The 43,458-nt window shown below is 70.4% G+C and carries 36 protein-coding genes and 1 rRNA gene; 19 read left to right on the top strand and 18 right to left on the bottom strand.

The window, feature by feature from the left end:
• Both AAIL17_RS15530 and tyrS read right to left on the bottom strand, forming a co-directional pair.
• A 16S ribosomal RNA gene (locus AAIL17_RS15530) occupies positions 1-111 on the bottom strand; the annotation flags it as partial.
• Between the two features lie 398 nt (positions 112-509).
• A complete protein-coding gene (tyrS, locus tag AAIL17_RS15525) occupies positions 510-1,721 on the bottom strand; it encodes a tyrosine--tRNA ligase (protein ID WP_424683762.1) in 1,212 nt (403 codons plus the stop codon).
• Positions 1,722-1,898: 177 nt separating this feature from the next.
• Between tyrS and AAIL17_RS15520 the strand changes: the two genes are divergently transcribed.
• Both AAIL17_RS15520 and AAIL17_RS15515 read left to right on the top strand, forming a co-directional pair.
• A complete protein-coding gene (locus tag AAIL17_RS15520; protein ID WP_424683761.1) occupies positions 1,899-3,341 on the top strand; it encodes an OapA family protein in 1,443 nt (480 codons plus the stop codon).
• Between the two features lie 9 nt (positions 3,342-3,350).
• The gene (locus AAIL17_RS15515; RefSeq protein ID WP_424683760.1) at positions 3,351-4,481 is read left to right on the top strand and encodes an anhydro-N-acetylmuramic acid kinase; all 1,131 of its coding nucleotides are present in this window, start codon (positions 3,351-3,353) and stop codon (positions 4,479-4,481) included.
• Positions 4,482-4,494: 13 nt separating this feature from the next.
• On the opposite strand, the gene AAIL17_RS15510 is transcribed toward AAIL17_RS15515, so the two are convergent.
• The 3 genes from AAIL17_RS15510 to AAIL17_RS15500 form a co-directional block, all read right to left on the bottom strand.
• A complete protein-coding gene (locus tag AAIL17_RS15510) occupies positions 4,495-4,788 on the bottom strand; it encodes a hypothetical protein (protein ID WP_424683759.1) in 294 nt (97 codons plus the stop codon).
• Between the two features lie 103 nt (positions 4,789-4,891).
• On the bottom strand, positions 4,892-6,202 hold the full coding sequence (locus AAIL17_RS15505) for an AmpG family muropeptide MFS transporter (RefSeq protein WP_424683758.1): 1,311 nt from the start codon (positions 6,200-6,202) through the stop codon (positions 4,892-4,894).
• Positions 6,192-6,962 carry an exodeoxyribonuclease III gene (locus tag AAIL17_RS15500; protein WP_424683757.1) on the bottom strand — a complete coding sequence of 257 codons (771 nt, stop codon included), beginning with the start codon at positions 6,960-6,962 and terminating at the stop codon, positions 6,192-6,194. Before AAIL17_RS15500 ends, AAIL17_RS15505 begins: the two co-directional genes overlap by 11 nt.
• Positions 6,963-7,034: 72 nt before the next feature.
• Here AAIL17_RS15500 and pyrE point away from each other — a divergent pair, with 72 nt between their 5' ends.
• The gene (pyrE, locus tag AAIL17_RS15495; protein ID WP_424683756.1) at positions 7,035-7,682 is read left to right on the top strand and encodes an orotate phosphoribosyltransferase; all 648 of its coding nucleotides are present in this window, start codon (positions 7,035-7,037) and stop codon (positions 7,680-7,682) included.
• 110 nt (positions 7,683-7,792) lie between these two features.
• Positions 7,793-8,431 (top strand): DUF4124 domain-containing protein, encoded by a 639-nt coding sequence (locus tag AAIL17_RS15490; RefSeq protein ID WP_424683755.1) that lies wholly within the window; start codon positions 7,793-7,795, stop codon positions 8,429-8,431.
• An 87-nt stretch (positions 8,432-8,518) separates the two neighbouring features.
• On the opposite strand, the gene AAIL17_RS15485 is transcribed toward AAIL17_RS15490, so the two are convergent.
• The 3 genes from AAIL17_RS15485 to coaBC are packed head-to-tail and all read right to left on the bottom strand — an operon-like array spanning position 8,519 to position 12,536.
• Positions 8,519-10,837, bottom strand: coding sequence for a phosphomannomutase/phosphoglucomutase (locus tag AAIL17_RS15485; RefSeq protein WP_424683754.1), 2,319 nt, complete (start codon positions 10,835-10,837; stop codon positions 8,519-8,521).
• 41 nt (positions 10,838-10,878) lie between these two features.
• Positions 10,879-11,334, bottom strand: a complete 456-nt coding sequence (dut, locus tag AAIL17_RS15480; protein ID WP_424683753.1) for a dUTP diphosphatase — start codon at positions 11,332-11,334, stop codon at positions 10,879-10,881.
• Entirely contained in the window at positions 11,331-12,536 is a 1,206-nt protein-coding gene (gene coaBC / locus AAIL17_RS15475) for a bifunctional phosphopantothenoylcysteine decarboxylase/phosphopantothenate--cysteine ligase CoaBC (protein ID WP_424683752.1), read from the bottom strand. Before coaBC ends, dut begins: the two co-directional genes overlap by 4 nt.
• A 98-nt stretch (positions 12,537-12,634) precedes the next feature.
• On the opposite strand from coaBC, the gene radC reads away from it, so the two are divergent.
• The 4 genes from radC (at position 12,635) to AAIL17_RS15455 (ending at position 16,964) form a co-directional block, all read left to right on the top strand.
• A complete protein-coding gene (gene radC, locus AAIL17_RS15470; protein ID WP_424683751.1) occupies positions 12,635-13,306 on the top strand; it encodes a RadC family protein in 672 nt (223 codons plus the stop codon).
• A 519-nt stretch (positions 13,307-13,825) separates the two neighbouring features.
• Positions 13,826-15,514, top strand: a complete 1,689-nt coding sequence (gene argS, locus AAIL17_RS15465) for an arginine--tRNA ligase (protein WP_424683750.1) — start codon at positions 13,826-13,828, stop codon at positions 15,512-15,514.
• The gene (locus AAIL17_RS15460) at positions 15,514-16,209 is read left to right on the top strand and encodes an SPOR domain-containing protein (protein ID WP_424683749.1); all 696 of its coding nucleotides are present in this window, start codon (positions 15,514-15,516) and stop codon (positions 16,207-16,209) included. Before argS ends, AAIL17_RS15460 begins: the two co-directional genes overlap by 1 nt.
• A gap of 2 nt (positions 16,210-16,211) precedes the next feature.
• Positions 16,212-16,964, top strand: coding sequence for an SDR family NAD(P)-dependent oxidoreductase (locus AAIL17_RS15455; RefSeq protein WP_424683748.1), 753 nt, complete (start codon positions 16,212-16,214; stop codon positions 16,962-16,964).
• Between the two features lie 46 nt (positions 16,965-17,010).
• On the opposite strand, the gene AAIL17_RS15450 is transcribed toward AAIL17_RS15455, so the two are convergent.
• Positions 17,011-17,796, bottom strand: coding sequence for a 3-hydroxybutyrate dehydrogenase (locus AAIL17_RS15450; protein ID WP_424683747.1), 786 nt, complete (start codon positions 17,794-17,796; stop codon positions 17,011-17,013).
• A 104-nt stretch (positions 17,797-17,900) separates the two neighbouring features.
• Positions 17,901-19,781, bottom strand: coding sequence for an arginine decarboxylase (gene speA / locus AAIL17_RS15445; protein WP_424683746.1), 1,881 nt, complete (start codon positions 19,779-19,781; stop codon positions 17,901-17,903).
• A 260-nt stretch (positions 19,782-20,041) separates the two neighbouring features.
• On the opposite strand from speA, the gene speE reads away from it, so the two are divergent.
• Complete coding sequence (gene speE, locus AAIL17_RS15440) at positions 20,042-20,893, top strand: polyamine aminopropyltransferase (protein ID WP_424683745.1); 852 nt, start codon at positions 20,042-20,044, stop codon at positions 20,891-20,893.
• Between the two features lie 38 nt (positions 20,894-20,931).
• On the opposite strand, the gene AAIL17_RS15435 is transcribed toward speE, so the two are convergent.
• The gene (locus tag AAIL17_RS15435; protein ID WP_424683744.1) at positions 20,932-21,132 is read right to left on the bottom strand and encodes an antitermination protein NusB; all 201 of its coding nucleotides are present in this window, start codon (positions 21,130-21,132) and stop codon (positions 20,932-20,934) included.
• Positions 21,133-21,299: 167 nt separating this feature from the next.
• Between AAIL17_RS15435 and AAIL17_RS15430 the strand changes: the two genes are divergently transcribed.
• The 5 genes from AAIL17_RS15430 (at position 21,300) to AAIL17_RS15410 (ending at position 26,097) form a co-directional block, all read left to right on the top strand.
• Entirely contained in the window at positions 21,300-22,337 is a 1,038-nt protein-coding gene (locus AAIL17_RS15430; RefSeq protein WP_424683743.1) for a hypothetical protein, read from the top strand.
• A 102-nt stretch (positions 22,338-22,439) separates the two neighbouring features.
• Positions 22,440-23,069 carry a P-loop NTPase gene (locus tag AAIL17_RS15425; protein WP_424683742.1) on the top strand — a complete coding sequence of 210 codons (630 nt, stop codon included), beginning with the start codon at positions 22,440-22,442 and terminating at the stop codon, positions 23,067-23,069.
• A 14-nt stretch (positions 23,070-23,083) separates the two neighbouring features.
• A complete protein-coding gene (locus AAIL17_RS15420) occupies positions 23,084-23,557 on the top strand; it encodes a SixA phosphatase family protein (protein WP_424683741.1) in 474 nt (157 codons plus the stop codon).
• Positions 23,557-24,111, top strand: coding sequence for a YceI family protein (locus tag AAIL17_RS15415; protein WP_424683740.1), 555 nt, complete (start codon positions 23,557-23,559; stop codon positions 24,109-24,111). The genes AAIL17_RS15420 and AAIL17_RS15415 overlap by 1 nt, the downstream gene beginning before the upstream one ends.
• Positions 24,112-24,207: 96 nt before the next feature.
• Positions 24,208-26,097, top strand: a complete 1,890-nt coding sequence (locus AAIL17_RS15410) for a phospholipase D-like domain-containing protein (RefSeq protein ID WP_424683739.1) — start codon at positions 24,208-24,210, stop codon at positions 26,095-26,097.
• A 15-nt stretch (positions 26,098-26,112) separates the two neighbouring features.
• On the opposite strand, the gene AAIL17_RS15405 is transcribed toward AAIL17_RS15410, so the two are convergent.
• Together AAIL17_RS15405 and AAIL17_RS15400 are read right to left on the bottom strand one after the other, a co-directional pair.
• Complete coding sequence (locus tag AAIL17_RS15405; RefSeq protein ID WP_424683738.1) at positions 26,113-26,622, bottom strand: energy transducer TonB family protein; 510 nt, start codon at positions 26,620-26,622, stop codon at positions 26,113-26,115.
• A 13-nt stretch (positions 26,623-26,635) separates the two neighbouring features.
• The gene (locus tag AAIL17_RS15400) at positions 26,636-27,919 is read right to left on the bottom strand and encodes an acetyl-CoA C-acetyltransferase (RefSeq protein ID WP_424683737.1); all 1,284 of its coding nucleotides are present in this window, start codon (positions 27,917-27,919) and stop codon (positions 26,636-26,638) included.
• Between the two features lie 132 nt (positions 27,920-28,051).
• Between AAIL17_RS15400 and AAIL17_RS15395 the strand changes: the two genes are divergently transcribed.
• Together AAIL17_RS15395 and AAIL17_RS15390 are read left to right on the top strand one after the other, a co-directional pair.
• Positions 28,052-29,173, top strand: a complete 1,122-nt coding sequence (locus AAIL17_RS15395; protein WP_424683736.1) for a hypothetical protein — start codon at positions 28,052-28,054, stop codon at positions 29,171-29,173.
• Between the two features lie 181 nt (positions 29,174-29,354).
• Entirely contained in the window at positions 29,355-31,850 is a 2,496-nt protein-coding gene (locus tag AAIL17_RS15390; RefSeq protein WP_424683735.1) for a sensor domain-containing protein, read from the top strand.
• Positions 31,851-31,860: 10 nt separating this feature from the next.
• On the opposite strand, the gene AAIL17_RS15385 is transcribed toward AAIL17_RS15390, so the two are convergent.
• The 3 genes from AAIL17_RS15385 to AAIL17_RS15375 all read right to left on the bottom strand — a co-directional run bounded on the left by AAIL17_RS15385 (position 31,861) and on the right by AAIL17_RS15375 (position 35,068).
• On the bottom strand, positions 31,861-32,325 hold the full coding sequence (locus AAIL17_RS15385; protein ID WP_424683734.1) for an N-acetyltransferase family protein: 465 nt from the start codon (positions 32,323-32,325) through the stop codon (positions 31,861-31,863).
• Between the two features lie 282 nt (positions 32,326-32,607).
• The gene (gene ntrC / locus AAIL17_RS15380; protein WP_424683763.1) at positions 32,608-34,011 is read right to left on the bottom strand and encodes a nitrogen regulation protein NR(I); all 1,404 of its coding nucleotides are present in this window, start codon (positions 34,009-34,011) and stop codon (positions 32,608-32,610) included.
• Between the two features lie 67 nt (positions 34,012-34,078).
• Complete coding sequence (locus AAIL17_RS15375; protein ID WP_424683733.1) at positions 34,079-35,068, bottom strand: two-component system sensor histidine kinase NtrB; 990 nt, start codon at positions 35,066-35,068, stop codon at positions 34,079-34,081.
• A 129-nt stretch (positions 35,069-35,197) separates the two neighbouring features.
• Here AAIL17_RS15375 and AAIL17_RS15370 point away from each other — a divergent pair, with 129 nt between their 5' ends.
• The gene (locus AAIL17_RS15370; RefSeq protein WP_424683732.1) at positions 35,198-36,709 is read left to right on the top strand and encodes a DUF2235 domain-containing protein; all 1,512 of its coding nucleotides are present in this window, start codon (positions 35,198-35,200) and stop codon (positions 36,707-36,709) included.
• Positions 36,710-36,715: 6 nt separating this feature from the next.
• Here the strand turns inward: AAIL17_RS15370 and AAIL17_RS15365 are convergent, their stop codons facing one another.
• Positions 36,716-38,914 carry a sugar-binding protein gene (locus AAIL17_RS15365; RefSeq protein WP_424683731.1) on the bottom strand — a complete coding sequence of 733 codons (2,199 nt, stop codon included), beginning with the start codon at positions 38,912-38,914 and terminating at the stop codon, positions 36,716-36,718.
• A gap of 137 nt (positions 38,915-39,051) precedes the next feature.
• Here AAIL17_RS15365 and AAIL17_RS15360 point away from each other — a divergent pair, with 137 nt between their 5' ends.
• Both AAIL17_RS15360 and AAIL17_RS15355 read left to right on the top strand, forming a co-directional pair.
• The gene (locus AAIL17_RS15360) at positions 39,052-40,089 is read left to right on the top strand and encodes a sensor histidine kinase (RefSeq protein ID WP_424683730.1); all 1,038 of its coding nucleotides are present in this window, start codon (positions 39,052-39,054) and stop codon (positions 40,087-40,089) included.
• Positions 40,086-40,859, top strand: a complete 774-nt coding sequence (locus tag AAIL17_RS15355; protein ID WP_424683729.1) for a LytR/AlgR family response regulator transcription factor — start codon at positions 40,086-40,088, stop codon at positions 40,857-40,859. Before AAIL17_RS15360 ends, AAIL17_RS15355 begins: the two co-directional genes overlap by 4 nt.
• A gap of 99 nt (positions 40,860-40,958) precedes the next feature.
• Here AAIL17_RS15355 and AAIL17_RS15350 read toward each other — a convergent pair whose 3' ends face one another.
• A complete protein-coding gene (locus AAIL17_RS15350; protein ID WP_424683728.1) occupies positions 40,959-43,352 on the bottom strand; it encodes a GH92 family glycosyl hydrolase in 2,394 nt (797 codons plus the stop codon).
• Positions 43,353-43,458 lie beyond the last annotated feature (106 nt).

Genomic DNA, 43,458 nt, shown 5'->3' with positions numbered 1-43,458 from the left:
CTCACCCGTCCGCCACTCGCCGGCATCCCGAAGGACCCGCTGCCGTTCGACTTGCATGTGTTAAGCATGCCGCCAGCGTTCAATCTGAGCCAGGATCAAACTCTTCACTTAAGTTTTCGATGATCCGAAGACCATCTATCTTTCTGAAGCGTTGTCCTAACCGTAAAACGTCAAGCTTTTGAATTGACTCTTAGGTTAGACGCTTGCATTTGTGGACAGTCATCCATCCACCGCAAGGCGCCCACACAAGTCACCTGCGCACACTGTCAAAGATCAATCACTTGCGATTCTTTCTTCGAATCGCCCCGAAACCTTTCGTCCCGGGTGAGCCGCCCATTCTACATCCCGTTACCGCTTCGTCAACACCCTTGGGCGAAAAACTTTCTTGCCGGGGGAGTGTCGACCGGAGGGAGGTGGGCGACGGGCCGCGAATAGTAGGCAGAGCGCGCGAACTTGGCAAGCGAGCGCGGCTGTTTTTTTTGCGCCAGCCCGCCGAAGTGGCCTGGGGCCTAGGCTGCGACCAGTTTCACTCGCGCGAAGTTGCGTTTGCCCACCTGCAACACGCCCTCGAATCCCGCACTGAACACGCGCTGTGCGTCCTCGACCACGACCGCATCGATACGCACCGCGCGCTCCTTCAGCTTGCGGTTCGCCTCGGAGTTGCTCGCGGTGAGCCCGGCGGTCGTCAGCAGGGCCGGAAGGCGCACGCCTTCGGCGGGCACGGCGATCTCGCTGAGCGGCAGCAGCGAGGTGTCGCCCTCGCCCCGCACCACTGCATGCCAGCCGGCAATGGCTTGCTCGGCCGCCGCCGCGTCGTGGAACCGCGCCGCCAGTTCGCGCGCGAGCCTCAGCTTCGCGTCGCGGGGATTGAGAGCACCGCTTTCCACGTCACGCCTCATGCGTGCCAGCTCATCCAGCGGGACCTCGAAGCTCAGCAGTTCGAACCAGCGCCACATCAACGCATCGTCGATCTTCATCGTCTTGGTCACGATGTCGATCGCCGACTCGTCGATGCCAATGTAGTTGCCCAGGGACTTGGACATCTTGTGGACGCCGTCCAGGCCCTCGAGCAGCGGCATCGTCAGCACGATCTGCGGCGGCTGGCCGTGGTGTTCCTGCAGCGCCCGCCCCATCAGCAGGTTGAACTTCTGGTCGGTGCCGCCGAGTTCGACGTCGGCCTTGAGCGCCACCGAGTCGTAGCCCTGCACCAGCGGATAGAGGAATTCGTGGATGGCGATCGGCTGTTGCGCCGCGTAGCGCTTGGCAAAGTCGTCGCGCTCGAGCATGCGTGCCACGGTGTGCTGCGCGGCGAGCCGGATCATGTCGGCCGCGGACATCTTGCCGAACCACTCGGAGTTGAAGCGCACTTCGGTGCGCTCGCGGTCGAGCACCTTGTACACCTGGCTGGCATAGGTCTCGGCGTTCTTCAGTACGTCCTCGCGGCTGAGCGGCTTGCGGGTGACGTTCTTGCCGGTGGGGTCGCCGATCATCCCGGTGAAGTCGCCGATCAGGAAGATCACCTGATGGCCCAGATCCTGGAACTGCCGCATCTTGTTGAGCAGCACGGTGTGGCCCAGGTGCAGGTCCGGCGCGGTGGGGTCGAAGCCCGCCTTGATGCGGAGCGGCCGGCCGCTCTTCAGGCGCGCGATGAGCTCTTCCTGCTTGATGACCTCGTCGGCGCCGCGGGCGATCGTCGCCAGCGCCTGCTCAAGCTCGTTCATGGGTGTCCTCTATGCCGATCGGTCGACGGCGACAAAGGGTCGCCGTTCACAAAATGGCGTTAATTGTGCGTTAATCAGAAAACCAGCGCAAATCCTTGAAAGGAAAGGCGTTGACGCCCTTTATACGTGGCCGCTAAGGTACGGCGCCTGAGTACTTTGTAACGCGGGGCGAAGAGCATGGGTGAGGGCGAGCAGATCGCGCGGGCGGCGCGCAAGCAGGCTATCCGCCGCAAGGCGCAGCGCCGCCACATGCACTTCTACGAACGTTGCGCGCATTGGTCGTTCAGCCGCCTGGGCGAGGTCGAACCGATCCGCTGGCACCGCGAACGCTGGATCCTGGCCGGCACCGCGCTCCTGCTGACCGCGCTCTCGGGCTTTTTCCTGCCCGCGTGGGCCAGCGCGATGCGGCCCGCGCCGGAACCCGCCGCGCACACCCTGCTGCCGCTCACGCTGCCCAAGGCGCCGACCGTTGCCGCCCCCGCACGGGCCATGGAAGACTGGCGCGTGGTGCAGGTGCAGCCCGGCCAGACGCTCTCGGACATCTTCCAGGCACAGGGCCTGAGCCTGGCCGACCTGCAGCGCGTGATGGATGCGGCCGGAACCGCCAAGGGCGCCTTCCACAACATCCGTCCGCATCAGGAGTTCGATTTCCTGCTCGGCAGTGACGGCAGCCTCAAGGGCATCCGCTTCGACAAGGACGAGTCCAATCGCGCAGTGGTCCGCTTCGACGGCGACCAATCCACGCTGGCCGTGCAGCCCCGCGCGATGGAAACCCGCGAGCACGTCGCGCACGGCACCATCACCAGTTCGCTGTATGCCGCCGCGGCCAAGGCCGGCATGAGCCAAGGCATGGTCGGCAAGCTGGCGGACCTGTTCAAGTACGACATCGACTTCGTGCAGGACCTGCGCGACGGCGACAGCTTCACCGTGATCTACGACGACGTCTACCGTGACGGCAGCTACTACGCCGAGGGTGACATCGTGGCCGCCGAGTTCGTCAACCAGGGCCATCGCTACACCGCCTACCGCTTCAAGAAGGCGGACGGCCGCTATGGCTGGTTCAGCGAGGACGGTCGGCCGATCCAGAAGTCGTTCCTGCGCATCCCGGTCGACTTCACCCGTATCTCCTCGCGCTTCAGCACGGCGCGCATGCACCCGATCCTCGGCCGCATGCGTGCGCACAAGGGCGTGGACTACGCCGCGCCCAGCGGCACGCCGATCCATGCGGCGGGCGACGGCGTGATCAAGTTCAAGGGCTGGATGCGCGGCTACGGCAACTTCGTGGTGATCCAGCACAACAAGAACATCAGCACCGCCTACGGTCACATGTCGCGCTTTGCCAAGGAGCGCGTCGGCCAGCACGTCGGCCAGGGCCAGGTGATCGGCTACGTGGGCATGACCGGCCTGGCGACCGGCCCGCACCTGCATTACGAATTCCGCGTCAACGGCATGCAGCGCGATCCGCAGACGGTGACCCTGCCCAAGCCGCAGCCGCTGCCGGCGGCGCAGCTGGCCCGTTTCGAAGCCCAGGTCGTGCGTCCGCAGCTGGCCCGCCTGAAGGCGATGGACGCCAACATCAAGCTCGCCCAGCTCGGCTCGGCCACGCGCAACGACGACTGACGCATTGCCTTGACCGCCAGCGATGACGCCTCGGCCCTTTACCTGGGGCTGATCTCCGGTACCAGCGTCGATGGCGTCGACGCCGCGCTGGTGTCCTTCGATGGCGGCATGCCGCAGTTGCGCGCGGCGCTGACCCACCCGTGGCCCGATGCCCTGCGTGAGCGCGTGCTTGCACTGGCCCAGGATCTGACAGCGTTCAATCTGGACACGTTCGGGCGCCTGGATGTCGCCCTCGGCCGCCATTTCGCCGAGGCGGCACAGGCGCTGCTCGAAACCAGTGGCACCGCTCCTTCGGCGGTGCGCGCGATCGGCTCGCATGGCCAGACGGTGCGGCACCGGCCGCAGGGCGATACGCCCTTCACCCTGCAGATCGGCGATCCCACGGTGATCGCGGAAACCTGTGGGATCGACGTCGTGGCCGATTTCCGCCGCGCCGACGTCGCTGCCGGCGGCCAGGGCGCGCCACTGCTGCCGGCCCTGCACGCCATGCTGCTTGGCCAGCCCGGGCAGACCCGCGTGGTGCTCAACCTTGGCGGCATCGCCAACATCACCGTGCTGGAACCGGGCGACCGGGTGCTCGGCTTCGACACCGGCCCGGCCAACGGCCTGCTGGATGCCTGGTGCCTGGAGCAGCGCGGCGAGCCCTTCGATCGCGACGGCGCATTTGCCGCCGCGGGCCAGGTCGATGCACCCCTGCTGGAAGCCCTGCTGGCCGACTCCTACTTCACGCTGGCGCCACCCAAGAGCACCGGCCGCGAGCACTTCCACCTCGCTTGGCTGTTGCGCCAGCCGCGCGTGCCGTTGCTGGCGCCGGCCGACGTGCAGGCAACGCTGCTGGAATTGACCGCGCACACCATTGCCGATGCCATCGAGGCGCACGCGCCCGCGGCGACGGACGTGCTGGTATGCGGCGGTGGCGTACACAACTCGCAGCTCATGCTGCGGCTGGCCGAATGGCTGGCACCGCGCCGCGTGATCAGCACCGCCGCGCACGGAATCGATCCGGATTACCTGGAGGCGACCGCCTTCGCCTGGCTGGCGCGCCAACGCGTTCTGGGATCGCCGGGCAACCTGCCGGCCGTCACTGGCGCGCGCGGACGGCGCGTGCTGGGCGCGCTACATCTGGCTCCAAGGGATTGAACGCGCCGGGCGGCTAGCTCAGCTTCGAGACGCGGGTGGGCGCCAATTGCGTCGGCCGGGTGAGCGAAAGGGCCTGCAGGGCTTCCTGGAAGGCCGCCTTTTCGGTGAGGTCCCACTGCCCGCCCAGCACGAGGCTGCCCGGATCGAGCATGGTTTCGCTGGAGATCTGGCCGGCCGAACTCAGGCCCAGGCCATGCCGCAGCGCATGCAGCACCACGTCGTTGATGGACCAGTGGCGGTCCTTCGCGAGCGTCTTGATACGCTCGGCCATCAAGCTGTCGATGTGGCGTATGACGAGGTCTGGCACGAGCGTCGCTCCGTGTCACGCATGCCCAGCTGGCAGGGCATGGTGGCACAGATCGGAGGGGTTTGCAGTAGGCCTCTTGGCCGATGCCCGCCAGCTTGGCCCGTCACCCGGAAAGGCTGGCTTCGGCCCGCTCGGCGGTGCGAAAACGCCGCCACAGCACGGCATACAACAGCATCGCGGGGATCAAGGCGATCACCGTGATCACGAAGTAGCCTCCATAACCCGCGGCGGTGGCGATGCCGCCGGCGAAAAAACCGAGCAGCTTGCCCGGCAGGTTGACCAGCGAACTGAGCAGCGCGTACTGGGTGGCGGTGTGCTGGCGGTTGACCAGCATGGACAGGAAGGCCACCGTCGGCGGCCCGAGCATGCCCAGGGTGAGGTTCTCGGCCGAGATCACCAGCGTCAGCGCCACCAGGTTGCCCGGGTGGCCGATCAGGACCAGGTAGAACAGATTGCTGCAGCCGCACAGCACGATCGTCACGCCCAGTGACCGCCACGCGCCCCAACGCGCCACCGCCGCGCCGCCGAGGAACACGCCGACGATGCCGATCCAGATGCCGTAGATCTTGGTGATCGCGCCGATTTCGGTCTTGGAGAACTGCATGTCCCGGTAGAACGGGCTCATGATGCCGCCGATGGTCGCCTGCTCGGGAATCTTGAACAGCAGGATGAACAGCAGGATCACGCCCGCCGCCTGCCAGCCGTAGCGGCGGAAAAAGTCGGCGAAGGGATCGACCACGCTCTCGCGCATCGCCACGGACCAGTTGGCCGGGCGCGAGCGCTGCACGTCCGGCTCGCGCGCCAGCAGCGTGGTGGCGACCGGAATCGCCATCGCCGCGGCCATGACCAGATAGACCACGCGCCAGGACACGTGGTCGGCAAGGATCAACGCCACCGCGCCGGCCAGCAGTAGGCCGATGCGGTAGCCCAGCGCGTAGGTCGCCACCAGCGCGCCCTGCACGTGCGAGGGCGCGATCTCGATGCGATAGGCGTCGACCGCGATGTCCTGGGTGGCGCCGAAGAAGGCCACCAGCAAGGTCGCGGCGACGAATGGCCATAACTGGTTGGGCGTCAGCAGCGCCATCGCCAGCAGGCCGGCGGTCACGCACAGCTGTGCGAACAACAGCCACCCACGACGCTGGCCCAGCCGCGCGAAACCGGGAATCCGCCAGTGGTCGAGCAGTGGCGCCCAGACGAACTTGAACGCGTAGGTCAGCCCTGCGCTGGCGATCATCGTGATGTCTTTCAGCTCGATGCCGTTTTCCTTCAGCCAGTACGCCAGCGTGCCGGCGACCAGCAGGAACGGCAGGCCGGAGGAGAATCCGAACAACGCCATCGTGCCCGCCGCCGGCTGCGCGAAGGCACGCCAGATCGAAGGCTTGCGCGCGGGTGCCGCCGCCGGCTCAGTCGGCATAGTCGACCGTGTACGGCGCATGGTCGGAGAAACGCTGCTCGCGGTAGATCGAACAGGCGCGCATGCGCTCGCGCAGGGACGGCGTGCAGACCTGGTAGTCGATGCGCCACCCCACATTGTTCTCGCGCGCACGGCCGCGGTTGGACCACCAGGTGTATTCGACCGCCTCGGGCTTGATCGCTCGGAAGCTGTCGACCCAGCCGCGAGTGTGGAACAGCAAATCCAGCCAGGCGCGCTCCTGCGGCAGGCAGCCGGAATTCTTCTGGTTGGAGGTCCAGTTCTTGATGTCGTTCTTGGTGTGGACGATATTCCAGTCGCCGCAGATCACGTAGTCGCGGCCACTGTTGAGCCACTGGTCGAAGATGGGCTCGAGGAAGTCCATCGCCTTGAACTTGAACTGCTGGCGCTCCTCGCCGGAGGAGCCCGACGGCACGTACAGCGACACTACCGACAGGTTGCCGAAGCGCGCCTCGATGTAGCGTCCCTCGCAGTCGAACGGTTCCCAGCCCAGGTTGGTAAGCACCGCGTCGGGCTCGCGCCGCGCATAAATCGCCACGCCGCTGTAGCCCTTCTTGCACGTGGCGTCGCGGTAGAAGCAATGATGGCCATCCGGGCGGAACATCGCATCGCCGAGCTGGTCCTCCTGCGCCTTGGTTTCCTGCAGGCAGACCACGTCGGCCTGCTGCGTGCGCAGCCACTCGAACACGCCCTTGCTGGCGGCCGAGCGGATGCCGTTGGCGTTGAGCGTGACGATTCGCATGGGGCGGAAACTCGTGTGCGGGAAAGCCATGGATAATAGCCGCGCCTTCCCGAATCTCCATTGCCGGCTTCCATGCACCCCTACCAACGCGACTTCATCGACCTGGCGCTCGCGCGCGACGTGCTGCGCTTCGGCGAGTTCACCCTCAAGTCCGGCCGCCAGAGCCCCTACTTCTTCAACCTCGGCCGGATCGATTCCGGCGCCGCGCTGGCGCGACTGGGCGAGGCCTATGCGGCCACCATGGTGCGCGCCGAACTCCCGGTGGACATGCTGTTCGGCCCCGCCTACAAGGGCATCGCGCTGGCGGCGGCCACCGCCATCGCGCTGGCCACGCGGCATGGCCGCGACCTGCCGTGGGCCTACAACCGCAAGGAAGCCAAGGACCATGGCGAAGGCGGCATGCTGGTCGGCGCGCCGCTGGCCGGGCGCGTGCTGATCGTCGACGACGTGATGACCGCCGGCACCGCGGTGCGCGAGTCGCTGGCGCTGATCCGCGCGCACGGGGCCACGCCGGCGGGCGTGCTGATCGCGCTGGACCGGCAGGAACGCGGCCAGGGCGAATTGTCCGCGGCGCAGGAAGTGGCGCGCGACCATGGCATTCCGGTGATCGCCATCACCGGCCTGGACGAGGTGCTGGCCTACGCCGGCGAACGTCCGGAACTGGCGGCCGAGCACGCGCGGTTGCTCGACTACCGCAGCCGCTACGGCGTGTCCGGATGATCGTCGATCGCGCGAGTGGCGACCCGCGTCACACGCGCGAGCGCGGCCTTCATCCAGGCTTTAGGCGGTATCCGCACGATGGCTATACTGCCCGCCAGGAGGGGGTATCCATGCGCAAGCTCGTTTACGCCGTCGCCATCAGCCTGGCGACGGTCCTGACCGCCCATGCCCAGAAGGCGACCGGCATCCGCTACCACTGGCGTGATGGCAAGGGCCTGTCGCACTACAGCGACAGCCTCACCGCCGAGGCGATGAAGTACGGCTACGACCTGGTCAACGACCAGGGCTACGTGGTGCGCCACGTCGATCGCCAGCTCAGCCCCGAGGAGCGCGTCGCCGCGGAGAAGCTCGCCGCCGAACAGGCCGCCCAGCGCCGTGCTGAGGAAGCCCGCCGGCGCGCCGACCTGCAGATGCTCAACGCCTACGGCGACGAGGCCGACCTGAAGCAGGCCCAGCAGGAAGAGCTCGATACGATCGACCAGCAGATCAACACTACGCAGTTGAACCTGCGCAGCCAGGAAAAGACCCTGGCCGACCTGCTCGGCCGTGCGGCCGACATGGAGCGGGCCAAGGAAAAGGTGCCTCCCTACCTGGCCGACAGGATCGCCGACCAGCGCAACGTGGTCGCCGGCCAGCGCGCCGCGCTGGAACGCCAGCAGGGTCACCGCGCCACGGCCGAGAAGGAGGCCGTGCAGCAACTGGAGCGCTACCGCGCGCTGAAGAAGGCGCAGGACGAGCAGCTGCACTAGGGCCGCCCGGCAAGAACCAGGTGGGCTGAAGCCCACCCTTCCCCCTGATCCCGTAGGGTGGGCTTCAGCCCATCCTCTTCGCACCCGTCAGAACGGCAGCTTCAACCCCGGATCGACCAGGAACAGCTGCTCGCGGAACGCCTGCTGGATCCGCTTGAGCGCCGCCGCGTTGTCCGCATCGAAGCGCAGCACCAGCACCGGTGTGGTGTTGGAGGCGCGCACCAGGCCCCAGCCGTCCGGCCAGTCCGCACGCACGCCATCGATGGTGGTCAGCGTGGCGTCGCCGAAGCCGGCCTTTTCCCTGAACTTCTCGATGAAGCGATAGTGCTCGCCCTCGACGAGCTCGATCTTCAGCTCCGGCGTGGACACGCCCTTCGGGCAGGTGGCGAAGATCTGCTCGGGCGTGCGTCCCTCGAGATCGCCGGCGAGGATTTCCAGCAGCCGCGCGCCGGCGTAGATGCCGTCGTCGAAGCCGAACCAGCGTTCCTTGAAGAAGAAGTGGCCGCTCATCTCGCCGGCCAGTTCCGCCTGCGTCTCGCGCATCTTGGCCTTGATCAGCGAGTGGCCGGTGCGCCACATCAGCGGGCTGCCGCCGGCCTCCAGCACCTGGCCCTTGAGATGGCCGGTGCACTTGACGTCGTAGATGATCGTGGCGCCCGGCTGGCGCGAAAGCACGTCGCGCGCGAACAGCATCAGCAGGCGGTCGGGATAGATGATCTCGCCTTCCCGGGTGACCACGCCCAGGCGGTCGCCATCGCCGTCGAAGGCCACGCCGAGGTCTGCGCCGGTCTGGCGCACCGCGTGGATCAGGTCTTCGAGGTTGTGCGGATCGGAGGGATCGGGGTGGTGGTTGGGGAAGGTGCCGTCGACCTCGCAATACAGCGGCACCACGTCGCAACCGATGCCCTCGAGCACCTGCGGCGCCACCGCGCCGGGGATGCCGTTGCCGCAGTCGACCACTACCTTCAGCCGCCGCTCGGCCTGCACGTCGGAGGTGATCCGCTCGATGTAGTCCGGCACCACGTCGACATGGCGAAGACCGCCCTGGCCGCCGGCCTCGAGCGCGCCACTGGCGATGCGCCGGTACAGGTCCTGGATCGCGCCTTCGGACAGCGTTTCGCCGCCGACCACGATCTTGAAACCGTTGTAGTCGGGCGGGTTGTGGCTGCCGGTGACCGCCACGCCGCTGCCGGTGTTGAAGCGGTAGGCGGCGAAGTACACCACCGGGGTGGGCACGGCGCCGACGTCGATCACGTCGATGCCGGCCTCGCGCAGGCCGTCGGAAAGCGCACCGGCCAGTTCCGGCCCGGACAGGCGCCCGTCGCGGCCGACCACGATCTCGTTCAGGCCCTTCTCGCGCATCAGCGTGCCGATCGACTGGCCAAGCAGGCGTGCCACCTGCGCCGTTAGCGTCTTGCCGACCACGCCACGCACGTCGTAGGCGCGGAAGATGCTTGGATCGACGGCATCGGCCGGACTCGCCGCAGGCGGCATCGTGGTTGCAGGACGCACCACCGGCGGCGCCGGTTGCGGCTTGGCGGGAATCACATCGGACACCATGGTCTCCTCGGGTTGAATCTCTTGACGCACGGACAACCGCCCACGCAGCCACAACAGGTACACGCCGCCGCCGATGCCCAGCAACGCCAGCAAACCCGCCAGCGGCCAGACGCGCGGCAGCAGGATGAAGGCCGCCGGCAACGCCGCACGCACGCTGAAGCTGCTGCCGGGCACCGGCTTGGCGTCTTCCTCGGCCTCGGCCGACGGCGCGCCGCGCGACAGCAGGCTGAGCTCGCCGCGATCATCACCCTGGCGCAGATCGATCCGGCCACCACCCGGCGCAATGGACTCGAAACGCCGTTGCAGCGGCGTGAACGGCAATTCCACCCAGACCCAACCCAGCGGCCGCTGCACCGGCCCCAGCGGCTGCACCACGCTGAGCCGGCGACGGCCATCCGCGACCACCGTCTGTACCGGCGAGGCGCCGTCGCCGGTCTGCGCGGCCATCAGCTGGGCGGCCTTGGCGTAGCCGAAGGTGCGGTAGTTGGCGTGCAGCACTTCGTCCAGGCTGGCGCTGTAGATCTCCACATCGAGCGCCTGTGGCAGGCGTGCACGCAGCGCCGTGGCCAGCTGGGCACGATCGCCCTGCAGCGCGGCCGGGTCGAGCGAGGCCACGGCCTGGGCGACCTGCTTGCGCTCGCCGGCGATCTCCGTGGCCAAGGCATGCACAGCCGTGTCCTGCGCCGCATGCACTTGGGCGACCCCGCCGCTTTCGCTGGCGATCAGCCAGGCCTGCCACGCACAGAACAGGCCCAGCAGCAGCAACAAGGTGCCGCCAGTCAGCGGCAGCAGGCGCTGCCATGCCATGGCGCCGCTGCCCAGCCCCCTCGCGATCATTCTTGCCATCTCGTCCCCGTCGCTTGCGACCACTTCACTGGAAGCCCGGCCTACTTGATGCCGGTGGAACCGAACCCGCCCGCGCCCCGCGCGGAGGGCGCGAATTCATTCACCACCCGCAGCCGCGCCTGTGCCACCGGCACCAGCAGCAGTTGGGCGATGCGGTCGCCCACGCCGATGGTGTAGGGCGCGTTCCCGCGGTTCCAGCAGGAAATCATCAGCGGCCCCTGGTAGTCCGCGTCGATCACGCCGACCAGGTTGCCCATCACCAGCCCGTGCTTATGGCCCAGCCCCGAGCGCGGTACGATCAGCGCGCACCAGCCGGGGTCGCCGATGTGAATGGCGATGCCGCTGGGTACCAGCGCGCTTTCTCCCGGCGCCAGGGTGAGCGGCGCCTCGATCGCCGCTCGCAGATCCATGCCGGCGCTGCCGGCGGTGGCCGCCTCGGGCAGCGGGATCGCCTCGCCCAGGCGGGGATCGAGAATCTTCAGCTCGACCTCGATCATGCGCGCGCGGCCCGATAGCGCCGGGCGACGCACGCGACCAGCTGCGCCGCCAGCTCGCGCTTGGAGGCGCGCGGCAGCTCCTCGCCGCCGCCGGGCCAATACAGGCTGAGCGCGTTGTCGTCGGCCTCGAAGCCCAGCCCCGCGCCGACCCGGTTGGCCGCGATCATGTCCAGGCCCTTGCGGGCGAGCTTGTCCTGCGCGTACGCGGCCACGTCATGTGTCTCGGCGGCGAAACCCACCAGGAAAGGATGCGGCGTGGCGCCGGCCAACTCCTTCAGGATGTCCGGGTTCTCGGCCAGGTCCAGCACCAGCGGCGCGCCGTCGTGCTTCTTGAGCTTGCGCTCGGCGACCTGCGCCGGCCGATAGTCGCCTACCGCGGCGGCACCGATGTAGATGTCGGCCGAAGCCGCGGCATCCAGCACCGCTTCGCGCATCTGCGCGGCGCTGCGCACGTCCAGCCGCCTGGCCACGCCGGCCGGGGTCGACAGGCTGACCGGGCCGGCGACCAGGGTCACCCTGGCGCCCGCCGCGGCGACCGCCTCGGCCACCGCGAAGCCCATGCGGCCGGAGCTGCGGTTGCCGATGAAGCGCACCGGATCGATGTCCTCGTAGGTGGGGCCGGCGCTCACCACCACATGCAGGCCGGCAAGCGCGCCGTCGCCGAAGGAACCGGCCAGCGCGTCGCGCAGTTCGTGCGGTTCGAGCATGCGGCCGGAACCGATGTCGCCGCAGGCCTGCTCGCCGGCGGCCGGACCCAGCACGGCCACGCCGCGCGCGCGCAGCGTGGCCAGGTTGGCCTGCACCGCCGGGTGCGCCCACATCTGCTGGTTCATCGCCGGCGCCACGAGCAGCGGCGCGGCGCTGGCCAGGCACAGCGTGGTCAGCAGGTCGTCGGCCTGGCCGTGCGCCAGGCGGGCCAGGATGTCGGCGCTGGCCGGGGCGATCAGCACCCGCTCGGCCCAGCGCGCCAGTTCGATGTGGCCCATCGCCGCCTCGGCGCCCTCGTCCCACAGCGATACCCGCACCGGCTGTCCGGAAAGCGCCTGGAACGTGGTGGCGCCGACGAAGTGCGTGGCGCCCTCGGTCATCACCACGCGCACCTCGGCACCCTGCTCGCGCAGCCGGCGCACCAGCTCGCAGGACTTGTAGGCGGCGATACCCGCCGAGACGCCGAGCAGGATGCGACGTTGGGCAAGACTCATGTAGGACGGGCCTGACAATCGGGCGAAGCGCTAGCTTACCGGATTCGTCACGGCCCACTGCTGCCTCCGGTCGCAGTACGGCGGGCACGATGGCAAGGGTGAGCATCCGTGACTGGCCCAGCGGGGAACGCCCGCGCGAAAAGCTGCTGCACCGCGGCAGCGCCACCCTGTCCGACGCCGAGCTGCTGGCCGTGCTGCTGGGCAACGGTGTACCCGGCAAGGACGCCATCGCATTGGGCCGCGAGCTGCTGCAGGCGGCCGGCGGCCTGGGGGCATTGCTCGGCCGCGCCGACGGCCCGGTGCCCACGCCGGGCCTTGGGCCGGCCAAGCGCGCGCGCATCGTCGCCGCGCTGGAGCTGGCGCGGCGCAGCCTGGCCGAGCAGTTGCAGGCCCTGCCCAGCCTGGGCAGCCCGCGCGACAGCGGCGAGTACCTCAGCGCCCGGCTACGCCACCTGCCCTACGAGGTGTTCGGCTGCCTCTACCTGGACAACCGCCACCGCGTGCTGGCCTTCGAGGAGTTGTTCCGCGGCACCGTCGACGGCGCCAGCGTGCACCCGCGCGAAGTGGTACGGGCGTGCCTGAAGCACAACGCCTGCGCGGTGATCTTCGCCCACAACCACCCCAGCGGCGTGGCCGAGCCCAGCGCCGCGGACCGCGCGATCACCCGCGAGCTGCGCGAGGCGCTGCAGCTGGTCGGCGTGCGCGTGCTCGACCATCTGGTGATCGGCCATGGCACGCCCGTGTCGATGGCCGAGCGCGGCCTGCTCTGATCCGCAAAAAAAGGCGGCGTGCCGGGGAAAGCACGCCGCCCTGGGGAGTGCACCCGCCGGGGAGAGGGCGGGTACCGGTGCAGCGTGGCACGGACACGTGGCAGGCCGATGACAGCCCGGGGGCTTGACAGGCGCAAAAACATGCGCCGCGACTTATGCACAATCGGGTCGGGCCGGGCTTGCGCGGCCTCAGCTGGTGGGATGCCTCAGGGATTATCTTCAAGTCGTTGTTTTTAAAGGCTTGCGCGAATTACAAGCGGGTTTCCAGGCGATACCTGTTCTCGACGCGGGCGCATGCCGCCGCGTTCCCCACAGAGTTATCCACAGCATTGTCCCCGCTACGCCGCGGCGGCAACAGTAACGGCAGGCGGCAGCGATCTGGACCTTGCCCGCCGGCCCGACGCTCCTGCAGCCTCCCGTACTGCCCGCATCCGGGCTCCCTCCCGCCCGCCGGGAAGCCCGGTCGCCGCGTCGCCTCTGCTAGGATTGACGGTTCCCATCGAACGCCGATCCCACGCCGTGAAACAAGCGCTGCGCGACCTGCTGCTGCAGGCCATCCGGACCCTGCAGGACGACGCCGTCCTGCCCGCCGACCTCGCCCTCCCCGCCTTCGTGGTGGAGCGCGCGCGCAGCCGCGAGCACGGCGACTTCGCCAGCAACGCCGCGATGCTGCTGGCCAAGCCGGCCCGGGCCAAGCCGCGCGAGGTCGCCGAAAAGCTGGTGGCCGCGCTGCCGGACAATCCGCTGGTCGACAAGGTCGAGATCGCCGGCCCGGGCTTCATCAACTTTTTCCTGGGAGCCGGGGCTTACCACGCCGAAGTGCGGCGCATCTTCGCCGAAGGCGACGCCTACGGCCGCAACACTGCCGGCGCGGGCACCATGGCAGGCGTCGAGTTCGTCTCGGCCAACCCGACCGGCCCGCTGCACGTAGGCCACGGCCGCGCGGCCGCGATCGGCGACTGCCTGGCGCGCCTGCTCGAGGCGACCGGCTGGAACGTGCGGCGCGAGTTCTACTACAACGACGCCGGCGTGCAGATCCACAACTTGGCGATTTCGGTGCAGGCGCGCGCCCGCGGCTTCGGCCCCGGCGACCAGGGCTGGCCCGAGGACGGCTACCGCGGCGACTACATCGCCGAGGTCGCCCGCGCCTACCTGGCAGGCGAATCGGTGGTGGCCGATGGCCATACCGTCACCGGCGCGAAGGATCCGGACGACCTGGAGGCGATCCGCCACTTCGCCGTGGCTGCCCTGCGCCGCGAGCAGGACCAGGACCTCAAGGCCTTCGGCGTCGGTTTCGACACCTACTTCCTGGAGTCCTCGCTCTACACCGACGGCAAGGTGGAGGAGACCGTGCGCGAGCTCGTCGCCCACGGCCACACCTACGAGGAAGGCGGCGCGCTGTGGCTGCGCTCGACCGACTTCGGCGACGACAAGGACCGCGTGATGCGCAAGTCCGACGGTAGCTACACGTACTTCGTGCCGGACGTGGCCTATCACCTGTCCAAGTGGCAGCGCGGCTACAGCCGCGCGATCACCGAGCTCGGCTCGGACCACCACGGCTCGCTGGCCCGCGTGAAGGCCGGCCTGCAGGCGCTCGACACCGGCATCCCGCAGGGCTGGCCGGAGTACGTGCTGCACCAGATGGTGACCGTGATGCGCGGCGGCGAGGAGGTGAAGATCTCCAAGCGCGCCGGCAGCTACGTCACGCTGCGCGACCTGATCGACGAGGCCGGCCGCGACGCCACCCGCTACTTCCTGATCTCGCGCAAGGCCGACTCGCAGCTGGTGTTCGACATCGACCTGGCCCGCTCGCAATCCAACGACAACCCGGTCTACTACATCCAGTACGCCCATGCGCGGGTGTGCTCGGTGCTGCGCCAGGCCGGCGAGAAGGGCTTTACCGTCGACCTCGAGCAGGGCCTGGCCGAGCTGGCGCGGCTGGACAACGAGCACGAGCAGATCCTGCTCACCGAACTTTCCAAATACCCCGAGATCGTCGACAGCGCCGCCGCCAACCTCGAGCCGCACCTGCTCGCCGGCTGGCTGCGCGAACTGGCCAACGCCTTCCACACCTACTACAACTCGCACCAGTTCCTGGTCGAGGACGCGAGCTTGCGCAACGCGCGCCTGGCGCTGGTGGTGGCGACCCGGCAGGTGCTGAAGAACGGTCTGGGCTTGCTGGGCCTTTCCGCCCCGGAGAGCATGTAATGGCAGCACGCAAGGGCAAGGGCCGACAGGCCGTACGCAACCGCAAGGGCGGTTTTCCCGGCTGGGGCTGGGCGGTGATCGGCATCGCGGTCGGCGTGGTGGCGATGGTGGTGCTGACCCGCCACGCGATGCTGCCGATGGCGCCGACCGGTCCGCAGCCGAACCCGCAGGCCACCGTCCAGGGCGGCGGCGACAAGGGACTGGCCCCGGCCGAGAGCGCCCCGAAGAAGCCGCAGTACGACTTCTACTCGGTGCTCTCGGAGAAGGAAGTACGCATCCCCGACGAGCAGATCAGCGCGCAGGCGCGGGTCGAGCAGCAACAGAAACAGCAGGCGGCGCAGCAGGCGCAGGCCGCGGCCGCGGCACAGCAGCAACAGGCCGCCAATCCGAACGCACCGGCGGCGGTCAGCGAGAACATCCAGGCCGCGCCCGCCACGGCGGTGCCCTCGCCGGCGGCCGGCAGCGGCTACCTGCTGCAGGTCGGCGCCTTCCCCAACGCGGCCGATGCCGAGGCGCTGAAGGCCAAGCTGGCGCTGCAGGGGTTCGTCGCCAACGTGCAGACCGTGCAGGTGGGCAGCCAGACCTTCCATCGCGTGCGGCTGGGGCCGTACCGTTCCGCCACCGAGCTCGAATCGGTGCAGAACCGGCTGGCCGGCGCGGGCTACAAGGCGATCGCGCTGAAGGAAGGCCGCTAAAGATGAGCGGCAAGGTCGCCTGGATCACCGGCGCCACCGCCGGCTTCGGTGCCGCCACGGTCGATGGTTTCGTCGCTGGCGGCTGGCGCGTGGTCGCCAGCGGTCGCCGCGCGGAGCGGCTGCAGGAGCTGGTCGACCGGCATGGCGCCGACCGCGTGCATGCGCTCGCCTTCGACATCCGCGACGAGGCCGCGATGCGCGCGGCGCACGCCGGCCTGCCGGCCGCCTTCGCCGGCATCGACCTGCTGGTCAACAACGCCGGGCTGGCGCTGGGCACGACGCCCGCCCAGCAGGCGGACCTCGCGCAGTGGAAGCAGATGATCGACACCAACGTCACCGCGCTGGTGACGCTGACCCGCCTGCTGCTGCCCACGCTGATCGAGCGGCGCGGCGCAGTCGTCAACATCAGTTCCACCGCCAGCACGTATCCGTATGCGGGCGGCAATGTCTACGGCGGCACCAAGGCCTTCGTCTCGCAGTTCTCGCTGGGCCTGCGCGCGGACCTGCACGGCACCGGCGTGCGCGTCACCTCGGTGGAACCGGGCATGGCCGAGACCGAGTTCACCCTGGTGCGCACGGGCGGCGACCAGGCCGCGTCGGACAAGCTTTACGCCGGCGCCCACCCGATCAGCGCGGGCGACATCGCCGACACGCTGTGGTGGATCGCCAACCTGCCGGCGCACCTCAACGTCAACCGCATCGAGCTGATGCCGGTCAGCCAGTCGTTCGCCGGCTTCCAGGTCCACCGCGGCTAGCTTGCGGAAAAAGTGGTGGGCTGAAGCCCACCCTGCGGGATTCCCGCTACTGCATGTGCCAGCCGTGGCTGACCAGGAAGCTCTGGCCGGTCAGCGCGGCGCTCGGGAAGGTGGCCAGGAACAGCGCGGTCTGCGCCACGTCCTCCAGCGTGGTGAACACGCCATCGACGGTGTGCTTGAGCATCACGTTGCGGATCACGTCTTCCTCGCTGATCCCCAGTTCCTTCGCCTGTTCCGGGATCTGCTTCTCCACCAGCGGCGTGCGCACGAAGCCGGGGCAGATCACGTGCGAGCGCACGTTGTGCGTCGCGCCTTCCTTCGCCAACGTGCGCGCCAGGCCGAGCAGGCCGTGCTTGGCGGTGACGTAGGGCGCCTTGAGCACCGAGGCCTCGTGCGAATGCGCCGAGCCCATGTAGATCACGATGCCGCCGCGGTCGCCCGGGTACATGTGCCTGAGCGCCGCGCGCGTGGTGAGGAAGGCGCCGTCGAGGTGGATCGCCAGCATCTTCTTCCAGTCGGCAAAGGCGAAGCTCTCGATCGGGTTGACGATCTGCACGCCGGCGTTGGAGATGAGGATGTCCAGATGGCCGAACGCCCGCACCACGGCGTCGGTGCCCTCGTCCACCGCATGTTCGTCGGTGACGTCCATCGCCACGCCAAGCGCGCGGCCGCCGGCAGCGTTGATGGCGGCCGCGGCCGCCGCGGCCGCCTGTCGATCGATGTCGGCGATCGCCACCATCGCGCCTTCGCGCGCGTAGCGCTCGGCGATCGCCTTGCCGATGCCGCTCGCCGCGCCGGTGATGAGGGCGACCTTGCCGTCGAGACTGGCCATGGCTTGTGCTCCGCGATGGGGAGCCGGGGATTGTAGGCCGTGCCGCGGCTGGCGCCAGCGGCCCTTTCCGCAGGAGCGCCCGGGTGCTCCCGCGGGTGGGTGTGCTAGTCGGCCAGGTAGGTGTACGCCGTAAGGCCGGCGTCGAGGTCGCGGTACAGCGCCTCGGCCGGCTCGCCACCGACTCCCGCCGCCGCGATGCGCTCGCGGTAGCTGCGCCGCAGCGCGTCCAGGTCGTAGCCGACGTAGTCGAGCATCACGTCGGTGGTGTCGCCGCGGCGCACGTGGTCGAACACGTAGCCCTCGCCGTCGGCGCGCACGTTCACCGCGTCGGTGTCGCCGAACAGGTTGTGGATGTCGCCCAGCGTTTCCTGGTACGCGCCGACCATGAACAGGCCCAGGCAATACTCCTCGCCGTCCCTGAGCCGATGCAGCGGCAGGCTCACGTCCACGCCTTCGGCGTCCACGTAGTGGTCGATGCGGCCGTCCGAATCGCAGGTGAGGTCGACGATCACGCCGCGCCGCGTGGGCGCCTCGTCCAGCCGCGCGATCGGCACGATCGGAAAGATCTGGTCGATCGCCCAGATGTCCGGCACCGACTCGAACACCGAGAAATTGAGGAAGTACTTGTCGACCAGCTTCTCGTCCAGCTCGTCGAGCAAGGTGCGGTGCGCACGGTCGGCCGGCGAGAGGCGCGTGCGCACCGCGTTGGCGACCAGGTAGAACATCTCGTCCAGCCGCGCGCGGTCGGCCAGGCTCAACTGGCCGAGTGCAAACAGCGACTGGCCCTCGGCCAGGTGGTGCTGGGCCTCGTGGTAGAGCTCCAGCGGCGGGCGCTCGCCCAGCGCGGCGTGCACCTCGCGCAGGTGGCGCAGGACCGCCGGCTCCTCCGCCCGCGGCCGCGACAGCGCGCCGGCGGGTACTTCCTCGACCTCGGTGACGCTGGAGACCAGCACGGCGTGGTGCGCGGTCATCGCGCGGCCGGCCTCGGTGAGGATGTGTGGCGCGGCCAGGCCCTCCGCCGCCACCGCCTCGGCCAGCGACTGCACGATGGTCAGCGCGTACTGCTCCATCGAGTAATTGATCGAGTTGTGGCTGCGCGAGCGCGAGCCCTCGTAGTCGACACCCAGGCCGCCGCCGACGTCGACGATCTCGAGCGGCACGCCCAGGCGCGAAAGCTCGACGAAATAGCGCGTGGCCTCGCGCATGCCGTTGGCGATGTCGCGCACGTTGGAGATCTGCGAGCCCATGTGGAAATGCTGCAGCTTGAGCGTGTGCTTCAGGCCCGCCTGGTCCAGCGTCGCCACCAGCTCTAGCACCTGCGCCGGCGACAGGCCGAACTTGCCCTTGTCGCCGCCGGTGTTCTGCCACTTGCCGGCGCCGATCGAGGCCAGCCGCACGCGCACGCCGAGCAGCGGCTCGACGTCCAGCGCCTTCGCCTCGGCGATCACGTGCTCGAGCTCGGACAGCTTCTCGATGACGATGAACACGCGCAGGCCGAGCTTGCGCCCGATCAGCGCCAGGCGGATGTATTCGCGGTCCTTGTAGCCGTTGCAGATCACGACCGAGCCGGGCCGCGCGAGCGCCAGCACCGCCATCAGCTCCGGCTTGGAGCCGGCCTCCAGGCCGAAGCCCTCGCTGCCGGCGGCGACCAGTTCCTGCACCACGCCGCGCTGCTGGTTGACCTTGATCGGGAAGATCGCGGTGTAGCCGCCGGCGTAGCCGGTTTCGCCGATCGCTCGGGCGAACGCGCCCTGCATGCGCCCGAGGCGGTCGGCCAGGACGTCGGGAAAGCGCACCAGCAGCGGCAGGCGCAGCCCCTGCGCCTTCGCCTGGTCGACGATCTGCGGCAGCGACAGCGACGGCCCCTGCGCGCCGCGCGGGCGCATCACGATGCCGCCGCGGGCATCGATGTCGACGTAGCCGTCGCTCCAGTACGGCACGGCGTAGAGCAGGCGGGCGTCGTCGACGGACCAGGACGTGGACATGGCAAGGGTCTCCTTCAAGGCAAACGGATCCATGCACGTCGCAGCGGCGAGCCTTGACGCCAAGCTCGAATGAGCGAAGGCCCGCCGGCCGGAAGCCTCGCACGCCGCGGGGCCGGATGGGCTCATGGGCGGCCGGTGGCCTGTCCCGGGGCGCATTGTAGCGGCGCGCGGCGGCAACAGGGGGTCAACGCGCACATTGCCTGCGCACGGTTGCCGCTACAATGCCGGCCTTTTCACGTCTCCCCATGCAGGACAGCACCATGTCGCAACTCAGCTGGTTCACCGAGGCCCACCAGACCTCCGGCTCCTCCATCGGCTTCCGGGTGGAGAAGCTGCTGCATGCCGAGAAGACACCGTTCCAGACCATCGAGATCTACCAGACCACCGACTGGGGCAACCTGATGGTGATCGACGGCTGCGTGATGCTGACCAGCCGCGACAACTTCCTCTACCACGAGATGATGACCCACCCGGCGCTGTTCACCCATGCGCGCGCCAAGCGCGTGGTGATCATCGGCGGCGGCGACTGCGGCACGCTGCGCGAGGTGCTCAAGCACGAGGAAGTCGAGCACGCGGTGCAGGTGGAGATCGACGAGCGCGTGACGCGCCTGGCCGAGCAGTACTTCCCGGAACTGTGCGAGTCCAACGGCGACCCGCGCGCCGAGCTTCTGTTCATCGACGGCATCAAGTACATGGCCGAGGCCGAGCCCGACTCGCTCGACCTGATCATCGTCGACTCGACCGACCCGGTCGGCCCGGCCGAAGGCCTCTTCAACGCGGCCTTCTACGCCAGCTGCCACAAGGCGCTGCGCCACGGCGGCATCCTGGTGCAGCAGAGCGAGTCGCCGCTGGCGCACATCGAGCTGATCAAGTCGATGCGCTCGGCGATGCGCACGTCCGGCTTCGGCGCGGTCAAGACGCTCTCCTTCCCGCAGCCGTGCTACCCGACCGGCTGGTGGAGCTGCACCATGGCGCGCAAGGGCGCGGACCTGTCCGGCTTCCGCGAGCGCGGGGCGATCAGCAAGAACTTCCCGACCCGCTACTACAACGCCGACACGCACCGCGCCGCCCTGGCGCAGCCGGAGTTCATGCGCGAAGCGCTGGGCGAGTAGCGATCCATGGGGCGGGCTTGAGCCCACCCTACGACGGCTCAGAACAGCTTCTGCCGTACCTTCGGCAGCAACACCACGATCAGCGTGGCGATCGGCCCGAGCACCAGCGACAGCAGGAACCACAGCAGGCCGCTGCGGTTCTTGCCCTGGGCCAGGCCCGCATTGATCAGCGCCAGCGTGCCCCAACCGGCAAACCACGGCGCGGCCTGGGCATCGGCCAAACTGGAAAACTGGATCACGGCATGTCTCCGGGTCGTTCGCGGGTGCGCGCCAGGCGCGCATCGGGGAAGCGGCCATGCTAACCATCACCACCCTGCCAGCGCGCGTGGCGCCGGCCGCCGGATCAGGCTGGCTTAATCCATGCCCGCTATGCTGCCCGCTTCGATTCGCCCCCAAGGAGAACGCGATGCCGGGACTGCGTCAACTCGCCCTTGCACTGATCTGCGCGCTGGGCGTCTGCGCTGCGCCCCCATCGGCGTGGGCAAAGAAGGCCAAGCCGTCCGCACAGCAGGCGCGCACCGAGGCGCTGGTCGGCTTCCAGCGCGACCTGGTCAGCGTGCTCGCGCCGCGCGCCGATGCGCTGCCGCTGCTGGGCGCCGCGCTGCTGGCCCGGCCGCTGCCCAAACAGCCGAAGGCGAACGACTTCCACAGCCTGATCGAACGCGCGGTCGCCGCGCCCGACCATGGCCCGGCCCAACGCTGGGTGCAGCTGGCCGACTGCGACGCCAAGGCCGATGCCTGCCCCAACCCTGCGGCGCTCGCCGCGCTGGTCGACGAAGCGCCGGACAACGCCGCCGTGTGGCTGCTCCAGCTCGGCCGCGACGTGCACGGGAACAGGCACGACGACGCCCGCGCCGATCTGGCGCACGCGGCCCAGGCCAAGCTGTACGACGACTACACCGGTACCAGCCTGCAGGCGCTCGCCAACAGCGTGAGCGTGCTGCCGCCGCCGGAGGCGACGCTCGACCCGCGGATGGGCGCCGGCGCCGCCGGGGTGCAGGCGATGATCGTGTTCGGCATCGCCGCGGCGCAGCCGCAACCGGGCCTGCGCGCGGCTGCGCAACTGTGCGAGGCGGCCGGCGACGACCAGGCACTGGCCGCCGATTGCCGCCAGCTCGGCAAGACCCTCGAGTGGGGCTCCAGCCCGCTGGCCCGCTCGCTGGGCCTGCACCTGCGCGAGGCGCTCGCCAGCGGCGATGACGAGCGCGAGCAGGCCCGCCGCGAGCGCCGCGACCTGGTCTGGCAGTTGCAGCAGTTCACCCGGCTGGCCGCGCGTGCGCAGGCCGACAAGGCCCAGGCCCAGCATCTGCTGTCGCTCGCCCGCCGCGGCGGCACCGAGATGAGCCTGATGCTCGCCGCCCTGCGCGACGCCGGCGTGCCGACCTCGGCACCGGCCGACTGGGAGCCGCACAAGGCGGAGAACGCCGAGCCCACGGACTCGTAGGCGGCTTCCGTCCCATCCGTGCGGTGGGTCAAGGACCCGTACTCGCGGTTCCCCTGCCCACCAGCTACGCTTGCCCCACCTTTGGCGAACAGGGGCGGTCCGATGCTGACAGTGCTGGTGGCATGCAGCAAAGGCGGGTGCGGCAAGAGCACGCTGGTCACCCAGCTGGCGTCGCACTGGGCGCAGGAAGGCAAGCGCACGGCGATCGTCGACACCGACCGCCAGGGCTCCAGCTACCGCTGGGCGATGCTGCGGCCGGAGGGCACGCCGGGCGTGCTGGGGCTGGAAGGCCGGCGCGGCCTGCACAGGCTGCCGCCCGATACCGAGCGGACGCTGATCGACACGCCCGCAGGCAGCGGCGAGCGCGAACTCGAACCCCTGCTCGAACAGGCCAACGCGGTGCTGGTGCCGGTGCTACCCTCCTCGTTCGACCTGCACGCCACACTCGGCTTCCTCGAACAGCTCGCGCTGGTGCCGCGGATCAAGCGCGGCAAACTGCCGGTGGCGCTGGTCGGCAACCGCCTCAAGCCCTGGACCCACGCCAGCCAGGACGCGCTGGCTCAACTGGCCGACGGCTCGCCCTTCCCGGTGGTCGCGCAGCTGCGCGACAGCCAGGCCTACGTGCTGCTCACCGCGCTGGGCAAGGGCATCTTCGACTACCACTCCGAACAGGTGCGCAGCCAGCAGCAGGACTGGCTGCCGCTGCTGCGCTGGCTCAAGCGCCAGCATTGATTGCGAGGAAGGCCATGCAGGAACTGATCTTGTTGCGACACGCCGAGGCCCTGGCCGCGGCATCCGGCGACGACGACCGCAGCCGCGCGCTGAGTCCCCGTGGCGAACAGGAGGCGCTGGCCGCCGGTCGCTGGCTGGCCTCCCACGGCGCCCGCCCGGACCGCGTGCTGTGCTCGCCCGCCGCGCGTGCCCGCCGCACCGCCGACCTGGCGATGCGCGCGCTGACGCCCGACGCGCCGATCGGCCTGGCCGAGGAGGTCTACGAAGCGACGCCGGGCGAACTGCTGGCCCTGCTCGACCAGCACGCGGACGCCCGTTGCGTGCTGCTGGTGGGACACAACCCGGGCATCGAGCGGCTGGTCGCGCTGCTGGTGGAAGGCCGCTCGGACGAATTCCGCGGCATGCCGCCGGCCGGCCTGGCGGTACTGCACCTCCAGGATGCGCTGGAACCGGGCAACGCGCGGCTGGATGCCTTCTGGTCGCCCTGATGCGCATCGCGGCGACGGTCGCGCTGCTGGGCCTGGCGCTCGCCGCCCACGCGGCACCGGTGCGCGTGTGGCACATCGAAAGCGCGCCGTCGCACGTCGACTTCGGCATCCGGCTGCTGTGGCTGCACACGATCCGCGGCCGCTTCGAGCAGATCGCCGGCACGGTCGTGCCGCGCGCCGACGATCGGGTGGTGGTGGATGCCCGCGTCGCCGTGGACAGCCTGGCGATGGATTCGCAGCGCCTGCGCCGCTGGGTCCTGGACGAGGAATTCTTCGATGCCGCACACCATCCGACCCTGCACTTCGTGTCCGTGCCGGTGGCGCGCGGTGCACTCGACGAAGGCGGCACGCTGGAGGGTGAGCTCACCTTGCGCGGCATCACGCGTCCGGTGCGCTTCGAGCTGCTGCCCGCGCGCTGCACCGCCGACGCCTGCATGATCGAGGCGCATGGCGAGCTGCGCCGCAGCGAGTTCGGCATGACCGGCCGTCGCGCGGTGCTGTCCGACCACGTGGAGCTGGCGCTGTCCATCGCGATCGCCCGCGCGCCGGATTGAACCACCACGGCTGATTCACGCCGACTGGATCGTGCCGACTGAATCGCGCGGCCGGCGTGGCTCGACGCCGAGGCGCCGCCCCGTATCATGCGTGGCATGCCTTTTCGCCGCTTCGCCCTGTTCGCCCTGCTCGCCGCCACCGCGCTGCTGGACGGCTGCACGCTGTCGCGCGTGCAGATCCGCCGCGCCGACGCGGTGGTCGGCGCCACTACACCGTCGGCCGCCTCCTGCGACCGCGCCGACCATTGCGCGCGGCCCTCGCCGCTGCTCGATGCGGGCCGGCAGGCGTTGGCGGCATCGACGCCGTCCCACCCCCGCCACGTCGTGGCGCTGCTGGACGACAGCGAACCGGCACTGGTGGCGCGACTCGACCTGATCCGCGCGGCGCAGCGCACGATCGACGTGCAGACCTACATCTGGGACCAGGACGACGTCGGCCAGCTGGTGCTCGACGAGCTGGTGAAGGCCGCGCGGCGCGGCGTGCAGGTGCGCATCCTGGCCGACCAGTTGTTCTCCTTCGGCGACGTGGCGGTACTCGACCGCCTCGCCCGCGCCAGTCCCAACCTGGAGGTGCGGCTGTACAACCCGACCTTCCACGAGGCGAGCACCTCGCCGCTGGAATGGGCCGCCGGCATCGCCTGCTGCTTCTTCCGCTTCAACCAGCGCATGCACAACAAGGTGCTGGTGGTCGATGGCGCGGTCGGCATCACCGGCGGGCGCAACTACCAGGACCGCTACTTCGACTGGGACGACGATTTCGACTACGTCGACCGCGACGTGCTGGTCGGCGGACCGGCCGCGCAGGCGATGGCCAAAAGCTTCGCGCAGTTCTGGCGGCACAAGCGCTCGGTGCCGTTGACCCACCTGCGCGACGTCAATGCCTACATCCTGGCCCACCCGGCGGCGCCCGGCTGGCCGGCGCCGAAGTACGACCACCCCCAACGCGTGTTCCGCGTCGAGCAGGAAGCCGACGATGCCGCCTGGCTGCGCGCCCATGTGCTCGCCGACAGCCTCGAAACCGGTGCGGTGGAGTTCTTCAGCGACCTGCCGGGCAAGACCGACCAGCCGCGCAAGCGGCAGGCACGCCAGTTCACCGCGCACGTCATGCAGATGGTCGGCGCGGCGCGCCACGAAGTGGTGCTGCAGACGCCCTACCTGGTCCTGAGCCGGCGCGCGCGCCGGATGTTCGAGCGGCTGCACCAGCAAACCCCGCCGCCGCGCATCGTGGTGTCGACCAATTCGCTGGCCTCCACCGACGCCTTCGCCGTGTACGCGGTGTCCTACAAGCACCGCAAGCGCTATCTCAAGAACTACGGCTTCGAGATCTACGAGCTGAAGCCGCACGCCGCCGACGCGGCTGCGGCGAACGCGCGTGCCAGCCTGGAATGGGTCGGCGACGGCGAGCACGCCAGCGGCGACGCAGCGGGCGATGCCTCGCGGCGCTACGTCGCCACCGAAAGCCGCGGCCTGCTCGGCAGCCACGGCAGCAGCCAGCGGCCGGCGCCGCTGGTCAGCGAGGGCCGGCGCTTCGCGCTGCACGCCAAGTCGATCGTGGTGGACGACCGCTTCGCGATGGTCGGCTCGCACAACTTCGACCCGCGCTCGGACCACTACAACACCGAGGCCGGCGTGATCGTCTACGACCAGCGCTTCGCCGGACAGTTGCGCCAGGCGATCCTGCGCGACACGCAGCCGCAGAACGCCTGGGTGATCGCGCCGCGGCGGCCGGTGATACCGGTGCTGACCAAGCTCAACCAGGCCATCGGCGATATCTCCGAAAGCCTGCCGCTGTTCGACTTCTGGCCCTACCGCTATGCCACCAGCTACCAGCTCAAGGCAGGCTGCACACCGATGCGGCCGAGCGACCCGGATTTCTACAGCTGCTACGAACCGGTGGGGGACTTCCCCGACGTGGCGCTGTCGCCGAAGCTGATCTACACGCGGCTGATCACGGCGTTCGGATCGAGCGCCAGCGGCATCCTGTAGCGCCGGCGCTCAGGTTCAAGGCGGCGTGGAAGGCGCGCGGCTGTCGAAGCGCATCGGCAGTTCGCCCTGCACGCCGGGGGCGCCGGCCGGCACCGCAAAGCGCCAGCGTTCGACGGTGGCGACGGCGTGCGCGTCGAGCACCGGGTCACCGCTGGACTGCGTGACGCGTGCGCTGGTGACTTGGCCGCTGCCGTCGGTGGCGACGTCGAGTACCACGCGGCCGTCCAGATGGCCACGCAGTTGCGCCCAGGAGGACGGACCCGGCGGCGTGTCGAGCGGCACCAGCGCCGGGGGCGCCATCGGCGCGGCGCGCGCCACGGTTTCCGGTTGTGCGCCGATCACGCGTGGCGGGGCATGCGGGCGGCGGTGCGGCGGCCCGCGATGCGCCCGCGCGGCAACCTGCGCCGCCGGCCGCGGTGGCGGGCCGATCCAGTCGTCGGTGAAGCCGCTCAGCCAGTCGGTGCCCCAGATGCCGATGAGCAAGGCCAGCAGGCTCAGGGCCGTGGTGACGCGCAGGCGCGGCATGGCTCGGTGCGGCTCAGCGCTCCAGGATCGCCACCACGCCCATGCCACCGGCGGTGCAGATCGAGATCAGGCCGCGGCCGCTGCCCTTCTGCACCAGTTCCTTGGCCAGCGTGGCGACCAGCCGCGCGCCGGTGGCGGCGAACGGATGGCCGACGGCGAGGCTGGAACCGTGCATGTTGAGCTTGGCCGGGTCGATGCTGCCCAGCGGCGCATCCAGGCCGAGCCGGTTGCGGCAGTAGTCGGCGCTCTCCCACGCACGCAAGGTGCACAGCACCTGCGCCGCGAAGGCCTCGTGGATCTCGTAGAAATCGAAGTCCTGCAGGGTGAGCCCGTTGCGCGCAAGCAGCCGTGCGACGGCCACGGTCGGCGCCATCAGCAGGCCCTCGCCGTGCACGAAGTCGACCCCGGCCACCTCGGCATCGCGCACCCAGGCCTGCACCGGCAAGCCGCGCTGCGCCGCCCAGTCCTCACCGGCGAGCAGCACCGCGGCGGCGCCGTCGGACAGCGCGGTGGAGTTGCCGGCGGTCAGCGTGCCGTGGCCGGAGGTGCGGTCGAACGCGGGCTTGAGCGTGGCCAGCTTCTCCATGCTGGTGTCGGGCCGCAGGATGTTGTCGCGCTTGACGCCGCGGAAGGGCACGACGAGATCGTCCAGGAAGCCCGCCTCGTAGGCCGCGGCCAATTTCTTGTGGCTTTCCAGCGCGAGGCGGTCCTGCGACTCGCGGTCGATGTGCCACTCGCGCGCCATCTTCTCGCAGTGATCGCCCATAGACATGCCGGTGCGCGGCTCGGCCACGCCGGGGAAGGAAGGCTTGAGTTCGGACAGCGAGAAGCCGCGCGTGGCGGCGGCCAGCTTGTCCTGCCAGCCCTTGGCGCGGTTGATCGCCAGGAGCCGCTTGCGCAGGCGCTCGCCGTAGACGATCGGCACGTCGCTGGTGGTATCGGAGCCCGCGGCGATGCCCGCCTCGATCTGCCCCACCGCGATCTTGTTGGCGACGATGATGGCGTTGTCCAGCGAGGTGCCGCAGGCGCGCGCGGTGGTGATGCCGGGCGTGGTCGGCGCCAGGCCGGAGCTCAGCAGCGCCTCGCGCGCGAGGTTCCAGTCCGACGAATGCTTGATCACCGCGCCCAGCGCGACTTCGCCCAGTTCCACGCCGTGCAGGCCGTAGCGTTCCACCAGCGCGCCGAGCACCTTGACCGACATGCCGAAGTTGCCGACGTCGGCGTAGGCGGTGTTGTTGCGGCAGAAGGGGATGCGCACACCGCCGATCACACCGACGCGCTTCGTGGTTTTTTCCATGTCCCGGGCGGTCCTGAAGGCCTTGAGCCTCCAAGGCTAACCCGCAGGCCCATGCGTAGGAAGCCCAAAAGCGTGAACGGGGGAGGCGCGACCTATAATTGCCGATCCCCCTCGCCGTTCGGATGTCCGCTGATGGATGCGCAACCGCTGACCGCCCTGCCCGCGGTGCTCGCGCTGGAACTCTCGCCCGGCCAGGCGCCCGCGGCCACCCTCAGCCGCGACGAGGCCGAGGCGCTCGCCGCGCTCATCGCCGACGACCTGCATGCGCTGCTGCCGCGCATCGGCGAGGCACGGCTGGCGCTGGCCGGCGCGCTGTTCGATCCGGTCGAGCTGCTGCGCCCGGGCTTCCCGGCGTGGACCACGCTGGACGAGCTGGCCCGCCGCGTGCCGCGCGGCCGCCTGGAGAACGTGGTCGCCTTCGGCAGCCACGAGGGCCACATGCCGGCGCAGACGCTGGAGCCCGAGCCGGAACACGCCGGCGGCGCGCTGCGCCTGCTGCCGCTGTCGGTGCTCGCTCCCGAGGCGCTGGCCGAGGACCTGGCCCAGCAGATGGAAGTGCAGCTGGTCGGCCGCGGCGAAGCCGGCGCGCGCACCGCCGACTGGCTGATGCGCACGCTCGGCGTGCAACTGGAACACGCCCGCTACCTGAGCCGCAATGACCTGCTTGCGCTGACCTGCGTGCAGTACGAGCACGTCAACCTGGCGCCGCTGTGGAGCCTGCTGGAAGCGGCGCTGCTCACGCCCTACCAGCCGGAAACCACGCTCAGCGCGCGCGGCCTGCCGCTGCGCTATGCCGACGGCGCGGTGCACGCCGGCTCGCCGGCGGCCTGGCTGTCCGCCCAGCCGGGCGAAGCCGCCGAGCGCGCGCACGCCTTCGCCGGGCTGGTATTCGAGCTGCGCCAGTACGCCGCGCTGCTCGCCGCGCACCGCCTGCCGCTCCGGCTCGACCAGGGCGAGGCCGCCGATGGCTGGCTGCTCGAGAACCTGGCCGCGCCGGATCCGGACCTGGCGCCGCCCACCCTGGTCGCGCACGAGGCGGCCGGCCTGGGCACGGTGGCGGTGACCGCCGCGCAGGCCGGCGCCGACGGCCGGCCGCGGCTGCTCGCGCATGGCTATCCGCTGACACCGCAGGCGCTGGGATCGCTGGTGGCGGTGCTCGCCGCGCGCTACGGCATCGAGCAGGCGCTGTACGCGCAGGGCCGCGTCGTCATCGATGCGGCCGGCCTCGCCGCACCCGTCGCGGTACGCCATTGAGCCGGATCCGGGCGGATCGGCGGCCCCTGGAACCGCTCTCCCGGGTGGGCTGAAGCCTGCCCCATGAGGCGTGCCATCCCCTTCTGGCGTCCGCCCGGCGGCAGGCGCATGATGGAAGACAGAGCAGGGGTGTGCGCACAGGGGGAGTGCCATGAACCGACCCCTTTCCCCGGATGGATCCTTGTCCGATCCGTCCGACGACGCCGGCCAGTCCACACGGAACTGGCCCGAGCACGTACTGCGTGGCGTACCCGCCCTGGTCGCCTACCTCGATCCCGACCTCTGCGTGCGCTTCGCCAACCAGCCGCCGCGGCGCTGGCTCGGCCTGCCGCCGGAAGGCCTGGCCGGACGCCCGGTCGACGAACTGCTGGACGAGGCCAGCGCGCCGCGGGTGATCGAGGCGCTGCAGGCGGCGCTCGGCGGAAGGCCGAGCACGGTCGAGGGCGTGCTGTTCGCCGGCCGCGCGCACCGCTACATGCACGCCAGCTTCCAGCCGGACGCCGATGCGCAGGGCCGCGTGCAGGGCGTGTTCGCGGTGTTCATCGACATCACCGAGCGGCACGCGCTGGAGCTGAAGCTGCGTGAAAGCGAGCAGCGCTTCTTCGGCGCCTTCCAGCATGCCGCCATCGGCATGGCGCTGGTGCGCCCGGACGGCCGCTTCCTGCGCGTGAACGAGGCGGTGTGCCGCATGCTCGGCTACAGCGAGGAAGAGTTCCTCACCCTGAGCATCGCCGACATCACCCACCCGGACGACTACGCGGCCGACGCGGCGCAGGTGGAGAAGATGCTGGCCGGCGGCATGGACGCCTACCAGATGGAGAAGCGCAACCTGCACAAGGACGGCCACGTCGTGCATTTCCAGCTCAGCGTCTCGCTGGTGCGCGACGAGCACGGCAAGCCGCTGTACTTCGTCTCGCAGGTGGAGGACATTAGCCAGCGCAAGCAATACGAGGAAGCGCTGTTCCGCGAACGCGAGCTGGCCGAGGTGACGCTCAACTCGATCGGTGACGCGGTGATCGCCGCCGACCTGGAACTGCGCGTCACCTCGCTCAATCCGATCGCCGAGGGCCTCACCGGCTGGAGCGCCGCCGAGGCGCGCGGCCGGCCGATGGACGAGGTGTTCCGGCTGCGCGACGCGCGCACCGGCGCGCCGTTGGAGAACCCACTGTGCGCGGCGATCGAGCGCAACGCCATCGTCGACCTGGAAGGCAAGGCGGTGCTGCTCCACCGCAACGGCTTCGAGACGCCGATCGAGGATTCCTCCGCGCCGATCCACGACCATGCCGGCCATGCCATCGGCGGCGTGCTGGTGTTCCGCGACGTCAGCGAGACGCGCGCGCTGGCGCTGAAGATGATCCACCTCACCCAGCTCGACACCCTCACCGGGCTGCCCAACCGCAGCCAGATGCAGGGCCAGATCGAGCAGGTGGTCGCCACCGCGCGCCGGCGCCAGCAGCGCTGTGCACTGCTGCACATCGACATCGACCACTTCAAGCGGATCAACGAGCAGCACGGGCCGGCCAACGGCGACCGCGTATTGCGCGCGTTCGCCGCACAGCTGCGCCAGGCGCTGCACGACGACGACCTGCTGTGCCGCCACCACGGCGACGAGTTCGTGGTGGTGCTGCCGCAGGTCGACGCGCCCGCCCAGGCCGCCAGCGTCGCGCAGCGTTTGATCGCCTGCGGCGAGCGCACCGCGGTGGCGGGATTGCCGGAACTGGCGCTGCACCTGTCGGTCGGCATCAGCCTGTGCCCCGACGATGCGGCCGACGCCGACACGCTGCTGCGCAACGCCGACAGCGCGATGTACGAAGTCAAGGTCGGCGGCCGCCACAGCTACCGCTTCTTCACCGCCTCGATGAACGAGCGCGCGGCCGCGCGCCGCCGCATCGAGGCGGAACTGCGCCTGGCGATGGCGCGCGAGCAGCTCTCGCTGCACTACCAGCCGAAGGTCAACGCGGTGGACGGCCGCATCGTCGGTGCCGAGGCGCTGCTGCGCTGGTATGGCCCCGACGGCAGCGAGCGCTACGCGCCGGAGCAGTTCGTCGCGGTGGCCGAGGACGTCGGCCTGATCGTGCCTGTCGGCGCCTGGGTGCTGCGCGAGGCCTGCCGCCAGGCCGACGTGTGGCACCGGCAGGAGATGGGTGTGCCGATCGCGGTCAACGTCTCGCCGCTGCAGTTCCAGCACGCCAGCTTCCTGGCCGAGCTGGAATCGGTGCTGGCCGACTGCGCGCTCGACCCGTCGCTGCTGGAGCTGGAGCTGACCGAACGCACCGTGATGGCCGGTGGCGACGCCACCATCGCCCTGCTGCAACGGATCAAGCGCTGCGGCGTGCGGCTGTCGCTGGACGACTTCGGCACCGGCTATTGCAGCCTCTCGTACCTGAAGCACTTCCCGGTCGACGCGCTGAAGATCGACCGCGCCTTCGTACGCGACGTGGAGACCGACGCGGACACCGCGGCGATCACCCAGGCGATCATCGCGATGGCACGCAGCCTGGGCAAGACGGTGGTCGCCGAGGGCGTGGAGAACGAGGCGCAGGCGGAATACCTGCGCGCGGCCGGCTGCGAGCAACTGCAGGGTTTCCTGTTCGGTGCACCGATGAGCGCGACGGCTTTCGGCAAGCTGCTCGCCGAACAGCACCTGCTGCGCTGGGCCTCGCAGCGCGGCGCGTAGCCGGGCCCGGTCACGCGCGCGGCAGCGCTTCCTCGTACATCAGGTAATGGCATGGCGCCATGCCCAGCTCGGCGTAGGTGCGCTGGGCACGGTGGTTTTCCGTCTCCACGTACAGCCGCAGGCCGACCGCGCCGGTGCCGCGCGCCCGCTCGCGGGCGGCCGCGTACAAGGCGCGGAACACGCCGCCGCGACGCGCTTCGGGCACCACGTAGACGCTCTGGATCCACCAGAAATCGCCACAGCGCCAGTCGCTCCACTCGAAGGTGACCAGCAGGCTGCCGACCGCCACGCCCTCGCGCTCGGCGACCAGGTAGAAGCCGCGTCGCGGGTCGTCGAACACGCCTTCGACGCCGCGCGAGAGCACCGCGCGGTCGAGCGTCTTGGCTTCGGTCTCCTTCGCCATGGCGGCGTTCCAGTCGACCAGGTGCGGCACGTCGGCGCGGGTGGCGGGGCGGATGGTGAGCGGTTCGGGCATCGGGAGTTCTCCGGGCAAGGCCAGGGATTATCGCCGCAAGCAAGGCATCGAACCGGCTTCCCCGCGAGCCCGCCGCTCACCCTGCCCTCTTCCCAGAGGGGAGAGCGTTTCAACTTCGCGCGCCTGCAGGCCTCGCGCACCTGCAGATTGGCCATAGCCTGCTTCCTCTCCCCGGAGGCGAGGGGCCAAAGCTCGCGCATCTCTGCAAGCAGGCCTCAACCTGCTCCCTCTCCCCACCGGGAAGAGGGCTGGGGTGAGGGGCCACTCTTGCGACGAACCCACCTACCGGCCCCGCTTGCGCGACGCCCCCAGCTTGCGCGTCAACGTATTCCGCCCCACGCCCAACGCGGCCGCCGCATGCTGCCGATGCCCGCCGTGCGCGGCCAGCGCCACCTTCAGCAGCGTACGATCGAGCGCCTCGCGCGCCCGCGCGTGGATGTCCGCTTCGCCGCGCGAGAGCGCCTGGCTGGCCCAGTCGTGCAGCGCCGCCGTCCAGTCGCCGGGCGCGCCGTGCGACGACGCCGCACCCAGTTCCGCCGCCTGGATCTCCGCTCCCGGCGCGATCACCGCCAGCCGCCGGCACAGGTTCTCCAGCTCGCGCACGTTGCCGGGGAAGTCGCGCTGCTCCAGCGCCTTCAGCGCCGCGCGCGAGAAGCGCTTGTGCGGCAGCTTCAGCTCCTGCGCCGCAGCGGCGAGGAAATGCTTGGCCAGCAACGGGATGTCGGCACGGCGCGCGCGCAGCGGCGGCAACTCGATGCGCACCACGTCCAGCCGATGCTTGAGGTCCGCGCGGAACTGGCCTGCCGCCACGCGCGCATCGAGGTCCTGGTGGGTGGCGGCGACGATGCGCACGTTGCCGCGGATCAGCTCGCGTCCGCCGACGCGATAGAACTCGCCGCCGGCGAGCACGCGCAGCAGGCGCGTCTGCAAGGCCAGCGGCATGTCGCCGATCTCGTCCAGGAACAGCGTGCCGCCCTCGGCCTGCTCGAAGCGCCCGGCCACGCGCCGCGCTGCGCCGGTGAAAGCGCCGGCCTCGTGGCCGAACAGCTCGCTCTCCAGCAGCTCGCTGGGAATGGCCGCGGTGTTGAGCGCGACGAACGGCCGGCCGCGCCGTGCGCTTTCCTCGTGCAGTGCACGCGCCACCAGTTCCTTGCCGGTGCCGGTCTCGCCGGTGACCAGCACGTTGAGGTCGCTGGCCGCCACGCGCCCGATCAGCCGGAACACCTCGCGCATCGGCGCGCTTTCGCCGAGCAGCGCATGCGTGGGCGACAGGATCGTTGTCGGCGCCGCGGCCGGCTGCTCGGCCAGCGCGCGGCGCACGACGTCCACCGCATGGTCGAGGTCGAACGGCTTGGCCAGGTAGTCGACCGCGCCGGCACGATAGGCCGCGGCCGTGGTCGCCACGTCGGTGTACGCGCTCATCACGATGATCGGGCCGATGCCCTGCGCGTGGAGCTCGGCGAGCAAGGCCAGGCCGTCCTCGCCGGGCATGCGCACGTCGGTCAGCAGCAGCGCCGGACGCGCCTCGCGCAGCGCCGCGCGCACCGCCGCCGCGTCGCCGAACTCGCGCACGGCCAGGCCGACGTCGCGCAGCGCGGCGGCGAGCACGTAGCGGATGCTGCGGTCGTCGTCGACGATCCATACCTCGGGCGCCGCGGCGCGGACGTCCGGATGCCCGACGGGCATCGCCGCGCCCGCCTCGCGCGGCGGGCGCTTGCGGTTTCCTTTCGGCGCTTGCCGGTGTGCGGCCATGTCAGTGCTCCAGCGGCAACAGCAGGGTGAAGGTGGTGGCGCCGGGCGCGCCGGCGTAGCGCAGTTCGCCGCCGTGTTCGTGGGCGATCTCCCGCGCCAGCGCCAGGCCCAGGCCGGTGCCGTCGGCACGGCCGGATACCAGCGGTTCGAACAGGGTGTCGCGCAGCGCCGGCGGCACGCCGCTGCCGTCGTCGGTCACGTCCAGCCGCAGCGCCGTGCGCAGCAGTCGGTCGCCCACCCGCACGCCGTGCTCGGCGCGCGTGCGCAGGACCAGCGTGCGCGCGCCGGCTTCGCGCGCGTTGCGCGCCAGGTTGAGCAGCAACTGCTGCAGCCGGTCGGCATCGCCGCGCAGGTCGGGCAGGCTCGGGTCGTAGTCCTGGCGCACGCGCAGCGGCGCAGGCTCGGCCTCCAGCAGCGCGATCGCGCGCTCCAGCACCGCGTGGATGTTGAGCGGCTCGCGCGAGGGCGCGCCGCCCCGGCGCAGCAGGCGGTCGGCCAGCAACGCCAGCCGGTCGGCCTCGGCGATCACCATGCCTGCGAGCGTCTTGAGCTCCGCCTCCTCGACCCGCCGCTGCAGCAACTGTGCGGCGCCGCGCAGGCCGGCCAGCGGGTTCTTCACCTCGTGCGCGAAGCCGCGCAGGCTGGCCGAGACCGGCGAATCGGCTGCCGCCGCGTCGGCGAGCACGTGCATCTCCAGCAGCATCGTGCCAGTAGACAGCGGCTGCAGCGCGGCATCGACGCGCCGGCCGTCGGCCAGCGGCAGGCCGCGCCATTGCACCGCGTGCTGCCCGTCGCGCACGCGCGCGGCCTGGGCCTCGATCACCGGATCGCCGAGCAGCGCGGCCAGCGGCTGGCCCACCGCGCGCCGCGGTCCCAACGCCAATGCCTCGGCCAGCGCCGGATTGAGCCATGCCAGGCACAGCCGGGCATCGACCAGGCCGAGCCCGGTCGTCGCCTGTTCCGCCCACGTACGCCAGTCCGTCTCGCTCATTGCACCATCATGGGATTTGCGCCTTGTTGGTGCAACGGGCGCTGTGACGGGGACGGCGTCGACGCGCGACAGCGCGGCGTACGATCGACCCGGGGAATCCAGTGACCGGCCCGCGCGAGGAGCGCCGCCATGATCCAACTGATCGTCTGCTGCGACGGCACCTGGAACACCCTCGAACAAACCGACCAGGGCCTGCCCGCACCGACCAACGTGGCCAAGCTGTACAACGCCGTGGTCAAGGACGAGCAGCAGCTCGCCTACTACCACCCCGGCGTGGGCACCAACGGCGGCTGGCTCGACCGCGTGGTCGGCGGCGGCACCGGCGCGGGGCTGGAGCGCAACATCATGAGCGCCTACCAGTGGCTGGCCGCGAACTATCGCGACGGCGATCGCATCTTCCTGTTCGGCTTCAGCCGCGGCGCCTATACCGTGCGCAGCCTCGGCGGGCTGCTCGCGCACAGCGGATTGCTCGACCTGTCCGACGCGGCGCTGGCGCCGGCCGACGTGTGGTCGCGGGTGGAGGAGGTGTTCGAGTCCTACCGCTCCGGGCAACCGTTCGCCAACCCGAAGGGCTACGCCTTCCACGGCGTGGCATCGGGGCAACCCACCGCCGGCACCCTCATCGTGCACTTCTTGGGCGTGTGGGACACCGTCGGCGCGCTTGGCATTCCGCTGGAGCTGTCGGTGCTGCGCTTCATCGGTGACCCGCGCCGTTACCAGTTCCACGACACCAAGATCAGCCCGATGATCGCCAACGCGCGCCATGCGGTGGCGATGGACGAGCGGCGCGGCGATTTCATGCCGACCTTGTGGACCAACATCAAGCGCCCGGACCGGGTGCGGCAGGTGTGGTTTCCCGGCGTGCACGGCGACGTCGGTGGCGGTTACGCGCAGGCGGGGCTGTCCGACATCGCGCTCGGCTGGATGTTCGACGAGGCGGCACTGTGCGGCCTGCGCCTGCGCCCGAACACGCGTGCACAGCTGCGCCCCGATCCGCAGGGCGTGCAGCACGACTCGCGGCAGGGGCTGTTCAAGCTCGGCCGCAACCAGCCGCGCGGCGTGGCGCGGGTGGCCCAGGCCAGCGTCGAGGCCGGCCTGCTGCACCCGAGCGCGCTCGCGCGGCAGGCCGATCCGCCGCTGGCGCAGGGCGACTACTGGCCCACCCGCGTGCTCGCGCCGGGCGCGCAGGCGGCCATGGACGTGTTCGCCTCGCCGCACTGGAACGCCACCGGGCTGTACCTGGAAGCCGGCGTCGCCTACCGCTTCAGCGCCTCGGGCGAATGGCTGGACGCGGGCGCGAAGTTCTCCCCCGCCGGCGGCGAGGTCGACGGCCACCACGCCTCCGACATCGGCCGCCTCGCCGCCTCGGCGCTCGGCACGGCCGAGCACCTGTTCAACACCGTCACCCACAACGACAGCGATTTCTGGTTCACCCGCCGCCTAGAGTCGGCGCCGTGGTTCACGCTGGTCGGCTTCGTCGCCAACGGCGAGGGCGAGGCGCGCGGCGAGACCTTCGTCATCGGCGAAGGCTGCAGCTTCACCCCCGCCGCCAGCGGCTACCTGTACGCCTACGCCAACGACGCCTGGCAGGCGTACGCCAACAACCACGGCAGCGTGCTGATGACGGTCGCGCGCGCCTGATCGCGCCTAGCGGCGCCAGCTATAGCTGGCCTTGAAGTAGACCTCGCGCCCGCGACCGTAGGCGGCCGGGTCCTCGCCCCGGGCACGGCCGTAGCGCAGGCCCCAGTAGAGCTTGAGGTCGCGCGACACGTCCCAGTTGAACTGCAGGCTGGCGTTGTCGTGGCGCTCGCGCTGCGTTGCCGGCACGTCGCGCGCGCTCATGTAGCGCTGCCAACTGAGCAACGCGTACATGCGCGCGGTGAAATGCCAGGTGCCGAACCACTGCAGCGCGTGCTCGCTCAGGTGGCGCCGCTGCCCGGCCAGGCCGTCGAGGATGTCGCGGTCGTAGCGGGCCTCCAGTTCCAGCCGGTCGAGCGGGCGCGCGAGCACGCGCCAGCCGATCGTGCGGCCCGGCACCACCTCGCCGGTGGCGTAGTCGACGATGCGCCCTCGCTGCCCGGTGAAGGCGACCAGCGGCAGGCGCGGACCGGGGCTGGCGCTCAACTGCCAGGCCACGTAGTCGGTATGGCGCTCGTGCCCGCCGCCGTCGAGTACGCTCGCGCGCGAGTGCCAGGAGAGATCGGCGCTGAAGCTCTTGTAGCCGGAGAGCACCAGGCCGAGCGCCGGATCCGACTCGTGCCCGCGGTGGCCGCCGATGCCTTCCAGGCGGTCCATCGACGCGTACGGCTCGATGGTGTTGAGCCACCTGGCCGTCGAATAGAACGGCCGGTAGTACTCGCCGTGCAGCCGCTGGTAGCCCACCCGCGGCACGTAGCCCAGCCAGCTGCGGAAGCCCGGCCCGTAGCGCTCGTAGCGCAGCGACCACAGGTTGGCGGTGCTGTGGTCCCACTCCAGCAGCGTCGCCGCGCCGTGCAGCGACTGCCCGCGCCAGTCCGGCAGCAGGTCGGGCCGGCGCGGGTTGCGCGTGGCGGCGTCGAGCCATTGGCCGAGCACGCGGTCGCTGTCGCTGGACCAGCTCGCGTCGACGCCGCCCACGCGGTTGCGGCTGCCGTCGTCGTTGCGCTTGAGCGCCGCCAGCGCACCGACGTCGCCGTGGCCGAAGGTGTCGCGCAGGCGGCCGAAGCCGACATCCGAGTCGAAGTCCGGCAGGCCCAGCGACGAGCCGAGGAAGCCCGGCTCGACGATCGCCGGCCGGCCGCGGTCGCGGGCGACGAAGCCGGTGCCCTCCAGCCCCGCCGAGCGGTGCGTGTAGCGCAGGCCGTAGTCGGGCGCGGCGATGCTGCGGGTGTAGACGGCCGGGATCGCGGTGGCGACCAGGTCGGCGCCCTCGCGGAAGAACGGCCGCTTCTCCGGCAGGTCGAGCGCGAAGCGCTGGTTGGCGGTCAGCTGCGCCACGTCGGCCTCCACCTGCGAGAAGTCGGGGTTGACCGTCAGGTCCAGCGCGTCGCCGTCGCCGGGCAGCCACTTGGCGTCCAGGCTCGGTTCGACGTCCAGGCCGCGCCGGCGGCCGAAGCTGCCGTCGTCGCGGCGCTGCGTCAGGGTCAGGCCCGGCGTGGCGATGAGGTGTTCCGGGCGCGGCGACAGGTCGGCGAAGCCCACCGTGCCGGCGTAGCAGAGAAAGCAGTTCGAATCGTGCGGGAACGGCGCGCTGGCCATCTGCGTGTTCTGCTCGCGAGGCACGCCGCGGGTGACCACCACCGCCCAGCGCTGCGCCCCGCTGCGGGCGATGCGCAGGGTCGACAGCGGGATGCGCATTTCCGCCGACCAGCCGTGCGCGTCGATGTGCGAGGCCACGTCCCAGTCGTAGTCCGGATCCAGCGTCTCGGTTTCCTGCGCCTCGTCCTGGTAGCCATCGGTGCGCGTGCCGCGCGCGTTGACGCGGAACAGGTAGGAGCCGCGCCGCGAGCCCTGCGGGTCGAGGTAGATCTGCACGTAGTCGTGGGTGTAGTTGACCTGGTCGCGGCGCACGAACGGCTTGCGCAGGCGCGCGGGATTCTTCAGCCACAGGCGCAGGCCCACGTAGAGGTTGTCGTCGTCGTACAGCAGACGCACCTCGGTGCGTTCCGGCGCGCTGGCCAGGTAGCCCGGATAGGTCTCGTAGAAGCGGTCGATCGGCTGCGCGCGCGACCACGCGGCCTCGTCCAGCCGGCCGTCAAGCACGATCGGCGCCGCGGTGCGCACCGCCGCCACCGACTGCGCACGTTCGGCGGCCGCCGCCGGCCAGGCCAGCACCATCAGCCATCCGCAAAGCCAGCGCACGCGCATCCTCGTCTCCGTTCAAAAGTGGGAGACGCCCGAATCGCAGACCGCGGTGAGCCGGGTCAAAGCCTTTTCGCCCGGCGGTAGCGAACGCTCGCCGGGCGGTCTTGCCGGTGGCGGCAACGCGGCGCACTCTGGCCCGCATGCGCATCCATCGATCCCGCACCCTGCTGCTGGCCACCGTGCTGCTGTGGGCGGTGGCCTTCGCCGCGTGGACGGCCGACACCCTGCAGGTGCCCTTCTCGCTCGACCGCGCCTTGCGCCGGCTGCCGCTGTGCGCGGGCGGCGCGTTGCTGTGCCTGGCGCTGGGCCGGCTGATCGAGCGTGTCCGCGGGCACAGCCCTTGGCGCACCGGTGCATGGATCGCCGCCGGCATCGCACTGGCCAGCGTGCTCTATGCCCTGGCCAACGAGCTGGCGCTGTACGTGATACTCCCGCACTGGGGTCCGCCGGCGTGGCCGGACATTCCCAGCACGGCGCTAATGGTGCTTTGGGTCTTCATGGCCTGGGTGCTGCTCTACCTCGCGCTCGACGCCGACGCCCAGCGGCGCGACCGCGAGGTGCGCCTGGCGCAGGCCGATGCGGCGGCGCTGGACGCGCAGCACCGCCTGCTGCTGCAGCAGCTCAATCCGCACTTCCTGTTCAACGCGCTCAACACCGTCTATGCGCTGGTGCTGGAGGGCGACGGGGCCGGCGCGCGGCGCAGCCTGCTGGCGCTGTCGGATTTCCTGCGCGCCTCGCTCGAGCGCGACCCGCCCGCGCAGGTGACGCTGGCGCAGGAACTGGCCTCGGTGCGCCACTACCTGACCATCGAGCTGCAGCGCTTCAGCGGCCGGCTGCAGCTGGTCGAGGCGATCCCGCCGGGCATGCTCGAGCGCCGGCTACCGCCGATGGTGCTGCAGCCGCTGGTGGAGAACTGCATCAAGCACGGCCTCGCCGGCGCCGACGGCACGGTGACCATCCGCCTGTCCGCCGCCGCCGCGGACGAGGGCTGGGTGCTGCGCGTGGAAGACGACGGTCATGGCGCCACGGCGCCGCGCGAGGCGCGCGCGGGCGTCGGCCTGGGCAACATCGCGCGCCGCCTGCAGCTGCTCTACGGCGCGGCCGCGCGGCTGGAAGCGCACGCGCTCGCCGGCGGCGGCTTCGCCGCGCACGTCCACCTGCCGGGCATCTCCGCATGAGTCCGCCGCTGCGCGTGCTGGTGGTGGACGACGAGGCGCCCGCACGGCGCGCGCTCGCGCGCATGCTGCAGGAATGCCCCGGCGTCGATATCGCCGGCTTCGCCGGCAACGGCATGGAGGCGCTGGACACGCTCGCGCGCGAGCGCATCGACGTGGCGCTGCTGGACATCCAGATGCCGCAGCTGGCCGGCATCGAGCTGGTGGCGCGGCTCTCCCCGGCGGCGGCGCCGGCCGTGGTGTTCGTCACCGCCTGGCCGCAATACGCCGTACGCGCCTTCGAGATGCAGGTGGCCGACTACCTGCTCAAGCCGGTGCGGCCCGAGCGGCTGGCGCAGGCGCTGGAGCACGCCCGTGCACAGCTCGCCGCGCATGACGCCGCGCAACGCGTCGCCGCGCTGGAGGCTTCGCTGCGCACCCTGCGCGAGCGCGTTCCCGCCGGGGGCGAGGGCCAGGTCTGGGTCGAATGGGGCGCCGGCCGGCTGCGCCTTTCGCTGGACGACATCGAATGGTTCGCCGCCGACGGCGACTACGTGCAGGCGCACACCGCCGAGCGCGGCTACCTGATGCGCGACGCGCTCAACCGGCTGGAATCGACGCTGCCGGCGGCGCGCCTCGTGCGCGTGCACCGTTCCACCCTGGTCAACCTGGCGGCGGTCGCCCGCGTCGCCACCGCCGCCAACGGCCAGCTCCTGCTGACCACCCGCTCCGGCGCCACGCTCACGGTCGGACGCCGCGTGAGGGCGCGGGTGCGCGGCGCCCTGGGCGCTTGAGCCGGGATCCTCGAAAGGACCGCCGTTTGAAATCTCCCGTAGGAGGAATCACGAAGAGGCCGCCCTTTCGTCGTTTCCGCAAGGCGGCAGGAGCGCTGGCTATCGCGGGCCGCCTGCCGACATCGAAGGCGGCGCATCGGCCGGATCGGCACCCCAGGCCTTGTTCGGCGCCGGCCCCATGGTGAGCACCAGCGTGGCTCCGTCGGCGATGTCCGCCTGGCTGAACCAGGGCTTGGTCCATGGCTTGCCGTTCAGCGTGGCGGACTGGATGTATTTGTTCCGCTCCGAGTTGTTGCGCGCGACGATCTCAAGCACCTTGCCGTTGCCCATGCGCAGGCGGACCTTGTCGAAGATCGGGCTGCCCAGGATGTAGTCGGGCGTGGACGGATCGACCGGATAGAAGCCCATCGCACTCAGCACGTACCAGGACGAGGTCGAGCCCTGGTCGTCCATGCCGGGGAAGCCGAAGCCGCTGGCGTCGCTGCCGTACAACTCGTTCAGGATGCGCCGCACCAGCGCCTGCGTCTTCCACGGCTGGCCGCTCCAGGCGTACAGGTAGGCCGCCTGCTGGTCCGGTTGGTTGCCCTGCACGTACTGCCCGACCAGGCCGGTGCAGTCGCGGCAGATGCCCTTCGGGCGATACGGCGTGGCGAAGAACGCATCGAGCTTGGCGTTGAACGCGGCGCGTCCGCCGAGCAGGTCGATCAGGCCCTGCACGTCGTGCGGCACCAGCCACAGCGTGGACCAGCCGGAAGCCTCCTTCATCATGAAGTTGTAGTACGGCTCGCCGGGGTCGAACGGGGAGATCCACTGACCATCGGACGTCTTGCCACGCATGAAGCCGGTCGACGCGTCGAACACGTTGCGGTAGTTCGCGGCGCGGTGCAGGAACATCTGCGCGTCGTCCGCCTTGCCGAGCCGGCGCGCGAGGTCGGCCAGCGCATGGTCGTCCCAGGCATATTCGAGCGTGGTGGCGACGCCCGCCTTGCCGCCGGCGTAGGGCGGGCTGGGATTGCCGGGCGGCACGATGTCGGCGATCCAGCCGTTCTTCGCGTACTCGTCCAGGTAGGGGCGCGGGCCCTTGGGATCGGTCGCGTTCTTGCGCAGGTACTCGTACGCATCCGCGTAGTCGAACGGGATGCCGCGTCGCCACGCGCCGTCGTACATCAGCGCGGCATGGTCGCCGTGGAACGAGGTGTTCATGTAGCCGCGCTCGCGCGCCATGTCGAGCTCGGAGCGCATGATGTCCTGCACGACCTCGGGCTCGAGCAGCATCAGCAGCACGATCTGGTTGCGGCCGGTATCCCAGAACGGCACCGGTCCGTAGCGGTCGTGCTCGGCCACGCGAACCTTGCCGTCCGCGCCGGTGAAGCGCTCGCCCTTGCGCGCGACCAGCCGCGGGCTGGCGAAGGCGTGGTAGAGCGTCGAGTAGAACAGCATCCGCTGCTTCGCCGTGCCGCCGGTGACCTGGACACGGTCGAACAGCTTCGCCCAGGCCGCGCGCGCCTGCGCGTGCACGCGGTCGAAGTCGCCGTCCGGATCCTCCGCGCGCAGCCGCGCCTGCGCCTCGGCGATGCTGTGGCCGTGGGCGATCCGCACCAGCACCTGGTCGCCGGCCTTCGTGTCGAAAGTGACGTAGGCGCCGGCGTAACTGCCGGACACGCTGCGCCGGTCCTGTTGCACGTCCGCGTCGCCGATCCCGTAGCCCTCGTGGCTGCGGTCCGCGCGGAAGGTGCCGAAACCGGCGAACGGCCGGGAAAATTCGGCGACGAACCACGGTCCGTTCGCGTCGCGTTCCCGTCGCCCTGCGGTGGCCATCCCCTGGATGGTGCGGTCGCCGATGACCTGCACCTCGCCGCCGGGGCGGCGCAGGTTGACGACTACGTTCGAGCGGTGGCTCGCCGGGAAGGTGAAGCGCATCAGGCTGGTCTGTCGCGTCGCGGTGAGCTCGACGCGGGTGTGGAAGGTGGCCAGGTCGACCGCGTAGTAGCCGGGCGAGGCCTTCTCGCTCGCCTTGTCGTAGTACGACGGCGCGTAGTCGGGCGGCACCATCCAGTCGCCCACCACCGGCATGACCATCGGCCAGGCGCCACCGCCATAGCTCGAACCGCCACCGGTGAAACCGATCATCGTCGGTCTGGGGTAGTAGTAGGACATGCCGACGCCGGCCGGATAGCTGAGCTCGACGTTGAGGTTGACCGGCGTCGCCTCGGTCATGCCGTGCGGCAGGCTCGCGCCCGGCGAGGTCATGCCCGAATACAGCGGCTCGCCCGGTGGCGGTGCGTTGCCGATCAGCGCCTCGCGATCCAGTGGGGCGGTGCCGACGCGCGGGTCGGCCTCGTCGACGGCCTGCGTCGAGGGAGGCGGCGCATCGCTGCCGTGGGCATGGGCCGCGCCCAGGGAGCCGAGCGCGACGACCGACAGGGCGATCGCCAGAACGGCCGATCGGCTCGGCGGAGCGCGACGACGGTGGCGTGCGGCAGAGATGTCCATGCTGTTTTCCGCGAGCTGTGGCGTTCTGCGCCGTGCGGGTCCCGGCCCCGGCACGACGATCGAGGATGCAAGACGCCCGCGCGCGGACCCGGCATGTGCCGGGCCC

This window comes from Frateuria sp. YIM B11624, assembly GCF_049727805.1.
Classification (GTDB): domain Bacteria; phylum Pseudomonadota; class Gammaproteobacteria; order Xanthomonadales; family Rhodanobacteraceae; genus Frateuria_A.
Note: the sequence above shows the minus strand (reverse complement) of the source record. Positions and strands in the feature narration are given on the sequence as shown.

Bases quoted from the DNA above. Each gene is read 5' to 3' on its own strand.
- tyrS (WP_424683762.1), bottom strand. From the start codon at position 1,721: ATGAACGAGCTTGAGCAGGCGCTGGCGACGATCGCCCGCGGCGCCGAC.
- AAIL17_RS15520 (WP_424683761.1), top strand. From the start codon at position 1,899: ATGGGTGAGGGCGAGCAGATCGCGCGGGCGGCGCGCAAGCAGGCTATC.
- AAIL17_RS15505 (WP_424683758.1), bottom strand. From the start codon at position 6,202: ATGCCGACTGAGCCGGCGGCGGCACCCGCGCGCAAGCCTTCGATCTGG.
- AAIL17_RS15500 (WP_424683757.1), bottom strand. From the start codon at position 6,962: ATGCGAATCGTCACGCTCAACGCCAACGGCATCCGCTCGGCCGCCAGC.
- pyrE (WP_424683756.1), top strand. From the start codon at position 7,035: ATGCACCCCTACCAACGCGACTTCATCGACCTGGCGCTCGCGCGCGAC.
- AAIL17_RS15490 (WP_424683755.1), top strand. From the start codon at position 7,793: ATGCGCAAGCTCGTTTACGCCGTCGCCATCAGCCTGGCGACGGTCCTG.
- AAIL17_RS15485 (WP_424683754.1), bottom strand. From the start codon at position 10,837: ATGGCAAGAATGATCGCGAGGGGGCTGGGCAGCGGCGCCATGGCATGG.
- dut (WP_424683753.1), bottom strand. From the start codon at position 11,334: ATGATCGAGGTCGAGCTGAAGATTCTCGATCCCCGCCTGGGCGAGGCG.
- coaBC (WP_424683752.1), bottom strand. From the start codon at position 12,536: ATGAGTCTTGCCCAACGTCGCATCCTGCTCGGCGTCTCGGCGGGTATC.
- AAIL17_RS15460 (WP_424683749.1), top strand. From the start codon at position 15,514: ATGGCAGCACGCAAGGGCAAGGGCCGACAGGCCGTACGCAACCGCAAG.
- AAIL17_RS15455 (WP_424683748.1), top strand. From the start codon at position 16,212: ATGAGCGGCAAGGTCGCCTGGATCACCGGCGCCACCGCCGGCTTCGGT.
- AAIL17_RS15450 (WP_424683747.1), bottom strand. From the start codon at position 17,796: ATGGCCAGTCTCGACGGCAAGGTCGCCCTCATCACCGGCGCGGCGAGC.
- speA (WP_424683746.1), bottom strand. From the start codon at position 19,781: ATGTCCACGTCCTGGTCCGTCGACGACGCCCGCCTGCTCTACGCCGTG.
- speE (WP_424683745.1), top strand. From the start codon at position 20,042: ATGTCGCAACTCAGCTGGTTCACCGAGGCCCACCAGACCTCCGGCTCC.
- AAIL17_RS15430 (WP_424683743.1), top strand. From the start codon at position 21,300: ATGCCGGGACTGCGTCAACTCGCCCTTGCACTGATCTGCGCGCTGGGC.
- AAIL17_RS15425 (WP_424683742.1), top strand. From the start codon at position 22,440: ATGCTGACAGTGCTGGTGGCATGCAGCAAAGGCGGGTGCGGCAAGAGC.
- AAIL17_RS15420 (WP_424683741.1), top strand. From the start codon at position 23,084: ATGCAGGAACTGATCTTGTTGCGACACGCCGAGGCCCTGGCCGCGGCA.
- AAIL17_RS15415 (WP_424683740.1), top strand. From the start codon at position 23,557: ATGCGCATCGCGGCGACGGTCGCGCTGCTGGGCCTGGCGCTCGCCGCC.
- AAIL17_RS15410 (WP_424683739.1), top strand. From the start codon at position 24,208: ATGCCTTTTCGCCGCTTCGCCCTGTTCGCCCTGCTCGCCGCCACCGCG.
- AAIL17_RS15405 (WP_424683738.1), bottom strand. From the start codon at position 26,622: ATGCCGCGCCTGCGCGTCACCACGGCCCTGAGCCTGCTGGCCTTGCTC.
- AAIL17_RS15400 (WP_424683737.1), bottom strand. From the start codon at position 27,919: ATGGAAAAAACCACGAAGCGCGTCGGTGTGATCGGCGGTGTGCGCATC.
- AAIL17_RS15395 (WP_424683736.1), top strand. From the start codon at position 28,052: ATGGATGCGCAACCGCTGACCGCCCTGCCCGCGGTGCTCGCGCTGGAA.
- AAIL17_RS15385 (WP_424683734.1), bottom strand. From the start codon at position 32,325: ATGCCCGAACCGCTCACCATCCGCCCCGCCACCCGCGCCGACGTGCCG.
- ntrC (WP_424683763.1), bottom strand. From the start codon at position 34,011: ATGCCCGTCGGGCATCCGGACGTCCGCGCCGCGGCGCCCGAGGTATGG.
- AAIL17_RS15375 (WP_424683733.1), bottom strand. From the start codon at position 35,068: ATGAGCGAGACGGACTGGCGTACGTGGGCGGAACAGGCGACGACCGGG.
- AAIL17_RS15370 (WP_424683732.1), top strand. From the start codon at position 35,198: ATGATCCAACTGATCGTCTGCTGCGACGGCACCTGGAACACCCTCGAA.
- AAIL17_RS15365 (WP_424683731.1), bottom strand. From the start codon at position 38,914: ATGCGCGTGCGCTGGCTTTGCGGATGGCTGATGGTGCTGGCCTGGCCG.
- AAIL17_RS15360 (WP_424683730.1), top strand. From the start codon at position 39,052: ATGCGCATCCATCGATCCCGCACCCTGCTGCTGGCCACCGTGCTGCTG.
- AAIL17_RS15355 (WP_424683729.1), top strand. From the start codon at position 40,086: ATGAGTCCGCCGCTGCGCGTGCTGGTGGTGGACGACGAGGCGCCCGCA.
- AAIL17_RS15350 (WP_424683728.1), bottom strand. From the start codon at position 43,352: ATGGACATCTCTGCCGCACGCCACCGTCGTCGCGCTCCGCCGAGCCGA.